At 67.7% G+C, this 57,671-nt stretch carries 50 protein-coding genes (2 of these 50 only partly in view); 32 read left to right on the forward strand and 18 right to left on the reverse strand.

Annotated features, from left to right (window positions below; all coding sequences use genetic code 11):
• The 5 genes from tuf to ACFSGX_RS16730 form a co-directional block, all read right to left on the reverse strand.
• A protein-coding gene (gene tuf, locus ACFSGX_RS16710) for an elongation factor Tu (RefSeq protein ID WP_076072672.1) crosses the window boundary here: on the reverse strand, positions 1–435 show its 5' portion. The gene continues 756 nt to the left of window position 1, outside the view; the window shows 435 of its 1,191 coding nt (coding positions 1–435); the start codon lies at positions 433–435; its stop codon lies off the left edge, out of view.
• Between the two features lie 101 nt (positions 436–536).
• Complete coding sequence (gene fusA / locus ACFSGX_RS16715) at positions 537–2,612, reverse strand: elongation factor G (RefSeq protein ID WP_380931435.1); 2,076 nt, start codon at positions 2,610–2,612, stop codon at positions 537–539.
• A 167-nt stretch (positions 2,613–2,779) separates the two neighbouring features.
• Positions 2,780–3,250: a 30S ribosomal protein S7 gene (rpsG, locus tag ACFSGX_RS16720; RefSeq protein WP_157175986.1), complete on the reverse strand. Its 471-nt coding sequence runs from the start codon at positions 3,248–3,250 to the stop codon at positions 2,780–2,782.
• A gap of 76 nt (positions 3,251–3,326) precedes the next feature.
• Positions 3,327–3,698 (reverse strand): 30S ribosomal protein S12, encoded by a 372-nt coding sequence (gene rpsL, locus ACFSGX_RS16725; RefSeq protein ID WP_076072968.1) that lies wholly within the window; start codon positions 3,696–3,698, stop codon positions 3,327–3,329.
• 236 nt (positions 3,699–3,934) lie between these two features.
• Positions 3,935–4,855: a cation diffusion facilitator family transporter gene (locus ACFSGX_RS16730; protein WP_380931436.1), complete on the reverse strand. Its 921-nt coding sequence runs from the start codon at positions 4,853–4,855 to the stop codon at positions 3,935–3,937.
• Between the two features lie 92 nt (positions 4,856–4,947).
• On the opposite strand from ACFSGX_RS16730, the gene ACFSGX_RS16735 reads away from it, so the two are divergent.
• A complete protein-coding gene (locus tag ACFSGX_RS16735) occupies positions 4,948–5,790 on the forward strand; it encodes an alpha/beta hydrolase (RefSeq protein WP_380931437.1) in 843 nt (280 codons plus the stop codon).
• Between the two features lie 16 nt (positions 5,791–5,806).
• On the opposite strand, the gene ACFSGX_RS16740 is transcribed toward ACFSGX_RS16735, so the two are convergent.
• Complete coding sequence (locus ACFSGX_RS16740) at positions 5,807–6,484, reverse strand: phosphatase PAP2 family protein (protein ID WP_380931438.1); 678 nt, start codon at positions 6,482–6,484, stop codon at positions 5,807–5,809.
• Position 6,485: 1 nt separating this feature from the next.
• Positions 6,486–7,883, reverse strand: a complete 1,398-nt coding sequence (gene lpdA / locus ACFSGX_RS16745; RefSeq protein WP_380931439.1) for a dihydrolipoyl dehydrogenase — start codon at positions 7,881–7,883, stop codon at positions 6,486–6,488.
• Positions 7,884–8,000: 117 nt separating this feature from the next.
• On the opposite strand from lpdA, the gene ACFSGX_RS16750 reads away from it, so the two are divergent.
• The 6 genes from ACFSGX_RS16750 to ACFSGX_RS16775 all read left to right on the forward strand — a co-directional run bounded on the left by ACFSGX_RS16750 (position 8,001) and on the right by ACFSGX_RS16775 (position 15,424).
• A complete protein-coding gene (locus ACFSGX_RS16750) occupies positions 8,001–9,026 on the forward strand; it encodes a phytanoyl-CoA dioxygenase family protein (RefSeq protein ID WP_380931440.1) in 1,026 nt (341 codons plus the stop codon).
• A gap of 145 nt (positions 9,027–9,171) precedes the next feature.
• The gene (locus ACFSGX_RS16755; RefSeq protein ID WP_380931441.1) at positions 9,172–10,887 is read left to right on the forward strand and encodes a capsular polysaccharide export protein, LipB/KpsS family; all 1,716 of its coding nucleotides are present in this window, start codon (positions 9,172–9,174) and stop codon (positions 10,885–10,887) included.
• Positions 10,888–10,891: 4 nt separating this feature from the next.
• Complete coding sequence (locus ACFSGX_RS16760) at positions 10,892–12,145, forward strand: capsule biosynthesis protein (RefSeq protein WP_157175993.1); 1,254 nt, start codon at positions 10,892–10,894, stop codon at positions 12,143–12,145.
• Positions 12,146–12,169: 24 nt separating this feature from the next.
• Positions 12,170–13,375 (forward strand): glycosyltransferase family 4 protein, encoded by a 1,206-nt coding sequence (locus ACFSGX_RS16765; RefSeq protein WP_380931442.1) that lies wholly within the window; start codon positions 12,170–12,172, stop codon positions 13,373–13,375.
• Positions 13,372–14,175, forward strand: a complete 804-nt coding sequence (locus ACFSGX_RS16770) for an ABC transporter permease (protein ID WP_380931443.1) — start codon at positions 13,372–13,374, stop codon at positions 14,173–14,175. The genes ACFSGX_RS16765 and ACFSGX_RS16770 overlap by 4 nt, the downstream gene beginning before the upstream one ends.
• 139 nt (positions 14,176–14,314) lie before the next feature.
• Positions 14,315–15,424 carry a KpsE/RkpR family capsule polysaccharide export protein gene (locus ACFSGX_RS16775; RefSeq protein WP_380931444.1) on the forward strand — a complete coding sequence of 370 codons (1,110 nt, stop codon included), beginning with the start codon at positions 14,315–14,317 and terminating at the stop codon, positions 15,422–15,424.
• Positions 15,425–15,470: 46 nt separating this feature from the next.
• Here ACFSGX_RS16775 and ACFSGX_RS16780 read toward each other — a convergent pair whose 3' ends face one another.
• Positions 15,471–16,769, reverse strand: coding sequence for a glycosyltransferase family 4 protein (locus ACFSGX_RS16780; protein ID WP_380931445.1), 1,299 nt, complete (start codon positions 16,767–16,769; stop codon positions 15,471–15,473).
• A 63-nt stretch (positions 16,770–16,832) separates the two neighbouring features.
• Complete coding sequence (locus tag ACFSGX_RS16785) at positions 16,833–17,981, reverse strand: glycosyltransferase family 4 protein (RefSeq protein ID WP_380931446.1); 1,149 nt, start codon at positions 17,979–17,981, stop codon at positions 16,833–16,835.
• Positions 17,982–18,079: 98 nt separating this feature from the next.
• Here ACFSGX_RS16785 and ACFSGX_RS16790 point away from each other — a divergent pair, with 98 nt between their 5' ends.
• Both ACFSGX_RS16790 and ACFSGX_RS16795 read left to right on the forward strand, forming a co-directional pair.
• Complete coding sequence (locus ACFSGX_RS16790) at positions 18,080–18,742, forward strand: ABC transporter ATP-binding protein (RefSeq protein WP_380931447.1); 663 nt, start codon at positions 18,080–18,082, stop codon at positions 18,740–18,742.
• A 109-nt stretch (positions 18,743–18,851) separates the two neighbouring features.
• On the forward strand, positions 18,852–19,958 hold the full coding sequence (locus ACFSGX_RS16795; RefSeq protein WP_380931448.1) for a polysaccharide biosynthesis/export family protein: 1,107 nt from the start codon (positions 18,852–18,854) through the stop codon (positions 19,956–19,958).
• Positions 19,959–20,009: 51 nt separating this feature from the next.
• Here the strand turns inward: ACFSGX_RS16795 and rfaE1 are convergent, their stop codons facing one another.
• On the reverse strand, positions 20,010–21,464 hold the full coding sequence (gene rfaE1, locus ACFSGX_RS16800) for a D-glycero-beta-D-manno-heptose-7-phosphate kinase (protein ID WP_380931449.1): 1,455 nt from the start codon (positions 21,462–21,464) through the stop codon (positions 20,010–20,012).
• A gap of 54 nt (positions 21,465–21,518) precedes the next feature.
• The gene (locus ACFSGX_RS16805; protein ID WP_380931450.1) at positions 21,519–22,736 is read right to left on the reverse strand and encodes an FkbM family methyltransferase; all 1,218 of its coding nucleotides are present in this window, start codon (positions 22,734–22,736) and stop codon (positions 21,519–21,521) included.
• 284 nt (positions 22,737–23,020) lie between these two features.
• Between ACFSGX_RS16805 and ACFSGX_RS16810 the strand changes: the two genes are divergently transcribed.
• The 10 genes from ACFSGX_RS16810 (at position 23,021) to rfbA (ending at position 34,201) form a co-directional block, all read left to right on the forward strand.
• Positions 23,021–25,069, forward strand: a complete 2,049-nt coding sequence (locus tag ACFSGX_RS16810) for a glycosyltransferase family 9 protein (RefSeq protein WP_380931451.1) — start codon at positions 23,021–23,023, stop codon at positions 25,067–25,069.
• A 128-nt stretch (positions 25,070–25,197) separates the two neighbouring features.
• Positions 25,198–26,403 carry a hypothetical protein gene (locus tag ACFSGX_RS16815; RefSeq protein ID WP_380931452.1) on the forward strand — a complete coding sequence of 402 codons (1,206 nt, stop codon included), beginning with the start codon at positions 25,198–25,200 and terminating at the stop codon, positions 26,401–26,403.
• Positions 26,404–26,490: 87 nt separating this feature from the next.
• A complete protein-coding gene (locus ACFSGX_RS16820) occupies positions 26,491–28,593 on the forward strand; it encodes a glycosyltransferase family 9 protein (RefSeq protein WP_380931453.1) in 2,103 nt (700 codons plus the stop codon).
• A 133-nt stretch (positions 28,594–28,726) separates the two neighbouring features.
• Positions 28,727–28,915: a hypothetical protein gene (locus tag ACFSGX_RS16825; RefSeq protein WP_380931454.1), complete on the forward strand. Its 189-nt coding sequence runs from the start codon at positions 28,727–28,729 to the stop codon at positions 28,913–28,915.
• Positions 28,912–29,427: a D-glycero-alpha-D-manno-heptose-1,7-bisphosphate 7-phosphatase gene (locus tag ACFSGX_RS16830; RefSeq protein ID WP_380931455.1), complete on the forward strand. Its 516-nt coding sequence runs from the start codon at positions 28,912–28,914 to the stop codon at positions 29,425–29,427. Before ACFSGX_RS16825 ends, ACFSGX_RS16830 begins: the two co-directional genes overlap by 4 nt.
• A 10-nt stretch (positions 29,428–29,437) precedes the next feature.
• On the forward strand, positions 29,438–30,583 hold the full coding sequence (locus ACFSGX_RS16835; protein WP_380931456.1) for an AGE family epimerase/isomerase: 1,146 nt from the start codon (positions 29,438–29,440) through the stop codon (positions 30,581–30,583).
• A 187-nt stretch (positions 30,584–30,770) separates the two neighbouring features.
• Complete coding sequence (gene rfbC / locus ACFSGX_RS16840; protein WP_380931457.1) at positions 30,771–31,343, forward strand: dTDP-4-dehydrorhamnose 3,5-epimerase; 573 nt, start codon at positions 30,771–30,773, stop codon at positions 31,341–31,343.
• 10 nt (positions 31,344–31,353) lie between these two features.
• Positions 31,354–32,409: a dTDP-glucose 4,6-dehydratase gene (gene rfbB, locus ACFSGX_RS16845; RefSeq protein ID WP_380931458.1), complete on the forward strand. Its 1,056-nt coding sequence runs from the start codon at positions 31,354–31,356 to the stop codon at positions 32,407–32,409.
• Positions 32,406–33,335 (forward strand): dTDP-4-dehydrorhamnose reductase, encoded by a 930-nt coding sequence (gene rfbD / locus ACFSGX_RS16850; RefSeq protein ID WP_380931459.1) that lies wholly within the window; start codon positions 32,406–32,408, stop codon positions 33,333–33,335. The genes rfbB and rfbD overlap by 4 nt, the downstream gene beginning before the upstream one ends.
• Positions 33,332–34,201: a glucose-1-phosphate thymidylyltransferase RfbA gene (gene rfbA, locus ACFSGX_RS16855; protein WP_380931460.1), complete on the forward strand. Its 870-nt coding sequence runs from the start codon at positions 33,332–33,334 to the stop codon at positions 34,199–34,201. The genes rfbD and rfbA overlap by 4 nt, the downstream gene beginning before the upstream one ends.
• A gap of 61 nt (positions 34,202–34,262) precedes the next feature.
• Here rfbA and ACFSGX_RS16860 read toward each other — a convergent pair whose 3' ends face one another.
• A complete protein-coding gene (locus ACFSGX_RS16860; protein ID WP_380931461.1) occupies positions 34,263–35,303 on the reverse strand; it encodes a sulfotransferase family protein in 1,041 nt (346 codons plus the stop codon).
• 254 nt (positions 35,304–35,557) lie between these two features.
• Between ACFSGX_RS16860 and ACFSGX_RS16865 the strand changes: the two genes are divergently transcribed.
• Positions 35,558–38,824: a glycosyltransferase gene (locus tag ACFSGX_RS16865; protein ID WP_380931462.1), complete on the forward strand. Its 3,267-nt coding sequence runs from the start codon at positions 35,558–35,560 to the stop codon at positions 38,822–38,824.
• Between the two features lie 185 nt (positions 38,825–39,009).
• Here the strand turns inward: ACFSGX_RS16865 and kdsA are convergent, their stop codons facing one another.
• The 3 genes from kdsA to ACFSGX_RS16880 are packed head-to-tail and all read right to left on the reverse strand — an operon-like array spanning position 39,010 to position 41,710.
• Positions 39,010–39,861 carry a 3-deoxy-8-phosphooctulonate synthase gene (kdsA, locus tag ACFSGX_RS16870; RefSeq protein WP_380931463.1) on the reverse strand — a complete coding sequence of 284 codons (852 nt, stop codon included), beginning with the start codon at positions 39,859–39,861 and terminating at the stop codon, positions 39,010–39,012.
• Complete coding sequence (kdsB, locus tag ACFSGX_RS16875) at positions 39,858–40,691, reverse strand: 3-deoxy-manno-octulosonate cytidylyltransferase (RefSeq protein ID WP_380931629.1); 834 nt, start codon at positions 40,689–40,691, stop codon at positions 39,858–39,860. Before kdsB ends, kdsA begins: the two co-directional genes overlap by 4 nt.
• A gap of 5 nt (positions 40,692–40,696) precedes the next feature.
• Positions 40,697–41,710 (reverse strand): KpsF/GutQ family sugar-phosphate isomerase, encoded by a 1,014-nt coding sequence (locus ACFSGX_RS16880; protein ID WP_380931464.1) that lies wholly within the window; start codon positions 41,708–41,710, stop codon positions 40,697–40,699.
• A gap of 169 nt (positions 41,711–41,879) precedes the next feature.
• On the opposite strand from ACFSGX_RS16880, the gene ACFSGX_RS16885 reads away from it, so the two are divergent.
• The 9 genes from ACFSGX_RS16885 (at position 41,880) to ACFSGX_RS16925 (ending at position 53,916) form a co-directional block, all read left to right on the forward strand.
• Entirely contained in the window at positions 41,880–43,088 is a 1,209-nt protein-coding gene (locus tag ACFSGX_RS16885; RefSeq protein ID WP_380931465.1) for an acyl-CoA dehydrogenase family protein, read from the forward strand.
• Positions 43,089–43,091: 3 nt separating this feature from the next.
• Positions 43,092–44,195 (forward strand): acyl-CoA dehydrogenase family protein, encoded by a 1,104-nt coding sequence (locus tag ACFSGX_RS16890; RefSeq protein ID WP_380931466.1) that lies wholly within the window; start codon positions 43,092–43,094, stop codon positions 44,193–44,195.
• A gap of 167 nt (positions 44,196–44,362) precedes the next feature.
• Complete coding sequence (gene rpiA / locus ACFSGX_RS16895) at positions 44,363–45,022, forward strand: ribose-5-phosphate isomerase RpiA (RefSeq protein ID WP_380931467.1); 660 nt, start codon at positions 44,363–44,365, stop codon at positions 45,020–45,022.
• A gap of 120 nt (positions 45,023–45,142) precedes the next feature.
• Complete coding sequence (gene tkt / locus ACFSGX_RS16900) at positions 45,143–47,227, forward strand: transketolase (RefSeq protein WP_380931468.1); 2,085 nt, start codon at positions 45,143–45,145, stop codon at positions 47,225–47,227.
• Positions 47,224–50,034 (forward strand): bifunctional transaldolase/phosoglucose isomerase, encoded by a 2,811-nt coding sequence (locus ACFSGX_RS16905; protein ID WP_380931469.1) that lies wholly within the window; start codon positions 47,224–47,226, stop codon positions 50,032–50,034. Before tkt ends, ACFSGX_RS16905 begins: the two co-directional genes overlap by 4 nt.
• A 142-nt stretch (positions 50,035–50,176) precedes the next feature.
• Positions 50,177–51,154, forward strand: a complete 978-nt coding sequence (gene gnd, locus ACFSGX_RS16910; protein WP_380931470.1) for a phosphogluconate dehydrogenase (NAD(+)-dependent, decarboxylating) — start codon at positions 50,177–50,179, stop codon at positions 51,152–51,154.
• A complete protein-coding gene (gene zwf / locus ACFSGX_RS16915) occupies positions 51,151–52,698 on the forward strand; it encodes a glucose-6-phosphate dehydrogenase (RefSeq protein ID WP_380931471.1) in 1,548 nt (515 codons plus the stop codon). Before gnd ends, zwf begins: the two co-directional genes overlap by 4 nt.
• Positions 52,695–53,507, forward strand: a complete 813-nt coding sequence (locus ACFSGX_RS16920; RefSeq protein WP_380931472.1) for a Cof-type HAD-IIB family hydrolase — start codon at positions 52,695–52,697, stop codon at positions 53,505–53,507. Before zwf ends, ACFSGX_RS16920 begins: the two co-directional genes overlap by 4 nt.
• Positions 53,508–53,574: 67 nt before the next feature.
• Entirely contained in the window at positions 53,575–53,916 is a 342-nt protein-coding gene (locus ACFSGX_RS16925; RefSeq protein WP_157176028.1) for a DUF6481 family protein, read from the forward strand.
• Between the two features lie 260 nt (positions 53,917–54,176).
• Here ACFSGX_RS16925 and ACFSGX_RS16930 read toward each other — a convergent pair whose 3' ends face one another.
• Genes ACFSGX_RS16930 through ACFSGX_RS16940 form a run of 3 tightly spaced genes read right to left on the reverse strand, consistent with a single transcriptional unit; the run spans position 54,177 to position 55,843 of the window.
• Positions 54,177–54,740: a DUF1190 domain-containing protein gene (locus ACFSGX_RS16930; RefSeq protein WP_380931473.1), complete on the reverse strand. Its 564-nt coding sequence runs from the start codon at positions 54,738–54,740 to the stop codon at positions 54,177–54,179.
• Positions 54,741–54,753: 13 nt separating this feature from the next.
• The gene (locus ACFSGX_RS16935) at positions 54,754–55,167 is read right to left on the reverse strand and encodes a DUF350 domain-containing protein (RefSeq protein ID WP_380931474.1); all 414 of its coding nucleotides are present in this window, start codon (positions 55,165–55,167) and stop codon (positions 54,754–54,756) included.
• Positions 55,168–55,204: 37 nt separating this feature from the next.
• Entirely contained in the window at positions 55,205–55,843 is a 639-nt protein-coding gene (locus tag ACFSGX_RS16940; protein ID WP_380931475.1) for a DUF2491 family protein, read from the reverse strand.
• 300 nt (positions 55,844–56,143) lie between these two features.
• Here ACFSGX_RS16940 and ACFSGX_RS16945 point away from each other — a divergent pair, with 300 nt between their 5' ends.
• The 3 genes from ACFSGX_RS16945 to ACFSGX_RS16955 form a co-directional block, all read left to right on the forward strand.
• Entirely contained in the window at positions 56,144–56,584 is a 441-nt protein-coding gene (locus tag ACFSGX_RS16945) for a YjfI family protein (protein ID WP_380931476.1), read from the forward strand.
• Between the two features lie 14 nt (positions 56,585–56,598).
• Positions 56,599–57,333, forward strand: a complete 735-nt coding sequence (locus ACFSGX_RS16950; protein WP_380931477.1) for a PspA/IM30 family protein — start codon at positions 56,599–56,601, stop codon at positions 57,331–57,333.
• A gap of 176 nt (positions 57,334–57,509) precedes the next feature.
• Positions 57,510–57,671, forward strand: partial view of a glutathionylspermidine synthase family protein gene (locus ACFSGX_RS16955; RefSeq protein ID WP_380931478.1) — the 5' end (the start) only. Its footprint extends 1,023 nt past the window's final position; only the first 162 of its 1,185 coding nucleotides appear in the window; the start codon lies at positions 57,510–57,512; its stop codon lies beyond the right edge, outside the window.

The raw sequence follows: 57,671 nt of genomic DNA on the forward strand, positions 1-57,671 counted from the left end.
CTCGGCGTCGTCAACCAGATCGACCTTGTTCATGAACACGACGAGCTGCGGCACGCCGACCTGGCGTGCGAGCAGGATGTGCTCGCGGGTCTGCGGCATCGGGCCGTCGGTTGCGGAGACGACGAGAATGCCGCCGTCCATCTGCGCCGCACCGGTGATCATGTTCTTCACATAATCGGCGTGGCCCGGGCAATCGACGTGCGCGTAGTGACGAGCCTGCGTCTCATACTCGACGTGGGCGGTCGAGATGGTGATGCCGCGCTCGCGCTCTTCCGGCGCCTTGTCGATATTGTCGTAGCTGGTGAAGGTGGCGCCGCCGGTCTCGGCCAGCACCTTGGTGATCGCTGCGGTCAGCGAGGTCTTACCGTGGTCGACGTGACCGATGGTGCCGATATTGCAGTGCGGCTTGGTCCGCTCGAACTTAGCTTTCGCCATGATGTCCTACCTTCTTACGTTTGATGTCGGGCGCTTGCCCTTGGCTCATTTCCGGGGCGCGCCCACCCGCCGTGGACGCGCCCTTAGCGATGTTTTTCGGCTTAAGCCAGCTTAGCCTTCAGCTCTTCGGCGACGTTCGAGGGAACTTCGTCATAATGCGAGAACTGCATGCTGTACTGTGCCCGGCCCTGCGTGAACGAGCGGAGCTGGTTCACATAACCGAACATGTTCGCCAGCGGCACCATCGCCTCGACGACCTGAGCGTTGCCCCGGCTGTCGGTGCCCTGGATCTGACCGCGGCGGCTGTTCATGTCGCCGATGACGTCGCCCAGATAATCCTCCGGAGTGACGACCTCGACCTTCATGATCGGCTCGAGCAGCTTGATGCCCGACTTGACGGCCGCTTCGCGCATGCCGGCCCGGCCCGTGATTTCGAACGCCAGCGCGCTGGAGTCGACGTCATGGTAGGCACCGTCATACAGCGTCGCGGTGAAATCGATGATCGGGAAACCGATCAGCGATCCGGTCGCCGCGATCTCGCGGATACCCTTCTCGACCGAGGGGATATATTCCTTCGGGACGTTGCCGCCCTTCACCTCGTCTTTGAAGATCACGCCCTGGCCGCGCTCGCCCGGCTCCACCGTGAACTTGATGCGGCCGAACTGGCCGGAGCCGCCCGACTGCTTCTTGTGGGTGTAGTCGACGTCAACCTTCTTCGCGAGCGACTCGCGATAGGCCACCTGCGGCGCACCGATGTTCGCCTCGACCTTAAACTCGCGCTTCATGCGATCGACCAGGATCTCGAGGTGGAGCTCGCCCATCCCCTTGATGATGGTCTGGCCGCTCTCGTTGTCCGAAGACACGCGGAACGACGGATCTTCGCGCGCCAGGCGATTGAGCGCGACGCCCATCTTCTCCTGGTCGGCCTTGGTCTTCGGCTCCACCGAAAGCTCGATCACGGGCTCGGGGAATTCCATCCGCTCCAGGATGATCGGCGCGCTCAGCGAACACAGCGTCTCGCCCGTCGTGGTGTCCTTGAGGCCCGCCAGTGCGACGATGTCGCCGGCATAGGCCACCTGGATGTCCTCGCGGTCGTTGGCATGCATCAGCAGCATGCGGCCAACCTTTTCCTTCTTGTCCTTGACCGAGTTCATCACGACCGTGGCCGTGTCGAGCTTGCCCGAATAGATGCGGGCGAAAGTCAGGGTGCCGACGAACGGATCGTTCATGATCTTGAACGCCAGCGCGGCGAAGGGGGCATCATCGGCCGGCGGACGCGTCTCGACCGTGACGCCGTCGAGCTTCAGGCCTTCGACCGGGGGAATGTCGAGCGGGCTCGGCAGATAGTCGACCACGCCGTCGAGCAGGGGCTGGACGCCCTTGTTCTTGAAGGCGGAACCGCACAGGACCGGCACGAACGAGAAGTTCAGCGTGCCCTTGCGGATCAGCGCCTTCAGCTGCGCGGTGGTCGGCTCGGTGCCTTCCAGATACGCGGTCATGAGCTCGTCGTCCTGCTCGACCGCCATCTCGATCAGCTCGGAACGAGCGGTGGCAGCGGCATCGACCAGGTCGGCCGGGATGTCCTGATATTCGAACTTCGCGCCCAGCGACTCTTCGAGCCAGATGATCGCACGGTTCTCGACCAGATCGACCAGCCCCTTGAAGCCGCCCTCGATGCCGATCGGCAAGTAGAGCACGGCCGGACGCGCACCGAGGCGGTCCTTGATCATGTCGACGCAACGCTCGAACGACGCACCGGTACGGTCCAGCTTGTTGATGAAGCACATGCGCGGAACCTTGTACTTCTCCGCCTGGCGCCACACCGTCTCGGACTGCGGCTCCACACCGGCAACGCCGTCGAAGCACGCGACCGCGCCATCGAGCACGCGCAGCGAACGCTCGACTTCGATCGTGAAGTCGACGTGCCCGGGGGTGTCGATGATGTTGATGCGGTGGTCGTTCCAGAAGCAGGTCGTGGCAGCCGACGTGATCGTGATCCCGCGCTCCTGCTCCTGCTCCATCCAATCCATCGTCGCGGTGCCTTCATGCACTTCGCCGATCTTGTAGGACTTGCCGGTATAATACAGGATGCGTTCGGTCGTCGTCGTCTTGCCGGCGTCGATGTGCGCCATGATGCCGATGTTGCGATACTTGTCGAGCGGATGGCTGCGGGCCATGATGGTATCTCCGATGTCGGGGTTCGGAGCCCGAGGCCCCTCGCACAGACGATATAAGTAGGAACCGTGACGCTTTCGAGTCCCGGCCGCCGTTGCCGGCGGGCCGGGGCGCGTGGGTCAGGAGCATGTCGCCGCGATGGACGACACCCCCCTGCCCGGCCGCTCTTTTACCAGCGGTAGTGCGAGAAGGCGCGGTTCGCTTCCGCCATGCGGTGCGTGTCTTCGCGCTTCTTCACCGCGTTGCCGCGGTTGTTGGCGGCATCGAGCAGTTCGCCCGACAGGCGGCCCGACATCGTGTTCTCGCTGCGCGCGCGCGCGGCCGAGATCAGCCAGCGGATCGCCAGAGCCTGCGACCGTTCCGGCGGCACTTCGACGGGCACCTGGTAGGTGGCACCACCGACGCGACGCGAACGGACTTCGATGCCCGGTGCGATGTTGACCAGCGCATCGTGGAACACGGCGAGCGGCTCGCGCTTGGCGCGGGTCTCGACGGTTTCGAGCGCCGAATAGACGATGCCCTCTGCGGTCGACTTCTTGCCGTCATACATGACGGAATTCATGAACTTCGAGAGGATCACGTCACCGAACTTGGGATCGGGGAGGATGATGCGCTTCTCGGGACGACGACGACGTGCCATCAATTTTTCCTTTTAACTTCAGCCTGGGAGATCGAACATGCGCCCCGGCGGTGTGCCGGGGCATAAGGCGATCGGCTTACTTCGGACGCTTGGCGCCGTACTTGGAGCGGGACTGCTTGCGGTTCTTCACACCCTGTGTGTCGAGCACGCCGCGCAGGACATGGTAGCGCACGCCGGGAAGATCGCGCACACGCCCGCCGCGGATCAGCACGACGCTGTGCTCCTGCAGGTTGTGGCCTTCGCCCGGGATGTAGCTGATGACTTCGCGGCTGTTGGTCAGGCGGACCTTCGCAACCTTGCGCAGCGCCGAGTTCGGCTTCTTCGGAGTCGTCGTATAGACACGGGTGCAGACACCGCGCTTCTGCGGGTTCTTTTCCATTGCCGGGACCTTCGACTTCTCCTTCTGGAGAACGCGTCCGTGGCGCACGAGCTGGTTGATCGTTGGCATGAAGCCCTTCACCTTTTAAAGTTACTTTACCGTGCCTGTTCGTGCGGGAATGCACGAAGGCCCCGGCGGTCATCACGACCGTTCCGAAGCCCTACACACATCGGCAATGTTCAAGCTGATCCGGATAAACCGAGCACGAAACCGCACCCGACCCGGTTCGGATCGCCGCGCGCTATACCGCGCGGGGCCGGACGGGTCAACGGGCGGGAACCTTTTGGCGCCCGCCCTGCTCGCGGTCAGGACGACACCGGCTTGATGTAGATCGCCGCCAGCACCGACCAGTCGTGGCGCAGGTCCGTCTCCACCTCCGCGATCAGCGCCTCGACGCGCCCGACCGGGACCGCATCGACGAAATCGACGTCCATGCCGAGGAATACGATCTCCGGCGCCAGGTGGACCGTCGTCACCTTCACCACGCGCACGACCTCCGAACGGCCGTCGACCGACGCGCGCACCGCCGCGGTCAGCGCGGGGTCGGCCCGCTCGCCGATCAGCAGGTCCTTCGATTCGCGCGCCAGCACCACCGCGACGATCCCCAGCACCACGCCGATCAGGATCGAGGCCACCCCGTCCCAGCGCGCGTCGCCGGTCGCATGGCTGATCGCGACGCCGAGCCCGGCGAGCAGCAGGCCCACGATCGCGGCGCTGTCCTCGAACAACACGATGAAGGTTGTCGGGTCCTTCGACCGCCGCACCGCCTGCCACCAGGTCAGATCGCCCTTCGCCGCGACGAACTCGCGCCGCGCGACGAACCAGCTGCTCCCTTCCAGCGCCAGCGACACCGCGAGCACGACATAGTTGATCGTCGGATCGCGCATCTCCTCCGGCGCGGACAGATGCACGACACCTTCGTAGATCGAAAAGCCCGCGCCCACCGCGAAGATCAGGATCGCGACGACGAACGACCAGAAATACAGCTCGCGCCCGTAACCCAGCGGATGCAGGTCGTCCGCCGGCTGTTCGGACCGTTTGCGGCCGTAGAGCAGCAGAACCTGATTCGCCGAGTCGACGACCGAGTGGAACCCCTCGGTCAGCATCGCCGACGACCCGGTGATCCCGGCCGCGACGAACTTGGCGACCGCGATACCGAGATTGGCGGCAAGTGCGGCGTACAGCACGAGCTTGCCGCCGCCTTTGCCCTCCTGCGATGCGCTCATGCCCTCGATCGTCCTTCCATCATTCCGGATGGTCGAGCGGCGGACAGCGCATCAGGGTGGACGTTCGAACGTCCCGCCCTATCTGCGATACCATGCGCGCCGCCCTCCTCGCCCTGCTGCTCGGATCGGCGTGCCTCGGCGGCTGTTCCGATCTGATCCGCGACAAGATCTATCTCGCCCCCGACACCCCCGTAACCATCGGCAACTTCACAAGGTCCGCACCGCAGGAGGTGCGCGTCGCCCTGCCCGGCACCGGATCGCTGCAGGGTTTCTACTGGCCGGGCGAGCGGACCGATCCCGACATCGTCGTGTTCTTCCACGGCCGGCGCGCAAGCCAGGGCGTCGGCGCGAAATATGCCGAATATCTGGTCGGCCACGGCGATTCGGTGCTGGTCGCCTCCTATCCCGGTTTCGCCGGCAATCCGGGCCGGCCGAGCGAAACGTCGATGCGCGCGACCGCCCATGCGTTCGCGACCGAAGCCCGCCGCCTGAAGGGACCACGGGCCCGGCTCTGGTTCGTCGGCCACTCGCTGGGCGCCGCCGTCGCGATCGAGGCGGCGGCGGACGAGGGCGCGGCGGGGGTCGTCGCGCTGTCACCCTTTACCCGGCTGTCGGCGGCGGCGCCGTGGGCGACGCGCGCGTTCGTCGTCGATCGGTGGGACAATCTCGCCGCGGTCCGTCGCCTGCGCGTGCCGCTCCTGCTGATCCACGGGCGGGAGGATACGATCGTGCCGGCCGAACAGTCGGCGGCGCTGCTCGATGCGGCCGCCGGACCCGCCGTTCTCGTCGAAATGGCCGATCGCGCGCACAAGCCGCAGATGCACGAACTGGGACCCTTCATCACCGAGGGGATCGCGGCCATGGGATCGGGCGCCTTTGCCGGATGGCCGCAGACGACGACGCCCGGCTGGACCGTGCGGCGGCACGACCCATGACCGTATCCCGTCGCGGCTAGAGCGTCCGCACCGCCGGCCCGACCGGACGGGGCCTGGCGAACGCCGTGCAGAGCAGCATCCAGCCCGTCCCCACGCACCAGCCGGCGATGACGTCGCTTGGCCAGTGGACGCCGAGCACGACTCGCGACACGCCAACGAGCAGCACGAAGACGATCGCGATCGGCCACACCAGCCTCGCCCGCATGCCGTGCCGGACGAGCAGCCAGCCGATGCACAGGAACACCGCCGACGCATTCGAGGCATGACCGCTCGGAAAGCTGAGCGACGTTTCGACCGCAAGATGGTTCAGGATGTCCGGCCGCGCGCGCCCCACGATCTGTTTCAGCCAGGCATTGCCAACCAGCACGCCGATCGTGGTGGCGGCCAGCACGGCCGCCCCGGTCCAGTCGCGGCGCCACGCCAGCACGACGCCGACCGCGACCGCGACGGGCAACCGGACCGCCGCCGACCCTGCGACGGTCGCGAACAGCAGCACCGCCACCGGCCACCCCGCCGCCCGCGCCGGCCCTGCCAGGCCCAGCAGCACTGCGGCATCGAACTGACGCAGGCCGCCCGCCTCCACCGCGAAACCGATCGCGGCGGCGACGAGCCACAGCGCCAGTACCAGAAGCAGTCGCACCGGCAGCGTCACCGCCCGCGACCCCGGCGAACGGGGCAGCGCGTGCGCGTCCACCCTAGAAATGGATCGCCCGACCGTAGGCGCCGAGCACGCTCTCGTGCATCATTTCGCTCAGCGTCGGGTGGGCGAACACGGTCTGCATCAGCTCGGTCTCGGTCGTCTCCAGCTGGCGCGCGACGACATAGCCCTGGATCAGCTCGGTCACTTCCGCGCCGATCATGTGCGCGCCGAGCAGCTCGCCGGTCTTCGCGTCGAACACCGTCTTCACGAAACCCTCGGCCTCGCCCAGCGCGATCGCCTTGCCGTTGCCGATGAAGGGGAACTTGCCGACCTTCACCTCGTGGCCGAGCTCCTTCGCCTTGGCTTCGGTAAAGCCCACCGACGCGACCTGCGGCCGGCTGTAGGTGCAGCCCGGGATGTTCGACTTGTCCATCGGATGCACGCCGGCATAGCCCGCGATCGCTTCGGCCGCGATCACGCCCTCGTGGCTCGCCTTGTGCGCCAGCCACGGCGCACCCGTCACGTCGCCGATCGCCCAGATGCCCGCGACGTTCGTGCGGCCGTAAGGGTCGGTTTCGATATTGCCGCCCTTCGCGGTCGTGACACCCAGCGCCTCCAGCCCGATAGTCTCAGTATTGGGCACAATGCCGATCGCGACGATCACGTGGCTGTAGTCGCGGACCTCGTCGGTGCCGTTCACCTTGACGGTCGCCTTGATCCCGTCGGCGGACGACTCGATTTTCGACACGCCCGAGTTCGTCAGGATCGTCATCTTCTGCTTGGTCAGCGCCTTCAGCATGAAGTCGGACACGTCGGCATCCTCGACCGGCAGGATGCGGTCGAGCATCTCCACGATCGTAACATCGACGCCCATGTCGCTGTAGAAGCTGGCGAATTCCACCCCGATCGCGCCCGAACCGATGACGAGCAGCTTGGTCGGCAGCACGGTCGGAGTCATGGCGTGGCGGTAGGTCCAGATCCGCTCCCCGTCGGCCTTGGCAAACGGCAGGTCGCGGGCGCGCGCGCCGGTCGCGACGATGATGTCCTTGGCGACCAGCTCGACCGTCTCGTCGCCGCGCTTCACGGTGAGCTTGCCCGGTGCGGTGATCGTGCCGACGCCCTCGACGACCGCGATCTTGTTCTTCTTCATCAGGCCCTTCACGCCTGCGTTCAGCTGCCCGGCCACCTTGCGGCTGCGCTCGACGACCTTGGCCAGGTCGAACGCGACATTTTCCGCGGACAGGCCGTAGGAGCCGGCATTCTGCATATAGTGGTAGATTTCGGACGTGCGGAGCAGCGCCTTGGTCGGGATGCAGCCCCAGTTGAGGCAGATCCCACCGAGCCGTTCGCGCTCGACGATGGCGACCTTCAGCCCCAGCTGCGCACCGCGGATCGCGGCGACATAGCCACCGGGGCCGGAACCCAGGACGATAAGGTCATATTGGTCGGCCACAAGCTGCTCCTACGGGACGGATACGGGACGGACGGGCCGTCGTTGTAGTGCATCTAACGTCGCGAGGCTGACTTTGGAAGGTTGCGCCCCACGTCGCGCAGGGATAGCGCCGAAACCATGAAAGCCGCCCGCTATTTGCTCGCGCCCTGGTGGGCGATCCAGCTGTTCACCGGCGCGAAGTCGTTCGGCGACAATCCGCTGATCGGATCGCCGGCGTTGAACGCTCGCGGTCTTCACGTCCTGCGCATCCGGGCCGCCGCGGCGATGGCGACGCGGCGCCGCAAGCGGCTGGCGCACCTGCTATCGGCGGAGGACCGCGCGGCGTTCGATCGCGACGGCTTCGTGCTGAAACGCGATTTCCTGCCGCCTGCCCTGTTCGCGCAGCTTCGCGATCAGGCGCTCGGCTTTGCCGGCCCGACGCGCGAGATGGTGCAGGGCGACACGATCACCCGCCGCATCGCGCTCGACCCCGAGGCGCTTGCGGCCATCCCGGCAGCCCGCGCACTGCTCGCCGATCCGGCCTGGCGCGGGCTGCTGCGCTATGTCGGCAGCACGGACGCCGAACCGGTCACCTATATCCAGACGATCCTTGCGCAGGTGAACGACGCGGAACCCGATCCGCAGACCAACCTGCACGCCGACACCTTCCACGCCACCGTGAAGGCGTGGCTCTTCCTGACCGACGTGGCGGAGGACGAGGGACCGTTCGCCTATGTCCCCGGATCGCACCGCGACACGCCCGCGCGGCTGGCGTGGGAAAAGGCGATGAGCCAGCGCGTAACGTCCGGCGGCGACCGGTTGTCGTCGCGCGGCTCGTTCCGGATCAAGGCGGACGAACTGCCCGCGCTCGGCCTGCCGCCGGTCCAGCTGTTCGGCGTGCCGGCGAACACTTTGGTCGTGGCGGACACACACGGCTTCCACGCCCGCGGCCCATCGCTGCGTCCCTCGATCCGCGTCGAGATCTGGGCCTATGGCCGTCGCAATCCGTATCTACCTTGGACCGGGTTCGACCTGCTCGGCCGCCCCGGTCTCGCCGAACGGCGCGTGCCGCTGATGTGGGCCGCGCGCGACCGGCTGAAGCGCGTCATCGGCCAACCCTGGCGCGACGTCGGCCGCAAACGCCCGGCCGATCCCGCCGCCTGACCCGTTGCGGGACGGCGATGCAACCTATCAAGGTTTCATGCGATCCGCTCCGTCATAACCGTACGTAACTCGATCGCAGGCTGCGGCGACCGTAGCTCTCAACACTGGCTCGTCGGAGCCGAAAACGTCAGGAAGCCCGTTTCGCATGTTATCGTCGCTGCCCGTCCTGCGCGCGCCACCCTTTCCGGGGATCCGGCCGCAGGTGGCGAGCGTCAGCGCGATCCGCGTCGACCGCCGTCCGGAGAGCGTCACCGCCGACCGGGCCGACACCGATGCGCTGATCGCTGCGATCCGCACCGCGCGGGTCGGCGGCACCTTCTGGGGGGCGACGCCGCCGGTGCCCGACGGTCCCGCCACCGTGCTGCGCCCGCGGTCGGCCGACGACGCGCAAAAACTGGCGACCGAGGCGCTGGACGCTGGTCCGGCCGACCAGGTCGTGGCACTTCTGCCGAAGGAAAGCTGGGCGCACCGGGCGCAGCGTCGCCTGCGCAAGGACGGGATCGCCAGCATGATCGGCGACGTCGATCCCTGGCCGCTGCTGCGCCCCGACGTGCGGGTCATCGCGCACGGCGACGACGAACTCGTGCTGCTCGCGCAGATCGCCGGCGCGCAGGTCAGCGTGCGGTCACCCGGCCGATTCGCGCCCGCCTCCCCCCGGCGCGCGCCGACGATCGCCGACCGGGTCTTCGCCGACATGGTCGCCGCGACCGTCTACCGCGATCCGATGACCGGTGGCGCGGCGGAGGCGATCGACGCGGTCGCGATGCTGGCCGACTGGCGCCGCGCGATCGATGCCAATCGCGGGATCGCGGTCGCGACCGGGATGGCACGCTGGAAACGCCGCGAGATCGAACGCTTCCTCTGGTCGGGCAGCCACCGGCCGCTGCCCTTCGTCCGGTCGGCCGCCACCGCGGTGCGGATCGCGAAACGCACCGGCGGTGCCATCGCCACCTGGCCGTCGCGCAGCCCGCCCGGCCTGACCGACACCGCCGTGGCCGCCGGTGTGCCGGTCTGCATGGTGGAAGACGGCTTCATCCGCTCCGTCGGGCTCGGCGCCGCCTGCGTGCCGCCGCTGTCCGTCGCGCTCGACATGCAGGGCATCCATTACGACCCGTCGCGCCCGTCGGACCTCGAATCGCTGCTCGCCGACACGCAGTTCGACGACGCGTTGCTCGACCGCGCCTGCGCGCTGATCGACTATGTCGTCGATCACGGCATCGGTAAATATGGCGCAGGTCGCCAGGACGAGGCCGAGGAACGACCGTCCGACCCCCGCCGCCGCGTGCTGGTGACCGGCCAGGTTGAGGACGATCTGTCGGTCCGGCTGGGCGGCGGCGACGTGCGCGGCAATTTCGACCTGCTGGTCCGCGCCCGCGCCGCCGAGCCCGACGCCGAACTCTGGTACCGCCCGCATCCCGATGTCGATGCCGGCCTGCGCCGCGGTGCGGTGCCAGACGACCAGGCGCTGCTGCACGCCGACCGCGTCGTTCGCGGCGGATCGATGGCGACGCTGCTCGATCAGGTCGACGGGGTGCATGTGCTCACCTCGCTCGCCGGGTTCGAGGCGTTGTTGCGCGGCCGCGACGTGACCGTTCACGGACAGCCTTTCTTTGCAGGCTGGGGACTTACGCGCGACCTTGCGCCGCCAATCGTGCGTCGGGAACGACGATTGACTATCGTAGAACTGGTCGCGGGGGTTCTGATACTCTATCCCCGCTATCTTGACCCGCAAACCGGGTTGCCTTGTAGAGCGGAACGGATGACCGAAAGACTGGCCCATCAGAACCGCCCCGCCAGGACGCTGCTGACGCGCGTTCGGGGCATGCAGGGCCGGATCAGCCGACTGTGGCAAAAGGGATGATGGCATGAAGCATATCAAACCGGCGCCACGCAGCTTCCTGTTCCTGCAGGGGCCGCCCGGCCCGTTCTTCGCGCGCTTGGGCGATGCGCTTGCCGCGCTCGGCCACGGCGTCCACCGCATCAACTTCAACGGTGGGGACCGGCGGTCCTGGCCGTCCGGCGCGGCGGATTTCCGCGGGTCGCTCGACGACTGGCCGCGCTTCTTCGAGGATTTCGTCCAGGCCAACGCGGTGACGGACCTGATTCTGTTCGGCGATTGCCGCCCGCTGCACAGCGCGGCGCACGGCATCGCCAAGCTCAACCACCTGCGCATCCACGTGTTCGAGGAAGGCTATATCCGGCCCGACTGGGTCACGCTCGAAGTGGACGGCGTGAACGGCAATTCGACGCTGTCGAAGGATCCCGACTGGTATCTGGAGGCGGCGCGCACGTTGCCGCCGCTGCCGACCTATCCCGGCGTCGCGTCGAGCTTCAAGCGGCGCGCGAGCGAGGCGCTGTCCTACTACACGCAGAGCGTGCTGCAGAGCTGGCGTTTCCGGCAATATCGCTCGCACCGCGAAGGCATGGTGATCGTCGAAGGGCTGGGCTGGCTTAAACGGTTCGGTACCGCGAAGACCGCGCGCGAACGGTCCGCGCAAATGCTCGCCCGGGTCGGCGAGAAGCCCTATTTCGTCTTCCCGCTCCAGCTCAATTCCGATCACCAGATCCGCATCCACTCGCCGTTTGGCAACATGCGCGTCGCGATGGATTATGTGATCGAAAGCTTCGCGCGCGCGGCGCCGGCCGACGTGACCCTGGTCGTCAAACAGCACCCGCTCGACAACGGGCTGATCGCCTGGCGGAAGCTCGCGCTCGCCGCGGCGAAGCGGCTCGGCATTTCGGACCGGCTGCTGTTCCTTGAGGAAGGCGACATCGCGCAACTCGTCGATGGCGCGCGCGGTCTGGTGACGATCAACAGCACGACCGGCACGCTGTCGCTTGGGGTTGGCGTGCCGACGATCGTGCTCGGCCATGCGGTCTACGACGTGCCGGGCATCACCCATCAGGGTTCGCTCGACGGGTTCTGGTGCGAACCGCTGGCGCCCGATCCGGAAATCTGGGACGCGTTCTGCCGCGTCCTGCTCGACCGCTGCCTCATCCGCGGCGGTTTCCTGAGCGAGGAAGGCCTGCAATTGCTGATCAGCGGTTCCGTCGCGCGGCTCACCCGCCGGACGCTGCCGGACGCCGCGGCGGTCGATGCCGCCACGCTGGTCGGATAATCACGGCTTACCCTATTGCCTGACTTGCCCAAGATCATTCTCGACATGTCGCGGCTGTTGTCGCGGGTGCTGCATGTCACCCCGACGGGGGTGGACCGCGTGGAAATGGCCTATGCCCGTGGGCTGATCGAGACCGCGGGCGACCGGCTGGATTTCGCCGCGGTCCACCCGACCGGGATCTACGGCCGGTTGCCGGCGGACGCCGTCCTGCGCTTTCTGGACCGGACGGAGACGCGCTGGGAAACCGAGGGGCGCGTCGGCCCCTGGGCGATGCGGCGGTCCGCGGTCGACGTGCTCAATCTCCTCCGCCCGCGCCCCGTACCGCCGCCCGCCCCGGGCGCGCCTGCGGTCTACGTCCAGTCCTCGCCGCATCACCTGACCAATCCGAAGCTGGTCCAGACGATCCTGCGCCGTGAAAATGCGCGCTTCGTCTGCCTGGTCCATGACCTGATCCCGCTCGAATATCCCGAATATGCGCGCGCCGGCGGCGCGGACCAGCACCGTCAGCGGATCGAGACGATCCTGCGTCACGCACACGGCATCATGTCGAACTCGCATGCGACGCTCGCCTCGCTGCGCCCGTGGATCGCGCGGCTGGGCGTCGATCCGGTCTGCCGCGTGGCGCATCTCGGCACGCATGACGGGCACCGGCCGGTCCGCCGGGCGATCGGGGAGGACGCCCGGCCCTATTTCGTTTCGATGGGGACGATCGAGCCGCGCAAGAATCACCTGCTGCTGCTTAACCTGTGGCGGCAGATGTCGGAGCGCCACGGCGCCGCCGCGATCCCGAAGCTCGTGCTGATCGGCCGACGGGGCTGGGAAAACGAACAGATCGTCGACATGCTCGAACGCTGCCCCGCGCTGGTCGGCTGCGTCGAGGAACATGGCGGCCTGTCGGACCAGGCGGCGCGCGCGCTGCTGGCGAACGCGAACGGGCTGCTGATGCCGTCCTTTGCGGAGGGCTACGGCATGCCGGTGGCCGAGGCGCTCGACCTGGGCGTCGCGGTGGTGTGCAGCAACCTGCCCTCGCTCCGCGAAGCCGGCGGCGGCGTGCCGACCTTCCTCGATCCGCTCGACGGACCGGCGTGGCACCGGGCCATCCTGGCCTATGCGGACCTCCAGAGCCCGGAGGCGGAGGCGCAACGCGAGCGCCTGACGACCTGGCAAAGACCTGGTTGGAAAGATCATATCGCCCGGCTTCACGATCTGATATCGGCGGTTTCGATATGAGCACGACCTTCACCGTACCGCCTCGTCCGTCGCTCTGGGCCGGTCTTGCCGTCCAGATCCGCGTCATCGGCGCGTTGATCCTGCGCGAAATGCACACGCGCTACGGGCGCGACAATATCGGCTATCTGTGGATGATCGCAGAACCGCTGATGCTGGGCAGCGTCATCGCGCTGCTGCACAGCGGTTCGCCGGCGCATGACGGCGTCAGCGCGGTTGCGTTCACGGTCGTCGGCTATTGTATCTTCATCATGTTCCGCGGGATTGTGAACCGGTCGGAGGGGGCGTTCGAAAGCAATGTCCCCCTGCTTTACCACCATCAGGTGACGATGTTCGACGTCACGATCGCACGTGCGATCCTGGAGGGGGCCGGGACGTTCCTGTCGTTCCTGGTGCTGCTGATCATCGTCATCTCGCTCGGCTATGTCGGCTTCCCCGTACGGCCGCTCTACTTGATCATGGCCATCGGATACATGCTTTGGATATCGACGGCGCTCTCGCTCATGATCGTGGCCGGAACCTACGAGAACACGGCGCTTGAGAAGCTTGTTCACCCATTCACCTACTTCACCATTCCTATTTCCGCGTCATTCTACCAGATGGCCTGGCTGCCGAAATATTACCGGGATATTCTCGGATGGATCCCGTTGCCGCACATCTTCGAGATGGCGCGTTACGGCATGTTCCCCGGGATGAACCTGGAATATGTCGATATGACCTATCTGACCGGCTTCTGCATGGTGACGACGCTGCTCGGCCTGCTGCTGATGAACACGTCGCGCGAGCGGATCCATCTGCACTGATCGCAACGGCCCGCCCATGATGGCGCGTTAACCACGACATTGGCCATTCGTCAGAAACCAAGGTACTTACCGATTTATGAACATGCATGGTTTCATCGCCCCCGTCGCAGACCGGACCGATCATCGGCCGGAGTCCCGGATGACGGCCTTCCGGCATTGGCTGGTCAAGCATCGCATGTTCGCGCTGGTGGTCCTGCTGCCCGGGCTGCTCGTCACGGCCTATTATTACGGGATCGCGTCCAACCAGTATGAGTCAGAGGCGGATTTCGTGATCCGGTCCTCGGACAATGCCGGGGCGTCCGCGGGTGGGCTCGGTGCGATGCTTGGCATGGCGGGCGGCATCACCTCTTCGCAGTCCGAGGCGATGGGCGTCTCCGACTATCTGAAGTCGCATGAGGTCATCGAGATCCTGCGCAAGCGGCTCGGCCTGGTGGAGCGTTTCCGCCGTCCGGAAGTCGACGCGATCTCGATCCTGCGGCCCGCGAACCCGACCCCGGAAACGCTCGAGAAATATTACAACCAGAAGGTCACGGTGGAATATGACCGCGACACCGGCATTTCGCGCCTGCGCGTCCGCGCCTTCCGGCCGGACGATTCCTACGCGATCATCCGCAGCCTGCTCACGCTCGGCGAGCAGCAGGTCAATCAGCTGAACCAGCGGACGTACCGCGACGCCGTCTCGTCCGCCCGCGCGCAGCTGGCCGAGGCCGAGACTGGCGTTGCCGAGATCCAGAACCGGATGACCGGTTTCCGCCAGACCCGCCAGGACATCGACCCGGCCGGAACCGGCGCGGCGCAGATCCAGATGGTGTCGACGATGACCGCCAGTCTGAGTGCGGCGCGTGCGCAGCTGTCGGCGATGCGCAGCATGATCAGCACCAGCAGCCCGCAATATCAGGCGCTGGCGCAGCGCGTCAGCTCTCTGGAGCGTGAACTTGCGTTGCAGTCCGGCAAGCTGACCGGCGGTAACTCGACGATCGCGTCCAGCCTCGGAAGCTACGAGGACCTCAAAGTTCGGCAGGATTTCGCGGCCAAGCGCTACGAAGCGGCTGCCGCGAACCTGGAGAAGGCGCGCGAGCAGGCATCGCGCCAGCAGCTCTACCTTGTCCGCATCGTCGAGCCGAACAAGCCGGTGAAGTCGGAATATCCCGAGCGCGGCCGGATCGTGCTGACCGTAATCCTGGGTCTGTTGATTGCCTATGGCATCGGCTGGCTGCTGGCCGCGGGCGTCCGCGAGCACGTCGCTTAACAATTACACGACAGGGGCGGCGGTTGAAGTCGCCGCCCCCGACAGGTCAGACCATGACCTTGGCGTACAGCGCCGCCAGCCGGTCGCGGTAGGCAGCGTCGGAGAAGAGCTCCGCACGCACTTTGCCCTCTGCCGCAAGATGGGCACGCAAAGCGTCGTCCCCGTCGAGCCGCTTCAGCCCCTCGGCGATCGCCGAAATATCGTGCGGATCGACCAGTAGCGCGGCATCGCCCGTGACCTCCGGGATCGCGCCTGCGGTCGACGACAGGACGGGCGTACCGAGCGCCATTGCCTCGAGCACCGGCAGGCCGAACCCTTCGTAGAGCGACGGAAACGACACCGCCCGCGCGCCGCGAATTAGCCGCAACAACATCCGCTGCGGCAGATAGTCGATCTGCATCACCGCCGGGCTCGCCTGGACGCCCGGGATCGACCCGTTCGGCACCTGCCGCGCGGACTCATGTCCCCACGGGCGTCCGACGATCACCAACGGCGTCGCAGAGCGGGTCGACAGATAGGCTTCGATCAGGCGCTGGACGTTCTTCTTGGGCTCCACCGCGCCGTAGAACAGAAAATAGCCGCGGTGACGCAGGCCGAAGCTGCCCTCGACGATCGCGGCGTCCTCCGCCGGGTCGGCCGCGGGCGTCCGGAACGCCGGCGGCAACGCCTGATAGGTGTTCGTGACGCGCGCCGGATCGAGCGGGAACCACTCGAGCAGGTCACGGCGACTGGCGTCCGACACGGTGCAGATATGGTCCGCCCGCGCGATGCAGTCGCGGAGCAGCGCCTGGTAATGCGCCTTGTGATCCAGCGTCGCGTGCGGGAACTTCAGCGGTACGATATCGTGGATGGTGTAGACGTTCCGCGCGCCCTCCAGCGTGATCGGCACCGGATAGGTCCAGTGCATGATCTGCGGCGGATCGGGCGTCCGTACCGTCACGAACCGGCCGGTCCGCGCATAATGACGGTGCGCGATGCCGAACAGCCGGGTGCGCGACACCAGCCGGTCGAACCGCGGGAAACTGTCGGCGAACGCGGCCTTGTCGACGCGGTCGGTCAGCGGGACCGGATCGAGCGCGATCGGCGCGAACGGGCGGATCGCCTCCCGCGTCCAGCGCGCAGCGAAGGCCAGCCCTTTCCGACGATCGGTCGGCGGTCGTTGCAGCGTATCGAAGAATCGGACCTCGCGCCCGTCGACCGGGCCGCGCACGTCGAGCCCGAACAGCCCGACCGTCTCATGCCCCATCGCCCGCAGCGCATGAGCGAGCGTCAGCCCGTAGGTCGCCACCCCGGTCCCGCCCGGCAGCGCGAGGTTATAGCCGTCGATCCCGATGCTGAGCGTCATGTCGTTCCATTCCGGCCGCGCCGGACGGCACCGCGATCCTGCCGCACGATTATGCGCGGCCGGTCAGCGGCCCGCGGATCGCGCGATGCCATCCGCATACACAGCGCGCAACCGGGCGGCAAACCGCGCGCGGGAGAAGCGTTCGGCGCGCAGTCGCCCCACCGCGCTCAACCGCGCCCGCAGCCCGGCATCGCCGGCAAGTCGGGCGATCCCCGCGGCGATGGCGCCCGCGTCGGTCGGATCGACGCCGAGCGCGGCCCCGCCCGCCACTTCGGCCAGCGCACCGGTCGACGATGTCAGTACCGGCGTGCCGGCGGCCATCGCCTCCACCGCCGGCAGCCCGAACCCCTCGTCCAGCGACGGGAACAGCAGAGCGGTGGCGTGGGCGACCAGATCGGCCAGCCGGTCCGCCGGAAGATAGGGCAGCCGGACGATGCCCGCCCCGTCCGCCCTTAGGGTGTTCGAAAAGTCCGGACCGACCAGCACCAACGGTTGCGCCACCCCGCTCCGCCGGTACGCGTCGATCAGCCGGGGCAGGTTCTTGCGCGGCTCGTCGAGCCCGCAATACAGGAAATAGCCCCCCGGCAGGACACCTCCAGCAAGCGGCTGGGGCACGGACGCCGGCGCCGCATCGACCGCCTGGTAACAGTTGACGACTTGACCCGCGGGGCAGCCGAGCTGCGTCACGATGCGGGCGCGCGCGTCCTCCGACACCGTCACGATCCGGTCTCCCGCCTGCACGATCCGGGTCAGGACCGCCGCCAGCCGCGTCGGATCGGTCCGCGCGAGCTCAGGCCGCTCGAGCGGGATGACGTCGTGGACCGTATAGACGTTGATCCAGCCCGCCATCCGGATCGGCACAGGGTAGGTCCAATGGATCAGGCCCGGCCGGACGTCGGGCTGCATCCGCAACATCCGCCCATACAGACCAAAATGGACCTGCGCCGCGCGGAACACATGGCGGGCATAAAGCGTCTCCGCCCCGCCTCCATCCGGCGCTCCGCAAACCCGCACCGCGACGGCACGCGGCGATGCGGCGGTCAGCCAGCGTCCGACCGGCCCGTCGTCATCGTCGCGCAGGATCATCGGCCGCCCGCCGATCATCGGCAGTGTCGCGGCCAGCGACGCGGCATAGCGCGAAACCCCCGTGCCGCCCGCGCCCAGCATGCGCCCGTCGACGCAGAGCGGAAAGGACGAGGGTACCCGGTGCATCGCCCATGTCATCTACGGCTTGGCGCGGTGCGTCCATAGCTTTAAGACCGTCCCCAAGTTGCCTCCGACGGCACCGGTTTCCGAAGTGGCCAGGCGCAATGATCCAGTTCCAGAATGTCTCCAAGACCTACCATGTCCGCAAGTTCGAGAAGCTCGTCCTCTCCGACCTGAGCTTCGTCCTGCAGAAGGGTGAATCGCTCGGCATCTGCGGCGCGAACGGCGCCGGCAAATCGACGTTGCTGCGGCTGATGTCGGGCGTCGAACCGCCGACCACCGGCACCGTGACGCGCCGCATGAGCACGTCCTGGCCGCTCGGCTACGGCAGCGCGTTCCAGTCGAGCCTGACCGGCGCCGACAACGCACGGTTTATCGCGCGGATCTACGGTCGGGACACCGAGGAACTGCTCGATTATGTCGAGGATTTCGCACAGCTTGGGCCGTATTTCAAACAGCCGGTCTCGACCTATTCGGCCGGCATGGGCGCGCGCCTGGCGTTCGGCATTTCGCTCGCGATCGACTTCGACTGCTATCTAATCGACGAAGTGACGGCGGCGGGCGACGAGCGGTTTCGCGCGCGCTCGCAGGCGGAACTGATGGACCGCCGCAACCGCGCCTCGCTCGTCATGACGTCGCACGACACCGGCACGCTGCTTGCCTATACGACTCGCGGGGCCGTCGTGTACGGGGGCAGCCTGGTCATGTACGACACGATCGGGGAGGCGGTAGAAGTTCATCAGCGGCTTCAGGCACGCGCATCTTGACAGGCACGTCCCGGTCGTCCTTTCCCGTCCGGATCGATTTTTGAGGTTTCCGACAGACATGCCGAATTCCCCGTTCCCGCGCTGCGGTTCCGTTTTCTCCTCGATCGCGATGGCATCGGTCCTGGCGGGGTGCGCAACCCTGCCCTCCAGCGGCCCGACCGAGCGGCAGATCCGGCGCGGCGCGGAAGCATCGAGCGGGCTTATCAAGTTCGCGATCGTCCCGCTCGACGCGGCGACGGTGGACCGGTTGCGGCGCGAGGAGACGACGCGCCGGACCAGCGTCGCGACGCTGTCGCAACTGGCGCAGGAAGCGCGCACCGATACGATCGGGCCCGGCGACGTTCTGACGATCAGCATCTACGAGGTCGGCGTCGCGCTGTTCGGTGGTGCCGTCACACGCGTGGCGGGTGAAGGCTTCGATCCGTCCGCGCGCAGCGAGACGTTCCCGACGATGGTCGTTGACCGCGAAGGCACGATCCGGCTGCCCTATATCGGCCGGCTGGGCGTTGCGGGCCTGACGCCGTTCGAGGTGCAGCGCCTGATCGAACAGGGGCTGAAGGGCAAGTCGCAGAGCCCGCAGGCGCTGGTGTCGATCAAGACGAACATCGCCAACACCGTCTATGTCTCCGGCGACGTCCGGCGGCCCGGCCGGCTCGAACTGTCGCTGGGGCGCGAACGGCTGCTCGATGCGATTGCCGCCTCGGGCGGGTCGGTCGGCACGTCCGAGGACACGCTCATCCGCTTCTCGCGCAACGGGCGCATCGTCGAACAGCGGCTCGGCTTCATCCGGTCCGGCACGCCGGACGATTTGTTCCTGATCCCGGGCGACCGGGTCGAACTGATCCGCCGCCCGCGCACGTTCGACGTGTTCGGTGCCACCGCCAAGGTGTCGCAAGTCAATTTCGAAACCGGCGAAGTGTCGCTGGCCGAGGCGCTGGCGCGTGTCGGCGGACCGAACGACGTCCAGGCCGATCCGGCCGCGGTGTTCCTGTTCCGCTACGACGGTATCCCCGACGCCCCCGATGCCGGGCCGCCGCAGGTGTATCAGCTGAACATGCTGAAGCCGGAAAGCTACTTCGTGGCGCAACGCTTCGCGATGCGCGACCGCGACGTGATCTACATCGCCAACGCCGCTGCGAACCAGCCGGCGAAGCTCGTCAACATCATCAACCAGCTGTTCTCGCCGTTGGTTACCGCGCGCGCCGTCACGCGCTGATCCGGACGACCGGGCGGGATCGGCGATACGCCGCCCGCCCGGCCAGCTTGGTCACTCCGCCTGCGCCGCCGCGACGATCCGCGAGGTCGAGTGGCCCTGCGACAGATCGATCAGCATCACGCGCCCGCCGCGCGCCTTGACGATGTCGGCCCCCACGACCTGATCCTCGGTATAGTCCGATCCCTTGACGATGATGTCGGGCTGCAACGCGGTGATCAGCTCGAGCGGCGTATCCTCGCCGAACAGCACCACCGCCGACACGCCCTTGATCGCGCCCATCACCGCAGCGCGCGCCGCTTCGTCCTGGATCGGGCGGGTCGGGCCCTTCAGCCGGCGGACCGAATCGTCGGTGTTCAGCGCCATGATCAGCCGGTCGCAGCCGGCCGCCGCCTGCCGGATCAGCGAGACATGGCCCGGGTGGAGCAGATCGAAACAGCCGTTGGCGAACCCGACGGTCAGCTTTTCCTTCGCCCAGCTCCAGCGCAGCGCCACCGCGCTGTCGAGATCGACGAACCGCCCATCATTGACCGAGGCCGAGACCGTATCGGCGGCCAGCGACGCGACGAGTTCGTCGCGCGTCACGCTGGCGGTGCCCATGTGCGACACGACGATGCCCGCCGCGTGGTTGGCCAGCCGCATCCCCTCCGCGATCGACAGCTCCGCCGCGATCGACGCCGCGAGCACCGCCATCACGGTATCGCCGGCACCCGACACGTCGAACACGTCCTGCGCCACGGTCGCCATGTGCGACGGCGCTCCGTCGACCGGGTAGAAGGACATGCCCTTTTCCGACCGGGTCAGCAGGATCGCCGCACCGCATGCCGCCTGCGCCTGCGCCACCGCGGCGGCGGCCTCGGCGTCCGTCTCGCACGGCAGGCCGGTCGCGTCGGACAATTCCTTGCGATTCGGCGTCAGGATCGATGCGCCGCGATAGATGGTCAGGTCGCGCCGCTTCGGATCGATCAGCACCGGCTTGCCCGCCGCATTGGCATGGTCGATCACCGCGCGCACCAGCCGGTCGGAACAGACGCCCTTGTTGTAGTCCGACAGGATCACGACGTCGGCCGCATCGATCGCGTCGCGCGCCGCCGCGATGCAGACATCGTCCAGCGCGGGATCGTCGATCCCGACATCCTCATGATCGATCCGCACGATCTGCTGATGCGCGCCGATGATGCGCAGCTTCTGCGTCGTCCGGCGGTCCCCGGCGGCGACCAGCCCGCCGCATTCGATATCGCCCATCTCGCACAGCTTGGCGATCAGCTGATCGCGCGCCACGTCCTGCCCCGTGATCCCGACCAGGCGAACATGGACGTCAAGCGACGCCAGGTTGGCGGCCACGTTCGCCGCGCCGCCCGGCACCATCCGCTCGGACCGCGCGCGCACGACCGGCACCGGCGCCTCCGGCGAGATCCGGTTCACGTCCCCCGTGATGTAGCAGTCGAGCATGACATCGCCGACGACGGCGATTTTGCATTTGGGGAAGAGATCCAGAAGCGTCTGCATGCGGCACCGATCATATTGAGGACGAGGACGAACGAAGGAACCGATCGCGACCCGTCAGGCCGCCATCCGTACCGCGTAGAAGAAGCCGTTGGAATGCGGCGGGCTCTGGTCGAACACTAGGAAACCGCGCCGCAAGAGCGGGGCGACCAGATCGGCCTGCGTCTTGCTGTCGAAAATCCGGTGCCATTCGACCATGAACGCCGAAATCTGGTCGAGCAGCCCGGCCTTCTCCAGCGATTCGAACACCGCGAACTCCGACCCCTCGCAATCGACCTTCAGCACGATCTTCCGACCCGCGGCGCGCGCCTGTTCGATCACCGGGCGCAGCATCGTGGCGGTATCGCGCACCGAAACGCGGACCGGCGTGCCGCCCGGCATCGGGACGATGCACATAGATCCGGACGCATCGACGTCGGACACTGCGATGGTCCCGTCCCGGTCATGATCGGACAGGCCGATATTGTGCGCCGTGATCTTTTCCGACAAGTCCGGGTTCAGCGCGAAATTAGCGAGCGCACGATCGAAGGTCGCGCGGAACGGTTCGAAGGAATGAACCTCCTGCACATTGGGCTTGGCGGCGAACATCATCGACACCAGCCCGATGTTCATGCCGATATCGACGACGCACAGCTCGGCATCGGCGAAGATGTTGTACGCGTTACGGAAAAACACCTCGCCCACGAAATTGAAATCGTCGCGCGTCCGGGCGAAGAACGAGACATTGTCAACGCGCAGCACGACATTGTCGCCCAGGATCCGCACGGCCGCCCCGTCGCGGTGCAACTGGCGCAACTCCTCGCGGTGCGCGACGAAGAACTCGGGCGCGTCCTGATCGTCCGGCTCGGGAAAACGCGCCTCCGCCACCACCTGCGCAGGATCGGCCTCGGGCGAGGTCACCCTCACGACCGGCCGCTCGTCCGCCACCAGCAGCGGCGCCTTGCCGTTCACCCAGACGCGGAACTCCAGTCGCTGCGTTTCCTTCAACGTGAACGGCAGGACGAACCGCGCCATCCCCTGTTGCAGGTTGGACAGCCGGATCTCGCGACGCGCGATCTGTTTCGTGCCCGTGCCGGCGACGACATCGATCACCGCGCAGCGGAAATCCTTGTTGAACTGCTGATGATCGAGCGGGGCGAGCGCGAATTCGACCACGTAACGGCCCGGTTCGAACTGGAGATAGGGTCCATAGACGGCATGCCCCCTGTCGTTGGCTGTCTGGATCCAGTCACGGCCGTCGATCTGGACCGGCGAACCAACCGCGGAATTAAGCACGTCTACTCACCTTCGCATGACCGGCGATCGCCGGTTCCTTGCCCACAAGACGCGGGCGAACGACAAACCGTTCCGCCGCGCCGTCGCTTCCGGCGCCCCCCTCCGCCGGAATGGTCGCAGTCCCTACGCCAAGGGTGCGCGTCTTTCCAGCACCGCGGTGACGCGCCGCCGCTGGACGGACCCGGACCGGCCCGGTATCCGCCATCGGATATGTTCGGAACCCCGCCATCCCCCGCCCTGCCCTTGCACCTGACCGTCTCCTGCCGCGGGACGGACGGCCGGTGGTGACGCGGTTCGGTTCGGCCCGGCTCTGGCGCGCCGCACGCTTCGTCATCCCCGCCGGGTCCTCCGCGAAGATCGCGCACCGGCTCTACAAACGCGGGACCGAGGCGCGCAACGCGGGGCACTATCTGGCCGCGGCGATCCTGTACGAGGAAGCGATCAAGTTCACGCCGGGGCTGCCCGGCATCCACATCCAGACCGGGCACATGTACAAGGAAGCCGGCGATTTCGACGCGGCGGAGGCGCACTACACCACCGCCGACCGCCTCGGTCCGGGCAATGCCGACCTCGCGCTGCAATTCGGCCATTTCTACAAATTGTCCGGTCGCCCGGATCAGGCGATCGAAAGCTATGCACGCGCGCTGGAGATGCGTCCGGGCTGGTCCGACGCCGCCGACGAACTGGCCGCGCTGCGCAGTGCCTATGACGATCGCCCCGTGCGCAGCGACGGTGGGGCCGCCCCCGCGGACCAGTCCGTCGATTTCGACCGGATGGCGCCCGAACTGCTGCCGCGCGGCGAACCCGAGGTGCGCCGCACGTTCCGCGACGGCCTGCAGGTCCGCCATTTCGGCGCGCGCCGCGAACGCAGCCGCTGGGGCACGATGCGCACGCTGCGCGGGGTGGAGGCGATCCGCGGCCATGTGATCTCACCCGTCCCGATCGTGGAGGTGCGGATCGTCGTCGACGGCACGGTCGTGCGGACGGAGGTGCCGAGCGCGCACGATCTGCGCGGCGGGGCGCCCAGCCAGCGCAAATATGTGTTCAACATCTGGCACGACTTCTCCGGCTTCACGCATGGCCGGTACGAGGTGGAGGTGCGCTGCATCGACGTCGGCAACCGCACGCTGTTCCACCGCCTTCAGGTCGTGATCGCGGCACCGCAGGCCGAGGCCGATCTGCCGCGGTCGGACGGGCTGGTGTCGATCGATCCTACCGACCCGCGCAGCGTCGACGATCAGGTGAACGCGCGGCCCAGCGCCGTCCGCGCCGCCACCCGCACGCTGCTGCCGCACCCGCCGCGCGCGATCCTGGTGCAGCGTGTCGACCAGCTCGGCGATCTGGTGGTGTCGGTCCCGGCGATCCGCCGGCTCCGCGCGCTGTTCCCGGACGCTCGGCTCGTCGGGCTGCTGTCGGCCGCCAATGCCGGGCTCGGCGCGACGCTCGGCCTGTTCGATGCGATCGAAGTCGCGACATTCCCGGAGGATCCGTCCGAGGGCCGCCGCGTGATGGCGTTCGGCGATCAGCAGGCGCTGCGCGAACGGCTGAGGCCCTACGCGTTCGACGTCGCGATCGACCTGTCGGAAAGCGCCGTCTCGCGGCCGCTGCTGCTGCTGTCCGGCGCGCCGTTCATCTATGGGTTCCGCTCGCAACAGGCGGTGTGGCTGTCGGCGGACGCGACCGGCGCGACGCATGATCCGGTCAACGGCCATGAAACCGCGGCGCATTCGGCGCGGCTGGTCGCCATGGTCGACTGGCTGGGCGGCATCCTGTCCGGCCACGCCGCCGTCGCGCCCAACCCAGCGCTTCGCCGCGACATGCTCGCCGATCACGGGCTGGGCGGCGACACGCCGTTCATCGTGCTCCACGCCGGCGCGCGGCTCGCGTTCAGCCGGTGGCGGCACTATTCCGAACTCGCCGAGCGGATTGTGGCGGAGACCCGCCACCATGTCGTGCTGCTGTCCGACGATCCGATCGCCGCCGGCGACCTACCCGCCGGCCTTGTCGCATCCCACCGGTTCCACGCGGTCAGCGGCCGGATGCCGTTCGAGACGTTCGACGCGCTCCTGTCCTTCTGCGCGGTGTTCGTCGGCAATGACTCGGGGCCGAAGCACCTCGCCGCCCTGCGCGGTGCGAAGGTCGTCAGCCTCCACATGGCACGCCTGAACTGGAACGAGTGGGGCCAGGAAGGCGACGGCGTCGTGATCAGCCGCCGCGTGCCCTGCGCCGGCTGCGGCATCCACGACGCACCGGAGGAATGCGGCAAGGACTTCGCCTGCCTCAGCGGGATCCGTGTGGACGAGGTCTTCACCGCGGTGACGGACCTGCTGTGATCGCGACGGACCGCACGGGGCGGCGCGGGGTGGCTAAACCGGTGCGAGGCAGATAGGAGCGTCGCGCACGGCCACGCCGCTGCGGGCGGCGCGACGACGCGAGGCGACGGGTTCGATACACCATGACGATGACCAGCGAGACGAACGACGACGCCGGCGAACCGGTCATTGAGGTAGAGCTCGATCCGTTCGGCTATCTCGGCGACGCGGTCAGCGCGGTGCGCGGGCTGAACCGCGACGAGGAACCGGCCGACCCGTTCTACATCTTCCATACATTCTACGTCGATTTCACGCCCGGCCTGGTCGAAGCGGACCTGACCTTCGTCGGCTTGCGGTCCCGCAAGGACCGGATGATGGTGTCGGTCCATTCGTTCGAGATCCGGACCGAGGCGCTCGGCCTCGTTCTGAAGGACGATTTCTCGCTCCGCACGCTGGCCGCCAGCGGGGGCAAGGCATCGATCGCGTTCGAGGTGCAGGAGGGCTACCGTTACGCCATCCTGGCGCGGACCGGCACGCCGTCGGATGCGGTCGGAAAGTCGCTGACGGTCACCTGCCGCAACTATCCGGGCCGCGCGGGCAAGCCGGTGGTCGCGTCCGACCGGAACGAGTACCGCGCGAAGGGCATGCGCGACGTCGCGACGCTCGTCACCAACCGCCCCGTCAAGCTGGCCAAGCCGATGTCGCAGGCCTGCACGTCGGCGCAGCTGAAGGAACCCACGTTCCGCGAATGGCAAAGCGTGCTGGGGTTCAGCGATCCGGCAGACCGGTTCCAGTGGGAGCCCGTGTTCGTACTGAACGTGCTGAAGGCGTTCGGCGTCATCGATGCCGGCGGGACGGGCCTCGGCTTCGGCCGCGATTATGATGTGATGGCCAGGGCGCTGAACGGGCTCGGCTGCACCACCGCGTCGGCCGAGGCGCTCGCCGCCGCCGCCAAGCCTGCACAGCCGTCCGAGGACGGTGCGGAAACCAAGGACGGCTATGAAAGCCCGGTCGCACTGCCGCCGCCCAGCGTCATGCGCAGCTACGACTTCCTCTGGTCGCTGGGGCTGTGCGACGTCCTGTCCAACCCGGTCGACCTGATCTACCTGGTCGAGGATTCGATCGAGTATCTGAAGCCCGGCGGCATGGCGGTCCATATTCTGACCGCACAGATCGGGCGCGATCAGCTGGGGCAGGAGCTGGCCCCCGGCACGTTCGATCGCAATCGCCTCGCGCAGCTCTCGCTCGCGGTGGTCGGCGGGAAGCACGAGATCGCGCAGCTGAACATGTATTCGGATCCGGACGATGATGGCCCGCATTCGTTCGGCATCATCATCCGCAAGAACGCGACATGATAGCGGGCCGGCATCGGCTTCGCCCGGCCGCGACCCGCCGCGCGACCGATCGCCCGGTCCGCGCCGTCGGCTGACGAAGGATATCCTGTGCCCGTTCTGAAAGCCCTCGGCCTGCACAAGTTGAAGTCCGCCTATCTCGCGAACGCCCTGATCACCCGTGCCCGCGCGGCCAAGCGTGAACAGCGGTTCGCCGAAAGCGCCGTCCTGTACCAGGAAGCGCTGCGTCTGACGCCGAACGATCGCCGCGCGCAGATCCAGTGCGGCAACATGCTGAAGGACGCAGGCCGCTATGCCGAGGCCGAAGCGCATTATCTGGCCGCCCGGCAGTTGCGCGACGGCGATGCCGAGCTGGAACTCCAGGTCGGGCACCTCCACAAGCTGTCGGGCCGGCTGCCCGATGCCCAGGCCAGCTATATCAAGGCAATGGCGTTGAGACCCGGCTGGTCCGTTCCGGAAACGGAACTGGCGAAATTGACCAAGGCGGGCTGGCTTGGGCAAAGCGCGAACCGTCCCGTCGGCGCGCCGCCGCTCGACGCGCAGCAACTGGCTGAAGACGAACCGGACGACGCGACGCTCGCGTCGATGCGCCTCGGTCGCGATGTCGCCGGGCTGGCGCCCAGCCTGGCCCCGCGCAGCAGCACCGAAATGCTTTCCGCGCATGCCAACCATGTCCAGGTCAAACGGCTCGGGCACCGCGAACCCAGTTTCTGGGGCGACAGCACGACGTTGCGCGGGGTGGAGGCGATCCACGGGTTCGTCATTTCGGACACGCCGATCGATTATCTCCAGATCATCATGAACGGCCTGACGATCCACCGCGGTCCGGTGCAGGGCGGATATGATATCGCGTTGGAGATCGAACCGGACCGCCGGCGGAAATACGTCTTCAACATCTGGATGGATTTCGCGACGTTCACCAACGGGCGCTACGCGATCGAACTGCGGTTCTTCGACATCGCCGGCAAGACATTGTCGCATCACGACCGCGTCGTGGTGGCGGACCCGTTGATCGAGGCCGACCACCCCAGGTCCGATGCGATCATCGAGATCCCCCGGCCCGATCCGCGGTCCGTCAGGGAACGCGTCAACGCACGCGAATCGGTGGTCCGCCCGGCGGACCGCAGCCTGTTGCCCACCCCGCCCCGCAATATCCTGGTGCAGCGGACCGACCAGCTCGGCGATATGGTGACGTCCATCCCCGCCATGCGGCGGCTGCGCGAACTGTTTCCGGACGCCCATATCGTCGGCCTGCTGACGATCGCGAACGAGGCGTTCGCCCGGACGCTGGACGTGTTCGACGAGATCATCGTCGTCGATTTCCCGGACGATCCGGTCGAACGCCGCCGGCTGATGCCGCTCGACGCGCAGGAGGCGCTCCGCGCGCGGCTGGTGCCCTACGCATTCGATATCGCGCTCGACCTGGCGCAATCCGATGTCTCGCGCCCGCTGCTGCAATTGGCCGCGGCGCGCTTCACGCTCGGTTTCGGCGGGTCCGAATGGTCATGGCTGTCGGCCAATTTCGTGTTCAACACGCATGATCCGCTGACGAATCTCGACATCGTCCCCCATTCGGCAAAGATGCTGGCGATGGTCGAGGCGCTCGGCGTGGCGACCCGCACGAACGCGACGGTCATGCGCCGTCCAGAATTGTCGCGCGCGCAACTGGCCGCTTACGGGATCGACCCGGACGAACGCTACGTCGTGCTGCACGCCGGCGCGCGTATCGGGTTCAGCCGCTGGCCGCATTACCCGGCGCTGGCGCGGATGATCCTGGACCGGACCGGCCACAAGGTCGTGTTGCTGACGGAGGATGCGGACACCCGCGCGACGCTGCCCGCCGATCTCCTGGCGTCAGGCCGCTTCGTCTTGCTGGATCGGCGGCTGCCGTTCGACGATCTGGATGCGATCCTCTCGTTCTGCGACGCGATGGTGGGCAATGATTCCGGGCCGAAGCATTTGGCGGCGCTCCGCGGTGCCAATGTCGTCACGCTGTTTACCAACCGCATCAATTCGGCCGAATGGGGGCAGGAACTGGGTGGCAAGATCATCACCCGCCGGGTGCCGTGCGCCGGTTGCCTGATCTTCCACGACGCGGAGGAATGCGGTGCCGATTTCGCCTGCATCAGACTGATCAAGCCGGAAGAGGTGTTCGGCGCGATCAGCGAATATCTCCGCCTCCCCGCTGCCTGATCGCGCCCGATCGGGCGCTGCGCGGCGGCTGCCGGACGGGCCCGACGGACAGGATGTCCCAACACGGCACGGCCGTCTTGCCGGTCCGGCCACGCCCACCGCTCGGTTGCGCGGACGCGGGGACGATCCTATCGTGACCACCACGCAGGGCATATCGCCTGGATTGCATGTGCCGGAGACGTCGTTGGCCACCATATTCGCCGGGCGCTCCGAACCGCTCCATCATCTCATTGTCGACCGGATCGTCCAGCGCGCCGTCCCCGGTCGTCCCGATGCACCGCGTCTGTTCGGCGCGTCGCCGGCGGCGGGAATGCCTTCATGACCGCAATCACGAAACCCGCGGCGTTCCTCGATCGCGACGGCGTCCTCAACATCGACGACGGCTATATCGGCAGCATCGACCGGCTCGTCTGGATGCCGGGCGCCGCCGACGCCGTCCGGCTGCTCAACGCGCGCGGCTATCATGTGTTCGTGGCGACCAACCAGTCGGGCATCGGCCGCGGATTGTTCAGCGAGGACGCGTATTTCGAGCTGCGCCGCGCGATGCATGAGACGCTGGCCGCGGCCGGCGCGCGGATCGACGACGAGCGGCACTGCCCCTATCACCCCGACGTCACCGACCCCGCCTATCGCCGCGTGTCGTCCTGGCGGAAACCGGAACCCGGCATGCTGCTCGACCTGATGGACGCCTGGCCCGTCGACCGCACGCGCAGTTTCATGATCGGCGACAAATCGAGCGACATGGCCGCGGCCCGCGCCGCCGGCGTCGCCGGGCACCTGTTCTCCGGCGGCAACCTGCACGACTTCGTCGCCGGCATCCTGGCTCAATCCTGAAGGACATTGCATGACGCTCTACTCGGACGCGTTCGCCGATCTGCGCGGCTGGCTGTTCGACGCGGCACTCCCGTTCGCGGTCGATGTCGGCGTCGATCCGGTCCATGGCGGCTTCTTCGAACGCTTCACCCCGACCGGTGAGCCGATCGGCGACCCGCGTCGCGCGCGTGTCGCCGGGCGTCAGGTCTATGTGTTCGCCGCCGCCGAACGGCTCGGCTGGGGCGACCGCGCGCGGCCCATGATGCGGCACGCGCTGGCGTTCCTCGATCGTCATCTGGTCGATCCCGACGGCATCGTGGTGCCGACGGTGGCCCCCGACGGCACGATCGTGAAGGCCGGCTTCGACCTGTACGACCAGGCATTCGTCCTGTTCGGGCTCGCCGCCGCGGCCGCCGCGGGCGAGGACCCGGACGGCCTGCGCGATCGGGCCCGCACGCTGCGCGACCGGATGGTAGCCGGCTGGTCGCACCCCGATGCGGGGTTCGAGGAAGCGATGCCGCGCACGCTGCCGCTGAAGGCCAATCCGCACATGCACATGTTCGAGGCGGCGCTCGCTTGGGCGGCGATCGATCCGGACAGCGGCTGGGACGCGCTCGCCGATACGCTCGCCGAACTGGCACTGGCGCGGTTCATCAATCCCGCGAACGGGTCGCTCCGCGAATATTATGACGGCGACTGGCGGTTCATCGACACGCCGGAAATGGACGTGGTGGAACCCGGGCATCAGTTCGAATGGGCCTGGCTGCTGATCCGCTGGGGCACGCTGCGCAACCGGCCCGATGCCATCGCCGCCGCACGCCGGCTGGTCGATCTGGCGGAGGCGCATGGCGTGTCGACCGAGCAGCACCTCGCCGTCAACGAACTGACGCCCGATCTGCAGGTCCGCGATCCGCTCCTCCGGCTCTGGCCGCAGACCGAACGGATCAAGGCGCATGTCGCCCTTGCCGGCATCGCGCGCGACGCGGTCGAGCGGGATCGTGCCGAGGCCGCCGCGGCCGCCGCGACTCGCGGGCTGTTGCGGTTCTTCGATCACCCGGTGCGCGGATCGTGGTGGGAGCATCTCGATATCGATGGCCACCCCATGGCGGAACCGGCTCGTCTCAGCAGTCTTTACCACATCGTCTGCGCCGCCTCAGTTCTGGCGGGGGACGACTAAAGACTTATGCCTTGTCGGCAATCAGTTGCCCGATCCCGTTGAACTGGATAGGCGGCAGAGGCCATGAGGCACGATCGGGGAAGGTCGGGGAAACCCGGCATACGGGAGGTGCTTGAATGGAACGAAGCAATCGATATCGGTGCGCCGCCGCGGTGCGCCAGCCCGCGTTGCCCGATCGGGCCACGGCATGACCGGTTCGCCCGTCCGCCTCATCCACACCCGCCGGTTCGGTGACGATCGCGGCTGGTTCTCCGAAACCTACCGCGCGGACAAGCTGGCCGCCGAGGGGATCGCCGAGACCTTCGTACAGGACAACCAGTCCTATTCGGTCCACACCGGCACGATCCGCGGCATCCATTTCCAGAAGCCGCCGATGGCGCAGGGCAAGCTCGTCCGCTGCGTGCGGGGCAGCATCATCGACTATGCGGTCGACCTGCGGCGCGGATCGCCGACCTATGGCCAGCATCTGTCCGCGCGGCTCGATGCGCAGACTGGCGACCAGCTCTGGATCCCGGTCGGGTTCGGCCATGCGTTCGTCACGCTCGAACCGGATGTCGAGGTCGCGTACAAGGTGACCAACGTCTACGCGCCCGAAACCGAGGGCGGCATCCGCTGGGACTGCCCCGTCATCGCGATCGACTGGCCGCTGCCGCCCGCCGGCGCCGCGCTGTCGGCCAAGGACATGGTCCTGCCGTCGCTTGCCGATTTCGACAGCCCCTTCGACTATGACGGCGTGCCGCTCGGCACCCTCAACGACTGATTGGATCCTCATGCGTATCTTGGTCACCGGGGGCGCGGGCTTCATCGGCTCCGCACTCATTCGTCATCTCATCCGCGACAGCGATCATGAGGTCCTCAATTTCGACAAGCTGACCTATGCCGGCGTGCTGACGTCGCTCGAGCCGATCGACGCGGACCCGCGCTACAGCTTCATCCAGGGCGACATCTGCGACGCGGACGCAGTGCGCAGCGCGATCACGGAGTTCCGCCCGGACGTCATCGCGCATCTGGCGGCCGAGAGCCATGTCGACCGATCGATCGACGGCCCCGGCGAATTCATCCAGACCAACATCGTCGGCACGTTCAACATGCTGCAGCAGGCGCTCGGCTACTGGCGCGCGCTGGACGAGGCGGGCCAGGCCGCGTTCCGCTTCCACCATATCTCGACGGACGAGGTGTTCGGCTCGCTCGGCGACGAGGGCTATTTCACCGAGACGACGTCCTACGACCCGCGCTCGCCCTATTCCGCGTCGAAGGCGGCGTCCGACCATCTCGTCCGCGCGTGGCACGAAACCTACGGGCTGCCGACGCTGATCACCAACTGCTCGAACAATTACGGGCCGTATCACTTCCCCGAAAAGCTCATTCCGCTGATCATCATCCGCGCGCTCGCCGGCGATCCGCTGCCGGTCTATGGCGACGGATCGAACGTCCGCGACTGGCTGTATGTCGAGGATCACGCCCGTGCGCTGCGCCGCGTGTTCGAACAGGGCGCACCGGGTCAGACCTACAATGTCGGCGGCAACAGCGAGCGCCGCAACATCGATGTGGTCCGCACGATCTGCGAGACGCTCGACCGCGAAAGCCCGCGCACCGACGGCAAGCCCTATGCCGACCAGATCGGGTTCGTGACCGACCGGCTCGGCCACGACCATCGCTACGCGATCGACGCGTCGAAGATTCGCGCCGAACTCGGCTGGGAACCGATCGAGACGTTCGAGGACGGCATCGCCAAGACGGTGCGCTGGTATCTCGACAATCGCGGCTGGTGGCAGGCGATCCTCGACCAGCGTTACGACACGGGCCGGCTCGGCAAGGGGAAATGAGCGCCATGCCCGGCGCGGTGCGCATCCTCGTCACCGGCGGCGCGGGCCAGCTCGGCCTCGCGCTCGCCGCCGCCAAGTGGAGCCCGCACGTCACCCTGTTGTGCCCGACCCGCGCGGAACTGGACCTGACCGACGCCGCGGGGATCGCGGCCTGGTTCGAGCAGGAGAAGCCCGACGCGGTCGTCAACAGCGCGGCCTACACCGCGGTCGACAAGGCGGAACAGGATATCGCCGCCGCTTGGGCCGCCAACGCGACCGGCCCGGCGCTGCTCGCCGCCGCCAGTGCGAAGGCCGGCATCCCGATCGTGCAGGTGTCGACCGACTATGTCTTCGACGGCACGGCGGGGGGCTCGTATAGCGAGACCGATCCGGTCGCCCCGCTCGGCGTCTACGGATCGAGCAAGCTGGCCGGCGAGATCGCGGTGCGCACCGGCAACCCGCGCTCGGTCATCCTGCGCACCGCCTGGGTGGTCAGCGCCACCCGCGCGAACTTCATCAAGACGATGCTGCGGCTGGGCGAGACGATGCCGGAACTGCGCGTCGTGTCGGATCAATATGGCTGCCCGACGTCGGCCACCGACATCGCCTCCACGATCGTCACGATCATCGAACGGATGCTGACCGACGCTGCGGCGCCAACCGGCACCTATCATTTCGTCAATGCCGGGTCGGCCAGCTGGTGCGATCTGGCGCGCGAGGTGTTCGCCGCCGCAACCGCGATCACCGGCCGTCCGGGTCCGCTTGTCCATGCGATCACCACGGCGGACTATCCCACGCCCGCCAGGCGCCCGGCCAATTCGCGGCTGTCGACCGCTCGGCTGACACGCGATTACGGCATCGAACCGCAACCCTGGCGTCCCGCGATCCGGGCGATCGTCCAGGATCTCGTGCCCGCCCAACCCGCCGCAATGGAGACGAACCGATGAAGGGCATCATATTGGCCGGGGGCTCGGGCACCCGCCTGCACCCGATGACGCGCGTCACGTCGAAGCAGCTCATGCCGATCTACGACAAGCCGATGATCTATTATCCGCTGTCGACGCTGATGCTGGCCGGTATCCGCGACATCCTGCTGATCTCCACGCCGCGCGACGTGCCGTCGTTCCAGGCGTTGCTCGGCGACGGGTCCCAATGGGGCATCAGCATCGACTATGCGGTGCAGCCAGAGCCGAAAGGCCTGGCCGAGGCCTATATCATCGGTGCCGATTTCGTTGGGTCGCAGCCGTCGGCACTGATCCTGGGCGATAATATCTTCTACGGCCACGGGCTGACGACGATGTTCGAACGCGCGGTCAACCGGACCGACTGCGCCACGGTCTTCGCCTATCATGTCGACGATCCGCGGCGTTACGGCGTGGTCGAATTCGACGCCGACATGCGCGCGCTGTCGATCGAGGAGAAGCCGAACAGCCCGCGCTCCGACTGGGCGGTGACCGGCGTCTATTTCTACGACGAGAAGGCCGTCGACATGGTCTCCAACCTCAAGCCGTCGGCGCGCGGCGAGCTGGAGATCACCGACCTCAACCAGATGTATCTCGAAAAGGGCAAGCTGTCGGTCGAGATCATGGGCCGCGGGTTCGCCTGGCTCGACACCGGCACGCCGGACAGCCTGCTGGAGGCGGCCGAATTCGTCCGCACGCTGGAGAAGCGTCAGGGCTTCAAGATCGCGTGCCCGGAAGAGGTCGCCTACGAGATGAACTTCATCGATCTCGCCGCGCTCACCCGCACCGCCGATGCGTACGGCAAGAGCGACTACGGCGTCTATCTGCGCAAGGTCGCCCAGCGCGGCTGACCCGGACCGCGGGTCCGGCCGACGCCGGGCCCGCGGTCGGCAGCGTTTCGGATATGCCGGATCAGGCCGACCGCCGCCCTTCGATGTAACCGAAGGTCATCCAGTGATCGAGGCCTGAGGCATGGCGCCCCTCCGCCACGGCCGCGCGGACATCGGGATGCATGGCAAGATAGCCCTGCTCGTTGAACTCGTTGATCAGCGCATCCAGCAACGGCGGGAGGCGCGGCTGGGCACGTCGGACAACGATCGGCACGTCGCTCCGCTGCTGCTGCTCCAGCGCGCGCCGCAGCAGCCGTTCGGTATCGAAATAGATGTCGCGCATCCGGTCGACCTCGCCCGGGTCCGGCGCCTTGTCCTCGCACGCCGCGATCAGCCAGTCGTGGAACATCGCGACCAGACCATTGTCGATCGGCTCGTCCGCATCCGCAACATGATGGCGCATGTCGTCGCCCAGGAACGCCGCGACCGCCTTTGTCCGGCGGCGGTCGAGCCGGATGTCGAGCGCCTTCGCGATGCGGCCGACCTCGCGCTTCCAGTCCGCCAACAGATGCGCGTAATCGACGAACACGCGCGGCACCGATCGCGACGCTTCTTCCGCCAGCATCGTGTATTTCAGCCAGAGCGCGAACGAGAAATCCTCGCCGATGCCGTCCCGTGCGGCCAGCGATCGCGCGACCTCGACCGGGTGGCGGACGGGCACGATCACCTTGATCGTCCAGCCGCCGCGGCGCGCCGCCTCGAACCAGTATTCCGCCAGCCCGGCGATCCGCGGTTCCTTGATCACCAGCAACGGCCGATCGGCATTGTCCTGCAGGAACGCCTCGATCTGACCGATGAACGCCTCGCCGAGCGCCGGGTCCAGCGTCGTGTCGCGTTGCAACCGCAGGGTCGGATCGAACCAGGTCAGCCCGAACTGCGCCAGGAACCCGTTGTTCAGCGCCAGCGCCTCCGCCGGTTCGAAATGCCCGCGCGGATTGCCGACATTCGCGCCGAGCAGGTCGTCGGGCAGGCGCGCGCCGCACAGTGCCAGCACCTGCGTCAGCGCCGACGTTCCGCAACGCCCCATGCCAAGGACAAAGACCAGGTCCCGCCGTACCGCCATGCCGCTCCTGCCCCCGAAATCCTGGTTACGACCCGATCCTATCGAAATTCGATCAGATCGACGTCGCCCGAAAGTAAGTCTTTAGTCTGCCTGGCGGAGGTGCGCCACGTTCATAGCGTCCATTCCGCGCCGCATCGATCCGTGCCGCGCGGCACTCGGCCCGGCACGAATGGCTTGCGCCGATACTGCCACCCCAGCATAGCTGACGGGATGTCGATGCGGAGATACACGCGGCGCAGCCGATGGCCCACCGCATGACGGCGGGTTGGTTGGCCGATCTTCGCACCGCGTCGTACCGCAAGCGCGGCGACCGGGCGCGTGATCGCCGCCAGTGGCATCGCGCCGTCATCGCCTACCGCCACTATCTCGACGATAGGCCCGACGACGTGGCGATCCGCATTCAGCTCGGCCACGCGCTGCGCGAAATGGGCGATCCGGCGGCGTCCGAAGTCGCCTATGCCCGCGCGGCCGAGGCCACGCCGCGCGACGCAAACCTGCTGATCTGCTGGGGCCATCTGCGCAAGTCGGTCGGCGACATCGAAGGCGCGCGCAGCCTGTACCGCGACAGCGTCGCGATCGACGGCAACACCGCCGCGCTGAACGAATTGCAGGCGCTTCCCGAACTCCTCCCGCCCGCCAAACCGCCTGTCGAAACGCCAGTCGCGGCACCTGAGCCGGCCGCCCCGCACCCCGCGGCCCCGCCCCCGCCCGTCAGCGACGCACCGGCGTGGGCGACGGATCTGGCCTTCGCGAAACCGGTCGACGGCCCGTTCCTCGGCGAAACCGCGCTGTTCCTAGCCCACGCGACCGGCGGCAGGTTGTCACCCCACGTCGCGCCGTTCGTCGACGCGTTGATCGAGACGGGCCACGCCGTCATCCTGCTGGTGGTGACCGATCGTCCGATCGCGCTGCCCGATACCTTGCTCGACCGCGTCGCCGGCGCGCTGGTCCGGCGCGACACCGGCAGCCGGTTCGCCGCATGGGCGCATGCGCTGAAACTCCTCCCCGCGCTCTACGGCGCACCCGGCCTCACCCTGATCGACGACGGACTCGCGGGCGACTTCGGTGACGACCGCTTCGCCACGCTGGCCGCGCGGATGCGGGCGAGCGAAACCGATCTGGTGGCGCTGTCCGAAACCATGACGGACCGTTGGCATGTCGACTGCGGCTACATCCGGCTGAGCCACAAACTGCTCGCGTCGGAGGCGGTCCAGCTGTTCTTCGACGCGGTGAAACTGCATCCGGACCCCGCCGCTCCGGCCGCGAACGACATTGCCTTCGTCGAACGGGTCCGGACCACCGGGCATCGGATCGAGACGCTGTTCCCCGATGCCGATCTCCGCACGCTCGCCGGCTGGCGTCGCCTGTCCGCGCTCGGACTGCCCTTCGTCCCGCCCGCACTTGCGCAGAGCGCGGACGCACCGGACGTGCAGGACGCGCTCCAGGCGGCGGGACTGGAGCCGGCCATCGGCAGCGCCGTCGTGGATGCTCCCCCGGCCGACGGACCGTTACTCGGCGCCCCGCCCCGCCCGTCGCGCGCCGCTACACCGCTCACCGTGCGCTACTACGCGCCCATAAACTATGCCGGGGCGGACGGCGACGCCGCGCGCGCGATGCTGTGTGCGCTCCGCCGCCTGCCGATCCGCCTGAACGTCCACCCGATCCGGGGCGAATTTCTTGGTGCGACCCCGATCGCGCCGCCGGCCGACACGATCGATTTCGAAACGCCCGCCGACATCGCGATCATCCAGCTCGACCCGGACGACTGGCATCTGCTGACCGACCAGCAACGCGGGGTGATCGCCGATGCGCACCGCGGGATCGCGTACTGGACGGCGCCTTGCGATGACCGGCTGGTGTCGCGCGTGCAGAATTTCTATGCGACCGACCGGGTCTGGGTGACTGACCCGATCGGCGCCGCACGGCTCGATCGTCGCGACGGCGCGGCGGTTGCGGCGATCCCGGACCCGCAGGCCCTGGTCGCGGACGACGCGGCGGATTTCGCTCTGCTCACCGCCCTGCGCGCGACGCTCGTCGATCCGACCACCGACCGGCGCGTCCATCGGCCGATGCCCAAGCTCCGCGGCGGCGTGCGGCTCGACGCGTCCACGACCATCCACGACTCCATCCGGCTGGTGCTGCTCGCCGCAGACGGTGCGCCGCTCGACGCCGCCGTGCCGGACCCGACCGACGACCGCTGGGTCCTGTTCGCGCCGGCCGGCACTTGCATCGCGCCGGACTTCGCGGACATCGCCGTGGCGCACATCGCCGCGCGCCCGGATGCGTCGTTGTTCTACGCGGACGATATCGCGGTCGAAACCGAGTTCGCGGTCGATCACATCCGGCTCAAACCCGAATTTGATCGCACCCTGCTCGCCGCGCAGGATTATGTCGGCGCGCCGCTGCTCGTCCGGGCCTCCGCGCTGGCGCAACTTGGCGGCCTGTCGGTGGGCCTGCGCACCGCGGCGATCGCGGACCTGCTGTTCCGGGCGGACGCCGCGGGATATGCGATCGCGCGCATCCCGCATGTCCTGCTCGGCCATCGCGGCCCGCGCGTCCGTGCCGTTCAGGCGGACCATGTCGCGATGCTCCGCGCGCAGCCCGGTTTCGGCGGGTTCGATATCGTCCCGGGCTCCGGCAGCGTCGCGGTCCGGCGCCGGTTCGCGGCCGGGGCCGAACCAGTCGTCACATTGCTGATCCCGACCATGCGCGCGAACGTCCTGCGCGGTGACATGACATTGATCGAACAATTGCTGATCGGGATCGCGCAGACCGACTGGCCGATGGATCGTCTGACCGTCATCGTCGGCGACGACGGTGAAGGCGTGCCCGACTGGGCGGAGCGCCGCTGGCCATTCGCGCTCACCCGCATCGCCACCGCCCGCGCACCCGGCGAACCGTTCAACTATGCCGCGAAGATGAACCGCCTGTGGCGCGCCGCCGAAACCGAACAGATCGTGCTGATGAACGACGATCTCGTACCCACCGGCCCCGGCTGGCTTCGGGCATTGCTGACCTTCGCGGTCGATCCGAGCGTCGGCGGGGTCGGTGCGCGGCTGCTGTTCACCGACGGCAGCATCCAGCATGCCGGGATGGGCCCGGTCGGACCGGGCGCGACGCACCTCTGGGTCCATCGCCGCCACGTGACGGGCGCCTATCAAGGCTGGGCCGACGTCCAGCGCGAATGGTCGATGGTCACCGGCGCGGTGTTCGCGACGCGGCGGTCGGTGATGGAGCGGGCCAGCGGGTTCGACGAGCGTTTCTCGCTCGAATATAACGACACCGACCTGTGCCTGCGGCTGCGGACGCTCGGCTACCGAATCGTTCACACGCCGCTTGCCGAACTGCTCCATGCGGAAAAGGCATCGCGCGGTCAGGGCCTGCCGCCGGGCGACGAGACCGCCGCATTCCGCTCCCGCTGGCGCGCATGGCTCGACCAGGATCCGTCGTGGCACCCCCGCCTGCACCGCGATCGCATCGACATGACCGCGCAATATGACGGCAGCGCCTGGTATGCCTGACCACCGCCCGGCCGACCGGGTAATCTAAGGCCACCGCATCGTTTACCGGCGTTCGAAAGAGGCCTGATGGTTCGTGCCGGTCGATCGCGCATCGCCGCAGTCCGTTGAACCGGACCACGACGGGCGGGTAGCATCGGGATCTGATGTTCGGAACGCCGATCGAGATCCGTCTCGATCCGTACGGCTCAGCCCTTCACGAACGCGTCCAGCGCAACGAGCTTTGCGACGAGCGCTTCGAACTCGTCGAGCGGCACCGCGTTCGGGCCGTCCGATTTCGCGTTGGCGGGGTCGGGGTGGGTTTCCATGAACAGGCCGCTGATCCCGACCGCCACCGCGGCGCGTGCCAGGACGGGCACGAACTCGCTCTGCCCGCCGCTGGTCGCCCCCTGCCCGCCGGGCAGCTGCACCGAATGGGTCGCGTCGAACACGACCGGGCACCCGGTGTTGCGCATGATGACGAGCCCGCGCATGTCGCTGACCAGATTGTTGTAGCCGAAGCTGGTCCCGCGATCGGCGACCATCAGCCCGGTGTCCGACACGCCGGCCGCCGCTGCGGCCTCGCGCGCCTTGGCGATCACGTGGACCATGTCGTTCGGGGCCATGAACTGGCCCTTCTTGATGTTCACCGGCTTGCCGGATGCGGCGACCGCCTCGATCAGGTCGGTCTGCCGCGCCAGAAATGCTGGCGTCTGGAGCATGTCGACGACGTCCGCCACCGGCCGGACCTGCGCCACTTCATGCACGTCGGTCAGCACAGGCAGCCCGGTTTCGGCGCGCACCTTTTCCAGGATGCGCAGCCCTTCGTGCAGGCCCGGCCCGCGAAACGAGCTGCCCGACGAGCGGTTCGCCTTGTCGAACGAGCTTTTGTAGATCAGCAGCACGCCTAACCGGTCGGCGATCGCGCGCAGCCGCTCGGCGGTGGACAGCGCCATCGCCTCGCTCTCGATCACGCACGGCCCGGCGATCAGGAACAGCGGATGCACCAGCCCCACCGGGCGTCCGCACAGCATCGTACCGCTCTCGACGATCGCGTTCATTCCATTCCCCGTACCGCAAGCTGCGCCTCGATCGGCGCCAGGTCGCTCGGATTGTTCAATTCCCACAACTCGCACCCGCGCGCATCGACTTCGACCACGCGCACCGGCACGCCGCCGTCCAGGAACCGCAACTGCTCCAGCCCTTCGAGCTGTTCGAGCAGCGACTCCGGCAACGCGGCGTACCGCGCCAGCGCCGCGCGGCGATAGGCATAGACCCCGACATGCAGCAGCACCGGCAACGCCGGGTCGCCGATCCGCGCATCCGGCACATGCGGGATGACCGCCTTGGTGAAATACAGCGCGCGCCCGTCCGCCGCCGTCGCGACCGTGGTGCCGCCCACCCGGCCCGCCGCCTGATCGTCGAGCAACCGGCGGTGGACCAAGGGCGTCGCGCGCACCGCCGGCGTCGCCACCGCGATCGCCGGGTCCGCGCGCAGGACGGCGACCAGCTCGGACAGGAACCAAGGCGGCGTCAGCAGCGCATCACCCTGCAGATTGACGACGATGTCGGTGTCGTCATCGATCCGGTCGAGCACCGCGGCGCAGCGTTCTGTGCCGTTCGCGCACGCCTCGGGCGTCATCATCACCTCCGCGCCGAACCCCTCGGCCAGCTCGGCGATGCGGACGTCGTCGGTCGCGATGATCACACGAACGTCGCCGCCCATCGCGTCCGCCGCCGCGCGCGCCGCGTCCCAGCTCCGCCGGATCAGCGGACGTTCGACACCCGTGGCACCGCGAATCGCGACCATCGGCTTGCCGGGATAGCGCGTCGAGGCGTGGCGCGCCGGCACGACGATCGCCACGCGGCCGTCACGTCCACCGCCCGTCACGTCGCTCACGCCAGCCCCAGCCGCAGGAAATCATGGATCGTCACGACGCCGACCGGCACGTCCTGCCCGTCCGCACCATCGCCACCGGTCACGAACAGCGCGGTGATCTTGTGATCGTTCATCAGCGCAAGCGCGTCCTCGGCAAAGCTGGCCGCGCCGATCGTGATCGGATCATGCGTCATCACGTCACGCGCCGTGCCGGTCATCAACGCATCGACATGGCGCCGCAGATCGCCATCGGTGATCACGCCGATCAGCCGCCCGGCATCGTCCACCACGCCCGCGATCCCGAACGTCAGCCGCGTCATGGTCAGCACGACCTCGCGCATCGACGTGTCGGCCGGCACCACCGGCATCTCCTCGTCGCAGTGCATCACCGCGGCGACGCGCATCAGGCGCAGCCCGATCGTGCCGCCGGGGTGCAGCGCCTGGAACCCGTCGCGCGACAGGCCGCGTTCGTGCATCGTCGCCATCGCCATCGCATCGCCCAGCGCTAGCATCATCGCCGTCGACGTGGTCGGCGCGATATTGGCCGGGCACGCCTCCGCCGCGGCGGGCAGCAGCAGCCGGATCGTGGCGGCACGCATCAGCGTGGAATTGCGCCGTGCGGAAATCGCGATGATCGGCATACCCAGCACCGCCGCATGGCCGATCATCGGCTTCAGCTCGGTCGTGCCGCCGGAATTGGACAGCATGATCAGCGCATCGCCCGGGATCATCATGCCGAGATCGCCGTGCGCCGCCTCGGCCGGGTGGACGAACAGCGCCGGCGTGCCGGTGGAGGCCAGCGTCGCGGCAATCTTGCGCGCGATATGGCCCGACTTGCCCATGCCGGTCACGATCACGCGACCGGGCAATGTCAGCAGCAGCTCGACCGCATCGGCGAACGAATCGTCCAGCGTCTCGCGCAGCCGGGACAGCGCCGCAGCTTCGATCGCGATGACCGATCGCCCTTCGCGAAGCCGTGCGGCGCGGGCATCTTCGGGGCTGAGGCGGGACGGATCCGTGCCGTATCTCACCAGCGTCGTCCGGGGTTTGCTCAGCCTGATCACCATATGTGCCTAGTCCCGACAAGTTAAAAAAGCGAGCCTGCTGAACGCCCTGCCAATATCGATATTGCTTTACGCTTCCGTAAACGGCAACCTTCGGCTAAGCGACTGCTCAAGCATCCGGACGGAGACGAAGCGCATGAACCTTGATTTCGACGCCGACGAACTGGCTTTCCGCGACGAGGTCCGCGCGTTTCTGGCCGCCGAACTGCCCGACGACATCCGCACCGCGGTGGCCGACCGGACGGACCTGACGAAGGAGCAGATCGTGCGCTGGCACGGCATCCTGCACCGCCGCGGCTGGGCCGTGCCGAAATGGGCGGCCGAACATGGCGGCCGCGGCTGGACCCCGGCGCAGAAGTACATCTTCCAGGAAGAACTGTCGCTCGCCCGCGCGCCGGATGAATTCTCGTTCAACGTCGCGATGATCGGCCCGGTGATCGCGCGGTTCGGCACCGATGCGCAGAAGGAACGCTTTCTGCCGCCCACCGCCAGCCTCGACATCTGGTGGTGCCAGGGCTTCTCCGAACCCGGCTCCGGCTCCGACCTCGCCTCGCTCAAGACGACCGCGGTGCGCGACGGCGACGACTATATCGTCAACGGGCAGAAGATCTGGACCACGCTGGCGCAGCATGCCGACTGGATCTTCGCGCTGGTCCGCACCGATCCGAACGCGCCGAAGCCGCAGATGGGGATCAGCTTCCTGCTGATCGACATGACGACGCCCGGCATCACCGTCCGCCCGATCCGCACGATCGACAATCATCACGAGGTGAACGAGGTCTTCTTCGACGATGTCCGCGTGCCGGCCGAGAACCTGATCGGGCAGGAGAACAAGGGCTGGGACTATGCCAAGCATCTGCTCGGCAACGAACGGTCGGGCATCGCGCGGATCGGTCTGTCGAAGGAACGGCTGCGCTGGGCGCGTGCGACCGCGAAGGAGATGGCGGCCGACGGGCGCATGACGCAGCGCGAACATGCGCGGCTCCTGCGCGAGCTGATCGAAACCGAGATCGATTTGAAGGCGCTGGAACTGACCCAGCTGCGTGTCGTGGCAGCTGACAGCGCCGGCGGCGGCGGCGATCCGGGTGCCGGGGCCGCCGCATCCTCGATCCTGAAGGTGAAGGGCAGCGATATCCAGCAACGCATGACCGAGATCATGATGACGCTCGCCGGCCCAGCGGGTCTCGCCCAGCCCGACCTCGACCATGGCCGCAACGAGGAACCGCAGGACCGCTGGCTGCCCGCCGCCGCACCTTATTATTTCACCATGCGCAAGGTCTCGATCTACGGCGGGTCGAACGAGATCCAGCGCAACATCGTCGCCAAGACCGTGATGGGGCTCTGAACCATGGATTTCAGCTTTTCCGACGACCAGCGTCTGCTGCGTGAGACCGTCGCGCGCTTCGTCGCCGACCGCTACGGGTTCGAGGACCGCACCCGCATGATGGCGATGCCGGGCGGGCGCGACCCGGCGATCTGGTCCGAAATGGCCGAACTCGGCCTGCTCGGACTGCCCTTCGCGGAGGCCGATGGCGGGTTCGGCGGCGGCGGCACCGAAACGATGATCCTGATGGAGGAGTTCGGCCGCGGGCTCGTCGTCGAACCCTATCTCTCCGCGATTGTGCTGGCCGGCGCGCTGCTGCAGGACGCGGCGACCGCGGAGCAGCGCGCGGCGCGTGTCGAGCGGATCGTCACGGGCGACCTCCGCCTCGCGGTCGCCTTCGCCGAACCGCGCGGCCCGCGCTACACGGTCGACGCGCGCGAGACGGTCGCTGTCGGCGACCGGCTGACCGGCGAGAAGATCGCGGTGCTGGGCGGCGACCAGGCGCAGGAGTTGATCGTGTCCGCTCGCACCAGCGAGGGATCGACCGCTTTGTTCTTCGTCGATCCCGCCTCCGCCGGCGTCACGATCCGCGGCGAGGCCGGCTATGACGGCAGCCGCGTCGCCACGGTGACGCTGCATGATGTCGCCGCCGAACGCATCCCCGGCGACGGTGCGGCGCATCTGTCCCGCGCGATCGAAGCCGCCAACGCCGCGCTCTGTGCCGAAGCGGTCGGCGCGATGGCCGCCGCGCTCGACCTGACGACCGAATATCTCAAGACCCGCAAGCAGTTCGGCGTGCCGATCGCCGCGTTCCAGGCGCTCCAGCACCGCGCGGTCGACATGCTGATGCAGCTCGAACTGGCGCGCAGCATGGCGATCCTCGCCGCCGCCTCGCTCGACCGCCCGGCCGCCGAACGCACCGCCAACATCGCCGCGGCCAAGGCCCACGTCGCCCGCGCGTCGCGCTTCGTCGGGCAGCAGGCGGTTCAGCTCCACGGCGGCATCGGCATCACCGCCGAGTACAAGGTCGGCCACATCTTCAAGCGCCTGACCGCCATCGAAACGCTCTTCGGCGACGCGGATCACCACATCGACGCGCTAACCGACCTGGGAGGGTTGGCGGCTTAGAGTTCCTTGGCGGGCGCGGACTTCCCCTCCCCAAACCGTCATCCCGGCGAAAGCCGGGATCTCCCTTCGGTCGAGCACCACCCCAAGCCAGAACGAGATCCCGGCCTTCGCCGGGATGACGTTTCGGGGCAAAGGGAACCCCCGCCCCCACCGGCCATTCCCGCATCATGACCAGCGACACCGACAAGCGCGCCGCCGCGATCGCCGCCGTGGGGGAGATCCAGCCCGGCATGCTCGTCGGTCTCGGCACCGGCAGCACCGCGGCCCACGCCGTCGCGGCGCTCGCCGATCGGGTCCGCGCCGGCCTCCGCATCACGGCGGTCGTGACATCAAAAGCAACCGAAGCGCTCGCCCAGTCGCACGGCCTCACCGTCCTCCCGTTCGACGACGTGCCGCAGGTCGACCTTACCATCGACGGCGTCGACCAGATCGACCCCGCCCTCCGTGCCATAAAGGGCGGCGGCGGCGCGATGCTGCGCGAGAAGATCGTCGCCGCCGCCAGCACCCGCATGATCGCGATCGCGGACGGATCGAAGCGCGTCGCTCAGCTCGACCGCGCCATCCCGGTCGAAATCCTGCCCTTCGCCCGCGCCTTCGTCCTGCGCCGGCTCGCGGACCTGGGCGGCCCCGCCGTGCTGCGCGCCACGCGGTCGGATCAGCACAATCTGCTGGCCGACGCCGCATTCGGCCCCATCGCGGACCCGGCCGCGCTCGCCGCCGAGTTGTCAGCGATCCCCGGCCTGCTCGGCCACGGCCTCTTCCTCGATGAAATCGACGCAACCTGCATCGCGGACGACGGCGGCATCGTCTGGCAGAAACGGTCTTAACAAAGCTTCATCTTACCCGTTAGAGCAGGAACAGTTCGGGCCGCCCGCCGTTCCCCGGACGATATCGTTCCCGCGCTGGCGCCGTTCCCGGCGACCGTGCGCTCGCTCAAGGATCGCGCAATGACCACCCCAGCCACCGGCCTCCATGAGGATGGCTCGCCCGAGCGCCTCGCGATCGATACCATCCGCACGCTGTCGATGGACGCGGTGCAGAAGGCGAACAGCGGCCATCCCGGCACGCCGATGGCGCTCGCCCCCGTCGGCCACACGCTCTGGTCGCAGTTCCTGCGTTACGATCCGGACCGTCCCGACTGGCCCAACCGCGACCGGTTCGTGCTGTCCGTCGGCCACGCGTCGATGCTGCTCTACTCGCTGCTGCACCTGGCCGGCGTAAAGGAGATCAACGCGGACGGCGAGTATAGCGGTGATCCCGCGGTCAGCCTCGACGATATCAAGGGGTTCCGCCAGCTGTCGTCCAAGACGCCCGGCCACCCGGAATATCGCTACACCACGGGTGTCGAAACGACGACCGGCCCGCTCGGCCAGGGTTGCGGCAACTCGGTAGGCATGGCGATCGCCGAGCGTCACCTGGCGGCGCATTTCAACAAGGACGACATGGTCCTGTTCGACCACGACGTCTATTCGCTCTGCGGCGACGGCGACATGATGGAGGGCGTGACCGCGGAGGCCGCCTCGCTCGCCGGTCATATGAAGCTGTCGAACCTCTGCTGGATCTACGACAGCAACCAGATCAGCATCGAGGGCGGCACCGACCTCGCCTTCACCGAGGATGTCGCCGCCCGTTTCCGCGCCTATGGCTGGAAGACGCTGCACGTCGCCGACGCGAACGACACGGTCGCGCTGGCCGATGCGTTCCGGACGTTCCGCGACACGCATGATGCGCCGACGCTGATCGTGGTGGACAGCGTGATCGGCTGGGGCAGTCCGAAGGCGGGCAGCGAGAAGGCGCACGGCGAACCGCTCGGTGCCGACGCGATCAAGGCGACGAAGAAGGCCTATGGCTGGCCCGAGGACAAGGATTTCTACGTCCCCGAGGGCGTCGCCGAGCATTTCGCGCAAAGCATGATCGACCGCAGCCGCCCGCTGCGCGAGAGCTGGGACACGACCTTCGCGACCTACCGCGAAAAGTATCCCGCGCTCGCCGCCGAACTGGAGCGGATGCGCCAGGGTGAACTGCCCGACGATTGGGCCGCCGACCTGCCGGTGTTCGAGGCCGACGCCAAGGGCGTCGCCAGCCGCGACGCCGGTGGTAAGGTGCTGAACGCGATCGCCAAGCGCGTGCCCAGCCTGATGGGCGGTGCCGCCGATCTGTCGCCATCGACCAAGACCGACCTGAAGTTCGACGGCGCGGGCAGCTTCACCGCCGCCACGCCGGGCGGCCGCAACATGCATTTCGGCGTGCGCGAACATGCGATGGGCTCGATCGCCAACGGCATGGCACTCAGCTACCTGCGGTCCTACACCGGCACGTTCCTAGTGTTCGCCGACTATATGCGCGCCCCGATCCGGCTCGCCGCGATCATGGAAGTGCCGACGATCTTTGTCTTCACGCATGACAGCATCGGCGTGGGCGAGGATGGCCCGACGCACCAGCCGGTCGAGCATCTCGCCACGCTGCGCGCCATCCCCGGCCTCGTCACGATCCGCCCGGGCGACGCGAACGAGACCGCACAGGCCTGGTCCGTCGCGCTGAAGCAGTCCGACCGGCCGAGCGCGCTGATCTTCTCGCGCCAGGCACTCCCGACGCTGGATCGCGAGAAGTACGCATCGGCCGAGGGGCTCCAGAAGGGCGCCTACATCCTGGCCGAGGCCGGCGGCGGCGATCCGGACGTGATCCTGATCGGCACCGGCAGCGAAGTGTCGCTGGTCGTCGATGCGTACGAGAAGCTGCGTGCCGAGGGCGTCCGCGCCCGCGTCGTGTCGATGCCGAGCTGGGAACTGTTCGAGAACCAGGACGCGGAATATCGCGACGCGATCTTCCCGCCCGCGGTCCGTGCCCGCGTCGCGGTGGAGCAGGCCGGGTCGATGGGCTGGGATCGCTATGTCGGCCATGACGGTGCGACGATCACCATGTCCACCTTCGGCGCGTCGGCCCCGCTCGCCAAGCTTCAGGAGAAGTACGGCTTCACGATCGACAACGTCGTGAAGGTCGCGCACGAAGTGATGCAGGGGAACGGAAAATGAGCGGCCCGCTGAACAAGCTCGAGCAGGCGGGTCAGGCCGTCTGGCTCGACTTCGTCGATCGCAAGTTCCTCGCCGACGGCGGTCTGCGCAAGCTGATCGAGGAGGACGGCCTCACCGGCGTCACGTCCAACCCGTCGATCTTCGAAAAGGCGATCGGCCACTCGGACGCCTATGACGACGGCCTGTCCGCCTATCTGGACAAGGGCGACAGCACGATCGTCGCGGTCTACGAAAGCCTCGCGATCGCCGACATCCAGGCCGCGGCGGACGACCTCCGCCCGGTCTATGACCGGCTCGAGGGCAAGGACGGGTATGTCAGCCTCGAGGTCTCGCCCTACCTCGCGCAGGCGACCGACGACACGATCGAGGAGGCCCGCCGCTTGGCCGAGGCGGTCGATCGTCCCAACCTGATGGTGAAGGTCCCCGGCACGCAGGAAGGCGTCCCCGCCATCCGCCAGCTGATCGCCGACGGGCTCAGCATCAACGTCACTCTGCTGTTCTCGCGCGATGCCTACCGCGCCGTCGCGATGGCCTATCTCGAAGGGCTTGAGGAACGCGTCGCCGCCGGCCAGGCGATCGATCGGATCGCCAGCGTGGCGAGCTTCTTCATCAGCCGCATCGATGCGCAGATCGACAAGGCGATCGACGAACGCATCGCCAAGGGCGACCCGGAAGCCGACGCGCTGAAGGCGATCCGCGGCAAGGTCGCGATCGCAAACGCCAAGCTCGCCTACCAGGATTACCTCGCGATCCTCGAAACCGACCGCTGGAAGGCGCTCGCCGCCAAGGGCGCGCAGGTCCAGCGGCTGCTCTGGGCGTCGACCGGCGTAAAGGACAAGGCGTATAGCGACGTCCTCTACATCGAGACGCTGATCGGTCGCGACACGGTCAACACCATGCCGCCCGCCACGATGGATGCGTTCCGCGACCATGGCGATGCGACCGCGCAGCTGACCAACGACATCCCCGACGCGGAGCATGTGATGGCGGAGGCCGACCGCCTCCACCTGAAGCTGGGCGACGTCACCACCGGCCTCGTCACTGCGGGCGTGAAACTGTTCGCCGACGCCGCCGACTCGCTGCTCGGTGCGGTGGCGGGCAAGCGCGAGACGTTCCTGGGCGACAAGCTCAACGGCATGTCCGCCACGTTGTCCAAGTCGCTCGACGAAGCCGTCGAAACGCGGATCGGCACGATGCGCAAGGACGCGTGGAGCCGCCGGCTCTGGGCGGCCGACGCAACGCTCTGGACGGGCCAGGACGAAGGCAAGTGGCTCGGCTGGCTCGCCGCGGGCAAGGGCGAGCAGGTCGACGACGACGCGCTCGCCAAGCTGGCGGAAAAGACCAAGGGCAAGGCCGATATCGTACTGCTCGGCATGGGCGGATCGAGCCTCGGGCCGGAAGTGATCGGCGCGATCGTCCCGCGTGGCGAAGACGCCCCGCGCTTCCACGCGCTCGACAGCACCGATCCGGCGCAGGTCGCGACCATCGCCGGCCGGATCGACGCGGGCAACACCGCGTTCCTTGTCTCGTCCAAGTCCGGCTCGACGCTCGAACCGCAGCTGCTCGAGGCCTATTTCCGCAGCCTGCCCGGTGCCGATCCGAAGAATTTCGTCGCGGTGACCGATCCCGGCTCCAAGCTGGAGGCGTCGGCCAAGGCGGACGGTTTCGGCGACATCTTCCACGGCGATCCCGCAATCGGCGGGCGCTATTCGGTCCTGTCGGTGTTCGGCATGGTTCCGGCCGCGATGATGGGCGTCGACGTCCCCGCCTTCTTCACCGCGGCCAAGGCAATGGTGTTCGCCTGCGGCCCGGACAGCCCGCCCGCCACCAACCCCGGCATGCGGCTCGGCGCGATCATGGGCGAGGCGGCACTGGCCGGTCGCGACAAGCTGACCATCCTGCCCAGCCCCAGCCCCAGCCTCGCCGCGTTCGGCAGCTGGCTGGAGCAGCTCGTTGCCGAATCGACGGGCAAGGAAGGCAAGGGCATCGTCCCCGTCGACCTCGAACCGATCGGCTCCGCGGACAGCTACGGCACCGACCGCCTGTTCGTGCATCTGCACCTGGCCGGCGACAGCGACGACCGCCTCGAATCGACGCTGAAGGCACTCGCCGACGGCGGCCACCCGCTGGTCCGCATCTCGGTCGCGGATCCGATGCAGCTCGGCCAGGAATTCTTCCGCTGGGAAATGGCGACCGCAGTCGCCGGCGCGATTATCGGGATCGATCCGTTCGACCAGCCCGATGTCGAGGCCGCCAAGGTCGAGGCGCGCAAGCTCGTCGACGCCTATGAGGCGACCGGCGCACTCGAACCCGAAACACCGCTCTACGACGATGGCGATATCGCGATCTTCGCACCCGGCGACCCGGAATTCGCGCCGACCGACCCGGCCGTCCTGCTCCAGACCCACTTCGCCAGCCTGGTGCCTGGCGACTATGCCGGCTTCCTCGCCTATATTGAACGCAACGACGCGCATGCCGACGGCATCGCCCGGATGCGGGCGGCGATCCGCGACGCGCGTCAGGTGGCAACGGTGGCCGGCTTCGGCCCGCGCTTCCTCCACTCGACGGGTCAGGCGTACAAGGGCGGCCCGCGCACGGGCAGTTTCCTGGAAATCACCCGCACGCCGTCCGACGACGTCGCGGTCCCCGGTGGCAAGGCGAGCTTCGGCACCGTCCAGCTGGCGCAGGCGCGCGGCGACCTCGACGTCCTCGTGGAACGCGGCCAGCGCGTGATGCGCGTCCACCTGAAGCACGACGCCGCCTTCGACCGTCTCGTCGACATGGTGATCGCCAGCGTCGCGGACTGATCGACCGGACCTAACCCCCCGCCGTCATCCCGGCGAAAGCCGGGATCTCCCTGCGGCGGGGGCCGACCAAGCCACACGAGATCCCGGCCTGCGCCGGGATGACGATGTGGGTTCAAGTTGAACGACCAGTAGGAGCATTCCCATGAAGATCGGCATCATCGGCCTCGGCCGCATGGGCGGCAACATCGCCCGCCGCCTGATGCGCGCCGGCCACGAGGTCGTCGCCTATGACCGCGACGACAAGGCGGTCGCCGCGCTCGCCGCCGACGGTGCAGTCGCGGCGTCCGGGATCGAGGACATGGCGGGCAAGCTCGACAGCCCGCGGATCTTCTGGTCGATGCTCCCCGCCGGCCCGATCACCGAACAGACGGTCGAGACGATCGCCGCACTCTGCGCGCCCGGCGACATCGTGATCGACGGCGGCAACAGCTTCTACAAGGACGACATCCGCCGCGCCAAGGTGCTCGGCGAACAGGGCCTCCATTATGTCGACGTCGGCACGTCCGGCGGCGTCTGGGGCCTCGAACGCGGCTATTGCATGATGATCGGCGGCAGCGACGACGCGGTGCGCCTGCTTGATCCGATCTTCGACGCGCTCGCCCCCGGCCGCGGCGACGTGGTGCCCACCAAGGGCCGCGACACCGGCGACGACCGTGCCGAGCGCGGCTACATCCACGCCGGTCCCGCCGGCGCCGGTCACTTCGTCAAGATGGTCCACAACGGCATCGAATATGGCCTGATGCAGGCCTATGCCGAGGGTTTCGACATCCTGAAGGGCAAGGCATCGGACAAGCTGCCCGAGGACGAGCGCTTCGACCTCAATCTGCCCGACATCGCCGAGGTCTGGCGCCGCGGCAGCGTCATCTCCTCGTGGCTGCTCGACCTGACCGCGATCGGTCTGGCCGGCGACCCGATGCTCGAAGGGTATAGCGGCCATGTCGCCGATTCCGGCGAGGGTCAGTGGACGATCGACGCCGCGATGGAGGAGAAGGTGCCCGCCAACGTGCTGACCGCCGCCCTCTTCGCGCGCTACCGCAGCCGCGTCGACACGACGTTCGGCGACAAGCTGCTCTCCGCGATGCGGTTCGGCTTCGGCGGCCATGTGGAAATGCCGCAATGACCGGTGCAGTCAGCGGGGGGCCGAGCATGCCGGCCGGCGGCACGACCGACACGCCCCCGGCCCCGCCCGCGACCCTGGTCATCTTCGGCGCGCTCGGCGATCTCACCCGCCGGCTGCTCGTGCCGGCGATCGTCAACCTGGTGCGCAGCGGGCTGGTCGGTGACGACTTCAAGATCATCGGCGTCAGCCACCACGACGTCACCGACGATGCGCTCCGCGAACAGCTCGACGATTTCATCGGCAAGGCGGACGGCGAAGGCGGCGCGCACGGCGACAAATCCGGCGCCGGCGACCCCGACTGGCTCAAGCTGCGCGACCGCGTCACCTACCTCCAGGGCGATTTCGAGGACGCCGCGACCTACGCCGCGCTGAAGGACCGCATCGACGGCAACGCCGCCTTCTACCTCGCCACCGCCCCCGGCTTCTTCGGACCGGTGATCGACAGCTTGGGGCAAGCCGGCCTGCTGACCCAGACCGACGACGCGTTCCGCCGAGTGGTGATCGAGAAGCCGTTCGGCCACGACCTGCCATCCGCCCAGGCGCTCGACGAACGCATTCTGAAGCATCTCGACGAGACGCAGATCTACCGGATCGACCATTTTCTCGGCAAGGAAACCGTCCAGAACATCCTCGTCACGCGCTTCGCCAACACGATGGTCGAAGCGGTGTGGAACAATCACCACATCGACCATGTCCAGATCACCGCGGCCGAAACGGTCACGGTCGGCACGCGCGGCAAATTCTACGACGCGACCGGCGCGATGCGCGACATGGTGCCCAACCACCTGTTCCAGCTGCTCGCCATGGTCGGCATGGAACCGCCGAACGACTTCGGGTCGGAGGCGATCCGCAACGAGAAGGCCAAGGTCATCGCCGCGATTCGCGCGCCGAAGCCCGAAGAGGTCGCCGACGTTGCCGTCCGCGGCCGCTACACTGCCGGCCGTGCGGGCGACGCCGACGTTGCCGACTATCGTTCGGAACCGGAGGTCGCGCCCGACAGCCGCACCGAAACCTATGTCGCGCTGAAACTGATGGTCGACAGCTGGCGCTGGGCCGGCGTGCCGTTCTACCTGCGCACCGGCAAGGGGCTGGCGGCGCGCGATACCGAGATCGTCGTCCAGTTCAAACCCGTGCCCTATGCGCAGTTCGCCGGCGTCGATCACAACCGCCTGCCGCCCAACCGCATGGTGATCCAGATCCAGCCGGACGAAGGGCTGAGCATCGAGATCCTCGCCAAGAAGCCCGGCCCGGTGATCGAACCCGCACCGGTCAGCCTCGACTTCGCCTATGCCGATCACTTCAAGCTCGGCCACACGACCGGCTACGAAACCCTGCTCTACGACATGCTGACCGGCGACCAGACTTTGTTTCAGCGCGCCGATCAGATCGAGTCCGGCTGGGAGGCGGTGCAGCCGATCCTCGACGCCTGGGCCGCGGACGGCGAACCCGAACCCTATCCCGCCGGCAGCGACGGCCCCGCCGCCGCCGCGGACCTCCTGACACGCGACGGCCGCGCCTGGCACACAATCGGAAGGCCCGCATGACCCGCCTCTTCATCTCCGACATCGACGGCACTTTGGTCCGAAAGGACAAGGTGCTGACCGAACTGACCGTCGCCGCGATCCGCCGGCTCCGCGCCGCTGGCGTGCCTGTGACGCTGATCAGCGCACGGCCCCCGTCGGGCATGATCGCGCATGCCGAACGGCTGGGCATCGACCTGCCGATGGGTGCCTTCAACGGCGGCACGATCGTGAAGCCGGACGGCACGGTGATCTCCGCCGCACACGTGCCCGCCGATGTTGCGACCGACACGCTCGCCCGGCTGCGCGCGGCGAACATCGACCGCTGGGTGTTCGCGGACGGCAAATGGTATGCCAGCGGCCAGGACAGCCACCACCTTGAGCGCGAACAGGTCGCCGCCGCGATCGACCCGGTTTACACCGACGACTTCGCCGCGATGATCGACCGCATCGACAAGATCGTCGGCGTCAGCGACGACGCGCCGCTGGTCGCACGGGTCGAGGCCGAACTCGTCGCCGCGCACGGCAGCGCCGCGACGATCGCCTGCTCGCAACCCTATTATCTCGACATCACCGCTCTCGCCGCGAACAAGGGCGACGGGGTGGCGGCGTTGGCGGACGCGATCGGCGTTTCGCTCGCCGACGTCACGGTCGCGGGCGACATGCCCAACGACCTGCCGATGTTCGCGCGCGCCGGCCAATCGATCGCGATGGGCCAAGCGCCACAGGCGGTGCGCGACGCTGCAACACGCGTGACGGGGCCGACCGACGAGGACGGGCTGGCCGCCGCGGTCGATGCACTCGCGGAATTGGCCGAACAGCACCGATTGTGATAGGGGCTGCGCCGACGTCCGGCGCATCCGCCGTTTCTCCCCCTGCAAAGGCATCAGACCCGCTTTTATGAAGACCTATAATCCCGATTTTTCCGACCGTCGCAGTGCCGCCGCCGCCGCCAAGACCAAGGCGCTGGAAGCGATGAAGAACAAGGCCGCGCCCGATCCGGCGCTGGTCGCGGAAAAGCTTGCCGCGCAGGAAGCTAAGGAGGCCCTCCAGGCCGAACGCCGCGCCGCCAAGCTGGCCGAAAAGGAAGAGGCCGACGCCATCCGCAAGGCCGAACGCGCCATCCGCGAAGAAGCCGAGAAGAAGGCCGCCGAAGAGGCCCAGATGTCCGAATCCGACCGCAAGGCCGCGCAGAAGGCCGCGCGCGACGCGAAGTACGCCGCTCGAAAGGCGCGCAAGTAACTCGAAAGGGTTAGGTTTACGTCTCGGCCGCGCGCTCGGCCCGAGATCCAACTGAACCCCTCCCCAACACCGTTTGGTTCGAGCTTGTCGAGAACTCCGCGCTGAATTCTCGACAGGCTCGGACCAAACGGGAGGTGTGAGGTTACTCGTGTCCGTGCGGCGCGCCTTGGCTCCATCAAGTCGGCCGGATCGCCGCGGCAAGCACTTGAGTGGGACCACCAAAGCGCCAGCCCCCGTCCCCGCCTCACCCGGCCATCAAATCACCCACCGAAGCTTCGGCCGCCACCGCCGCCGAAGCCACCGCGCGAGATAACCGAACTCCGCGACTGGATCCGCGTCGGCGCCCGCACCGTCGGGTTGAACGCGTTCGACCCGATCCGCGTCCGCCCGCTGACATAGTCGCGCCCGAACGGCACGCCGCCACCGCCATAATAGCTGCCGTAGCGATCGCGATACATCGGCGCGCCGCGATACCCGCCGCCCCCCATGTTGCTCAGCGCCTGACCCACGATGAACCCGGTCAGCAGCGGCGTGAAGAAGCTGCCGTTGTTGCGCGGCACGCATTGGTCGACGCCGTACTGCGCCTCGCAGCTCTGGCGCTGGTCGAACCGCGGCGCGTTCGTCTCGTTCGCCTTCTGCGCATCGGCATAGGCCTTGTCGCATGCCTCGGGCGTCATCTGCGCGTCGGCCTTGCACGCCGCGACCGAGGTGTAACTCGTTGCCTCGACCGGCTTGCCGCCGGGATCGTCGCCGTCGCACGCGGAGAGCGACACGCCCGCCCCCGCCATCAGGGATGTCAGCACGATCGTCCGGGAACGCTTCATCGCTATGGCCTCCTCAGGCCGTCATGCAGGCGGCGTTGAGCACGCCGATGCTGATCGAGATGCTTGCCATATAGACCGCCGCCGCCATTTCGCCGCGTACGATCCGGTCGCTGAAATCGCGCATCACGATCATCCGCACCACGGTGACCGCGACGATCTGGATCACGCCGGCCATCACCGCCCATACGCCGAACTCGACGAGCGAAACGGTATGTTCCAGCGCCGACGCGACCGGCAGGACATAACCGATCAGCGCGCCACCAAGCGTGAGTGCCGCGGCGACGTTGCCCTCGCGGATCAGCGTGCGCTCGTTGTACGGCGTCGCCGCCTGGTAGATCAGCTTGAACGCGATCGTCAGCACGCCCGCCGCCGCGAACGCGATCAGGAATGCCGCCGCACTCGCCCCGAAACCATAATCCTGAAACATCGTCTTCCCCCCGTTTGCCCGTCAGGCCTTGAACGCGTCAGGCCTTGAACTCGCCCAGTTCCAGCGCGACGCCCAGCATGATCTCGAACGACACCTCGCCGGCCTCGCTCTGCTGTTCGATCGCGAGCAGCAGTTCGCGCGCGTCCGGCTCGTCCAGTTCCCGCGCGAACAGCATGCATTTCTGGAAGATCCGCCGGTCGACCACGCCGTCGCGGTCGTCGTGGATATCCTCCCAGAACGTCACCGGATCCTGCACCGGCGCGTCCGGCCCGAACCAGAAGCGCGTATAGTCGGGCAGGCCGGGTGCGGTGAACACCGGCGCCGACAGCCGGCGGATCCACGGCGCGCGTTCCGATCCAGAGCCCGGATAAGCGCTGTCCCACGGCGCGAACAGCGTGACATCGGTCACGTCCTGTCCCGCGCGGTCGGTCGACACCGCCTGGAACATGATGTCGTCCTCGGTGTAGAATCGGTGGACGAAGCTGCCGTCGGTCAGCTCGACCAGGCCCTGCGCCACGATCTGCAACGTATCGCGATCGAACGGGAATTTCAGCGTATCGCCGAACCGCCGCCACGCAAGCGGATCGAGCATCACCGTCCGCCCCAGCGTGACGTTGCGGATCACCGGCAACGCATTCTCCGGCGCCTTGTCGCGGCCGAACAGACGATCGAACATGCAGGAGACTCCAATCCGCCGGGTGCAGGCATAGAACGCGGGGTGAACGAAGCAAAGCCCTTGCCGGGCCACAAGTTGAGTGGGGCAGTTGCGCCACACAGCCACCCGCCCTCCCCACGCACGCCATCCCGGCGAATGCCGGGATCTCCCTTCGGTGAAGCGTCCACCCCAAGCCCGAGGGAGATCCCGGCCTCCGCCGGGATGACGACTGTTTCCAACACAGATCGACCACACCACCCACTACCCCCGCCGCCCGCAACCTCCTATGTACCGGACGACCAAACCGCGGAGCCTGCCCCCATGACCGACACCGCCTGGACCGTCCGCTCGCTGAAGGCGGCACTCGACCGCTGCGCCCCCGTCGCCGACGGGGAATTCAGCGTCCACATGATCGAGGGCAGCGACCCCGTGCTGCTCGTCACCATGCACCAGCACGGCGATCTCGAACTGTTCGTCAATGTCTCGGATGCGCAGATCGCAGCGTCCGTCCTGCTGTGGCCGTGCGACGAGCAGCCTGAGCGCGCGGCGTTCAACGAATATCTGCTCAAGACGCAGAAGCTCGTGCCGCTGTCCAATTTCGGCATCGGCCAGGTCGATGGCCGTGACTATTACGAACTGTTCGGCGAACTCGCCGTCAGCAGTCCGCTCGACACCGTTCTCATCGAATTTCGCATGCTCGCCGAAAACGCGATCGAGGCCGCCGGGCCGCTACGCGAAGCCTTCGTCCCCTCATCGCACTGACCGGAGCAACGTCCATGGCCATCTGGAGTAAATTGTTCACCCTGGGCCGCGCCGGCGCGCACGAAGCGTCGAGCGCGATCGTCGATGCCAACGCGTTGCGCATCCTGGACCAGGAAATCCGCGACGCCGACAACGCGCAGGGCAAGGCCCGCGACGACATGGCCGGCCTCGTCGCGCGCCGCCGCATCCTGGAACAGGAAGTGGCGAGCTTCCGCGCGCAGGTCGAAAAGTACATGGCGTCCGCCAAGGCGGCGATGGACAAGGGCAATATGGACCTCGCCCGCCAGGTGGCGCAGCGGGTCGCCGACCTTGAACAGGATATCGCGCTCAAGACGCCGCAGCTTGAGGCGATGAAGGAAGCCGAAGGCAAGATCCACACCACCATCGCCGCGACCGATCGCAAGATCGAACAGCTCCGCCGCGAGGTCGAGGTGGTGAAGGTGAACGAGAGCGTCCAGAAGGCGCAGGCCTCGGTCGCCACCCGCGGTTCGGGCGCGGGCAACTCGCTCGGCTCCGCCGCCGACAGTCTGGCCCGCATCCGCGAACGCCAGGCGATCCGCGGCGAACGGATCAACGCCGCCAACGAGCTCGAGGACATGCGCACCGGCGCCGACCTCGACGAAAAGCTCCGCCTCGCCGGCATCGCGCCGGGCCAGTCCTCGGCCGACGACGTGCTGGCGCGCTTGTCGGCGCCGAAGTCGGAACCGCTGCGGCTGGAGGCAACGCGCGACACGGACAAGGCGGAGTAGCCTTCCGCCGGCCGGACCCAACCCCTTCCCGTTCGGTTCGAGCCTGTCGAGAACGGCCCCACCCACGCCCCCGGACCGCCGTCCGGTTCGAGCTTGTCGAGAACAGCCTTCTCTTTCGCTAAGAGGGTTCTCGACAGGCTCGAACCGAACGGAAGAAGAGGTGAAGGACACCGAACATGCGCCGCATCCCTCTCGCCCCGCGTCCCGACTGGCAGGCCAAGGCCGACGCGATCGGCTTCGTCTACCACGCCACCGATGGCGCGCCGTACTGGGACGAGACCGCAGCCTATGCCTTCTCGATGACGGAGATCGAGGACGTCCTCGAACCCGCCGCCGAA

Source organism: Sphingomonas arantia, from assembly GCF_042682045.1.
Lineage (GTDB): Bacteria > Pseudomonadota > Alphaproteobacteria > Sphingomonadales > Sphingomonadaceae > Sphingomonas_R > Sphingomonas_R arantia.

Bases quoted from the DNA above. Each gene is read 5' to 3' on its own strand.
- fusA (WP_380931435.1), bottom strand. From the start codon at position 2,612: ATGGCCCGCAGCCATCCGCTCGACAAGTATCGCAACATCGGCATCATG.
- rpsG (WP_157175986.1), bottom strand. From the start codon at position 3,250: ATGGCACGTCGTCGTCGTCCCGAGAAGCGCATCATCCTCCCCGATCCC.
- rpsL (WP_076072968.1), bottom strand. From the start codon at position 3,698: ATGCCAACGATCAACCAGCTCGTGCGCCACGGACGCGTTCTCCAGAAG.
- ACFSGX_RS16730 (WP_380931436.1), bottom strand. From the start codon at position 4,855: ATGAGCGCATCGCAGGAGGGCAAAGGCGGCGGCAAGCTCGTGCTGTAC.
- ACFSGX_RS16735 (WP_380931437.1), top strand. From the start codon at position 4,948: ATGCGCGCCGCCCTCCTCGCCCTGCTGCTCGGATCGGCGTGCCTCGGC.
- ACFSGX_RS16750 (WP_380931440.1), top strand. From the start codon at position 8,001: ATGAAAGCCGCCCGCTATTTGCTCGCGCCCTGGTGGGCGATCCAGCTG.
- ACFSGX_RS16755 (WP_380931441.1), top strand. From the start codon at position 9,172: ATGTTATCGTCGCTGCCCGTCCTGCGCGCGCCACCCTTTCCGGGGATC.
- ACFSGX_RS16760 (WP_157175993.1), top strand. From the start codon at position 10,892: ATGAAGCATATCAAACCGGCGCCACGCAGCTTCCTGTTCCTGCAGGGG.
- ACFSGX_RS16770 (WP_380931443.1), top strand. From the start codon at position 13,372: ATGAGCACGACCTTCACCGTACCGCCTCGTCCGTCGCTCTGGGCCGGT.
- ACFSGX_RS16775 (WP_380931444.1), top strand. From the start codon at position 14,315: ATGACGGCCTTCCGGCATTGGCTGGTCAAGCATCGCATGTTCGCGCTG.
- ACFSGX_RS16780 (WP_380931445.1), bottom strand. From the start codon at position 16,769: ATGACGCTCAGCATCGGGATCGACGGCTATAACCTCGCGCTGCCGGGC.
- ACFSGX_RS16785 (WP_380931446.1), bottom strand. From the start codon at position 17,981: ATGCACCGGGTACCCTCGTCCTTTCCGCTCTGCGTCGACGGGCGCATG.
- ACFSGX_RS16790 (WP_380931447.1), top strand. From the start codon at position 18,080: ATGATCCAGTTCCAGAATGTCTCCAAGACCTACCATGTCCGCAAGTTC.
- ACFSGX_RS16795 (WP_380931448.1), top strand. From the start codon at position 18,852: ATGGCATCGGTCCTGGCGGGGTGCGCAACCCTGCCCTCCAGCGGCCCG.
- rfaE1 (WP_380931449.1), bottom strand. From the start codon at position 21,464: ATGCAGACGCTTCTGGATCTCTTCCCCAAATGCAAAATCGCCGTCGTC.
- ACFSGX_RS16815 (WP_380931452.1), top strand. From the start codon at position 25,198: ATGACCAGCGAGACGAACGACGACGCCGGCGAACCGGTCATTGAGGTA.
- ACFSGX_RS16830 (WP_380931455.1), top strand. From the start codon at position 28,912: ATGACCGCAATCACGAAACCCGCGGCGTTCCTCGATCGCGACGGCGTC.
- ACFSGX_RS16835 (WP_380931456.1), top strand. From the start codon at position 29,438: ATGACGCTCTACTCGGACGCGTTCGCCGATCTGCGCGGCTGGCTGTTC.
- rfbC (WP_380931457.1), top strand. From the start codon at position 30,771: ATGACCGGTTCGCCCGTCCGCCTCATCCACACCCGCCGGTTCGGTGAC.
- rfbB (WP_380931458.1), top strand. From the start codon at position 31,354: ATGCGTATCTTGGTCACCGGGGGCGCGGGCTTCATCGGCTCCGCACTC.
- rfbD (WP_380931459.1), top strand. From the start codon at position 32,406: ATGAGCGCCATGCCCGGCGCGGTGCGCATCCTCGTCACCGGCGGCGCG.
- rfbA (WP_380931460.1), top strand. From the start codon at position 33,332: ATGAAGGGCATCATATTGGCCGGGGGCTCGGGCACCCGCCTGCACCCG.
- ACFSGX_RS16860 (WP_380931461.1), bottom strand. From the start codon at position 35,303: ATGGCGGTACGGCGGGACCTGGTCTTTGTCCTTGGCATGGGGCGTTGC.
- ACFSGX_RS16865 (WP_380931462.1), top strand. From the start codon at position 35,558: ATGACGGCGGGTTGGTTGGCCGATCTTCGCACCGCGTCGTACCGCAAG.
- kdsA (WP_380931463.1), bottom strand. From the start codon at position 39,861: ATGAACGCGATCGTCGAGAGCGGTACGATGCTGTGCGGACGCCCGGTG.
- ACFSGX_RS16885 (WP_380931465.1), top strand. From the start codon at position 41,880: ATGAACCTTGATTTCGACGCCGACGAACTGGCTTTCCGCGACGAGGTC.
- ACFSGX_RS16890 (WP_380931466.1), top strand. From the start codon at position 43,092: ATGGATTTCAGCTTTTCCGACGACCAGCGTCTGCTGCGTGAGACCGTC.
- rpiA (WP_380931467.1), top strand. From the start codon at position 44,363: ATGACCAGCGACACCGACAAGCGCGCCGCCGCGATCGCCGCCGTGGGG.
- tkt (WP_380931468.1), top strand. From the start codon at position 45,143: ATGACCACCCCAGCCACCGGCCTCCATGAGGATGGCTCGCCCGAGCGC.
- ACFSGX_RS16905 (WP_380931469.1), top strand. From the start codon at position 47,224: ATGAGCGGCCCGCTGAACAAGCTCGAGCAGGCGGGTCAGGCCGTCTGG.
- gnd (WP_380931470.1), top strand. From the start codon at position 50,177: ATGAAGATCGGCATCATCGGCCTCGGCCGCATGGGCGGCAACATCGCC.
- zwf (WP_380931471.1), top strand. From the start codon at position 51,151: ATGACCGGTGCAGTCAGCGGGGGGCCGAGCATGCCGGCCGGCGGCACG.
- ACFSGX_RS16920 (WP_380931472.1), top strand. From the start codon at position 52,695: ATGACCCGCCTCTTCATCTCCGACATCGACGGCACTTTGGTCCGAAAG.
- ACFSGX_RS16925 (WP_157176028.1), top strand. From the start codon at position 53,575: ATGAAGACCTATAATCCCGATTTTTCCGACCGTCGCAGTGCCGCCGCC.
- ACFSGX_RS16930 (WP_380931473.1), bottom strand. From the start codon at position 54,740: ATGAAGCGTTCCCGGACGATCGTGCTGACATCCCTGATGGCGGGGGCG.
- ACFSGX_RS16935 (WP_380931474.1), bottom strand. From the start codon at position 55,167: ATGTTTCAGGATTATGGTTTCGGGGCGAGTGCGGCGGCATTCCTGATC.
- ACFSGX_RS16940 (WP_380931475.1), bottom strand. From the start codon at position 55,843: ATGTTCGATCGTCTGTTCGGCCGCGACAAGGCGCCGGAGAATGCGTTG.
- ACFSGX_RS16945 (WP_380931476.1), top strand. From the start codon at position 56,144: ATGACCGACACCGCCTGGACCGTCCGCTCGCTGAAGGCGGCACTCGAC.
- ACFSGX_RS16950 (WP_380931477.1), top strand. From the start codon at position 56,599: ATGGCCATCTGGAGTAAATTGTTCACCCTGGGCCGCGCCGGCGCGCAC.